This window comes from Avibacterium paragallinarum (assembly GCF_900450705.1).
GTDB classification, from domain to species: domain Bacteria; phylum Pseudomonadota; class Gammaproteobacteria; order Enterobacterales; family Pasteurellaceae; genus Avibacterium; species Avibacterium paragallinarum.
The window spans coordinates 568,949-624,731 of record NZ_UGHK01000001.1; the positions used below are offsets into that span (position 1 = coordinate 568,949).

Consider the following 55,783-nt stretch of genomic DNA (forward strand, 5'->3'; position numbering starts at 1 on the left):
TGTTAATAAAAAACCTAATGCCCCCCAAAGCCATAGCGTTCCAGCATAATATCCTTCCATTGGAGGAAAAATAATATTCCCAGCCCCTAAAAAGAGGGAGAAGATCATCATTCCTAGCACCATCACATCTTTTCCAGATAACATTTTATTAACCTCTCAAAATATAGTATTAACTTTTATACAATCAATAAAACAACTTACAATTCACTAAAAACAACAAAGTTTATAGAGTTTTATGATTTTATTGTCAAGATTGCATTAGCATTTTTCAATAAATCTTTATGTAAATTCAATGTTCAACGATAAATACTGGATTAATTTGGATAAATTCTAAAGAATAGCGATTTTTTGAATGGAATAAAAAAGAGAGTCCTAGACAGAACCCTCACAGAATATACTAAAGCGTCTTGACAAAATTTCTTAAATAAATGCAAAAATCATTTCCAAGTTTTGGATGATTTACACCATATTCAACAAAAGCTTTCATATAACCTAGCTTATCACCGCAATCAAAGTTTCCACCTGTTTGATAAAATGCCTCTACGCTTTCCTTTTCAATCAGCATATCAATCGCATCAGTTAGTTGAATTTCATCTCCTACACCAACAGGCGTTTTCGCAAGCAATTCCCAAATTGACGCAGAAAAAACATAACGTCCAACTACGGCAAGATTAGAAGGAGCTTCTTCAATTGCCGGTTTCTCTACGATCCGTTTAATCCTCGCACTTTCACCAGGGAGAATTTGTACCCCATCACAATCCACAATCCCATAGCTACTGATTTCTTTTTCCGCAACAGGCTCAACCAAAATTTGGCTGGCATTAGTTTCTTTAAAACGTTTTATCATTGCTGCCAAATTTTCTTTTTTCTGATCAGCACTGAAATCTGTTAATAACACATCGGGCAACACCACCGCAAAGGGTTGATTCCCAACCACAGGCAAGGCACAGAGTACGGCGTGTCCTAAGCCTTTAGCATTACCTTGACGAACGTGCATAATGGTTACATCTTTCGGACAAATAGAACGAACTTCTTCAAGTAATTGACGTTTTACACGCTTTTCAAGCATTGTTTCTAGCTCAAAAGAGGTGTCGAAGTGGTTTTCAATAGCATTTTTTGAAGAATGCGTAACAAGAACAATCTCTTTAATACCCGCAGAAACACATTCATTAACCACATACTGAATCAGTGGTTTATCAACCAATGTGAGCATTTCTTTTGGAATCGCTTTTGTTGCAGGTAACATTCGAGTTCCAAGTCCTGCAACGGGAATGACGGCTTTCATTATTTTTCCTTTTTCCCAAAACACAAATATGTTATATCCGTTAAGAATATATAGTAAAGAAAGTGGCTACTAAATAGCCACTTGAAATCATTAACTCCACATCATAAATTATGATGTTTTAATCAATTATTGCCGTAGCAGAGCCAAAATCTCTTCGGTTTTTTCCAACATAAGTTTTCTATCACCTCGAGTTTCAAGATTTAAACGCACCACAGGCTCAGTATTTGAAGTACGCAAATTGAATCGCCAATTTGGATACTCAATACTAATGCCATCAATTTCATTCACAGAAATCGCATTTTCCTCATAAGCGGCTCGCACACGAGCAATAGCTGCTTGTGCATCTACTAATTTACTATTGATCTCTCCAGGTGATGGAAAAGTATTAATACTTTCATTTACTAGTTCACCTAGTGATTTTCCTGTAGTAGAAACAAGCTCCATTACTAACAACCAAGGAATCATCCCACTGTCACAGTAGAAAAAATCTCGGAAGTAGTGATGTGCACTCATTTCTCCTCCATAAATAGCATCTACAGCACGCATTTTTTCTTTAATGAAAGAATGGCCCGATTTAGACATTACAGCCTCTCCGCCATTTTCTTCCACTAATTTGACGGTATTCCAAATTAAGCGAGGATCATAAATGATTTTCGCTCCTTTATTTTTTTGCAGAAAAGCTTGACTTAAAAGACCAACAATATAATAGCCCTCAATAAAGCCACCATTTTCATCAAAAAGGAAACAACGATCAAAATCGCCATCAAAAGCAATCCCCATATCCGCTTGATATGTTAATACCGCATCAATCGTATCTTGGCGATTATCTGGCAAAATAGGATTAGGAATACCATTAGGAAATGTACCATCTGGATTATTATGAATTTTAATAAATTCCACAGGTACACGTTTAGCTCTGAATTGAGCTTCTATAGCATCAATCACGTGTCCTGCGGCCCCATTTCCAGAATTAATCACCAACTTCATTGGTTTCAAATTATCTACATTAATATAAGATAATAAATGTTCAACGTAGTCACCTAATACAGAAAGTTGTTTATATTCACCGCGTTGCACTACCGGTGGAAAATGATTTTCCTCCGCTAAACGTTGAATATCGGCAAGTCCAGTATCCGCACTAATCGGCCGCGATCCCTCACGTACCAATTTTAGTCCATTATAATCCATTGGATTATGGCTTGCGGTTACTTCAATACCACCATCAGCGTTAAGAAAGGAGGTGGCGAAATAAACTTCCTCTGTTCCTGTTTCACCCAAATCAATTACGTTTACCCCAGAATCTAACAAGCCATTTGTTACAGCACTCTTCAATTCTTTACTGGTTAAACGAACATCACCACCAACAACGATAGTTTTAGGCTTTAAAAACTGTCCAAATGCTCGACCAATGTGATAGACAATATCCACATTCAATTCATCGCCCAAACGACCACGAATATCATACGCTTTAAAACAAGTTAATTTACCCATAACATCCACTTCCTTTTCTTAATTAAGATGATTGCTCATCTTTTGCTTCTCTAATACGTTGGTAAATTTCTTCTCGATAGACAGACACTTCTTTCGGCGCATTCACACCCACTTTGAGCTGATTACCACGAACACTTAATATCGTAATAGAAATCTCATCACCAATGAGTAAGCTTTCGCCAACTTTTCTGGTTAAGATTAGCATACAACCTCCTCATTCTCTTATTCGACATCCTATCGATAATTTACCCCCTTCCAAAGGAACATCTACCTAATTAATGTTACCGCATTTATATTCACAATGTGATGAACAAACCTCAAAGTTGTGAGCTACGGCACAAAATTTTTCATTATAAATGTGAATGTAGCCACTCCTTACACATAGAAAGGGCTTTTTCGACATTTTCAGGTTGTGATCCGCCTGCCATAGCCATATCAGGACGACCACCACCTTTTCCTCCAACTTGCTGAGCCATTAGGTTAACTAATTCTCCAGCTTTAACTTTAGAGGTTAAGTCTGAGGTTACACCAACGACTAAGTTCACTTTACCCTCAAATACGGATGCAAAGGCGATAATTGCTGAGCCAAGTTGGTTTTTCAGATCATCTACCATCACGCGTAGTGATTTGGTTTCCATTCCATCTAGTTGTTGTAACACAACAGAAATCCCGTTAATTTCCACCGCACTTTTAGCAAGATAAGATCCGGCTTGCATTGCGGCTTTTTCTTTTAACTGTTGTAATTCTTTTTCTGCTTTTTTTGCTTTATCTTGTAACTGCTGAATTTTATCTGCCAGTGAATTCGCATCAGATTTCAATAAATCTGCACTTTGTGTCAAGATTGTCATTTGTTGATTAAGCCAATCGATCGCCACTTCGCCCGTCACTGCCTCAATGCGGCGAATGCCCGCCGCAATAGCAGTTTCACTGATGATTTTGAATAAACCTATCTCACCCGTATATTGAGCGTGAATCCCTCCACAAAGTTCAATAGAAAAATCGCCCATTGTGAGAACACGCACTTGTTCGGCGTATTTTTCTCCAAATAATGCCATTGCACCTTTTTCTTTAGCCGCATCTAAATCCATAATTTCAGTTTGAATAAGGTGATTAGCACGCACTTGTTGGTTCACTAATTTTTCCACTTCAAACAGCTGTTCTTTAGAAATGGCTTCAGGTTGTGCAAAGTCAAAACGTAATAAATTGTCTGATACCAACGAGCCTTTTTGCACAACGTGCTTGCCTAGCACTTGGCGTAATGCGGCGTGTAATAAGTGCGTTGCACTGTGGTTTAAGGAAATTTGTTTACGGCGTGCTACATCAACAACGGCATTCACCGATTGCCCAACGCTTAACGTGCCTTCTGCAAGCACACCAATATGCCCAAATACTTGACCATATTTTTGCGTATCAGTAACGTTGAACAAGAAGTTCTGCCCTTCTAAACGCCCTGTATCACCTACTTGACCACCAGATTCTGCATAAAATGGCGTATTTTCCAAAATTACCACCGCACTTTGTCCAGCACTAATTTGTTCTACCGGCTTACCTTCATAGAAAAGTGCGGTGATTTTTGCAAGACTTTCCGATTCGCTATAACCTTCAAATGCGGTTAAACCGTCCACACGAATAACGTTGTTATAATCCATACCAAATTGGCTGGCTGATTGTGCACGCTGACGTTGTGCTTCCATTTCACGCTCAAAGCCAGCTTCATCAATAGTGATGCCACGTTCACGGCACACATCGGCAGTAAGATCGAGTGGGAAACCAAAGGTATCATAAAGTTTGAACGCCACTTCACCAGACAGCACACCGTCTTTCACTTGGCTTAAGGCTTCATCTAATAAGGTCAAACCTCGTTCTAAGGTGCGTGCAAATTGTTCTTCTTCTAAGCGTAAGATTTTTTCTATATGTGCTTGATTATCTTTGATTTCTTTACCCGCTTCCGCCATTACTTCTGCAAGGGTTGGCACAAGTTTATAGAAAAAGGCATCTTTCGCACCTAACAAATGCTCGTGGCGAACCGCTCGACGGATAATACGGCGGAGTACATAGCCTCGCCCTTCATTAGATGGCAACACGCCATCAGCAATCAAATATGCACACGAACGAATGTGGTCTGCGATTACGCGTAAGGATTTATTGCCTAAATCTTTCTCACCTGTCAATTCTGCTGCTTTTGCGATAAGGGTTTTAAAAATATCAATATCATAGTTGGAATTAACGTGCTGTAATACGGCGGTAATACGCTCTAAGCCCATTCCTGTATCCACTGATGGTTTTGGTAATTTTTCCATTGTGCCATCAGCTTGGCGGTTGAACTGCATAAAGACGATATTCCAGATCTCAATATAGCGATCGCCATCTTCTTCTGGTGAACCCGGCGGTCCACCCCAAATATGATCACCGTGATCGTAAAAAATCTCGGTACAAGGACCACACGGACCAGTATCTCCCATTTGCCAGAAATTATCAGAGGCATAAGGTGCACCTTTATTATCGCCAATACGAATAATACGTTCTGCTGGAACACCCACTTGCTTATGCCAAATATCGTAGGCTTCATCATCGGTTTCATACACCGTTACCCAAAGTTTTTCTTTTGGTAGCCTCAACCACTCTGGTGAGGTTAAATATTCCCACGCAAAAGTGATTGCATCTTGTTTAAAATAATCACCAAAACTGAAATTACCTAGCATTTCAAAGAAGGTGTGATGACGTGCGGTATAACCTACGTTTTCTAAATCGTTATGTTTTCCGCCTGCACGCACACACCTTTGTGCGGTTGTTGCACGAGAATAAGGACGTTTATCCAAACCAAGAAAAACGTCTTTAAACTGATTCATTCCTGCATTAGTAAATAATAAGGTAGGATCGTTTTCTGGAACAAGCGAACTGCTCGGGACAATTTGATGTCCTTTACTATGAAAAAAATCAAGGAAAGATTTTCTAATTTCTGCGGTTGTTTTCATTAAAATGCCTTATTGTATTCCCAATAAATTCATATCAAATCTCGTTATTGTGTCATATTTTTAAAATTTAGAAAAAACTTTTTTCTCTGTATAAAAAAATAAAAGGATCTGTACCTTTTATGAAAGTTGAATCGATCATAGTTAGTGTACAGATCACTGTCTAAATAAATTGAAATAACTTTTATTCGTCTCGTAACGGAATCACCAGCATATCAACATTAATTGCATTCATTACCTGACGGGTTGAAGACATTAATTTACTCCAAAAATCTTGATGATGTCCCGTTACTAACAAATCAACATCATATTTATCAATCGCATCAACTAATACCTGCCCCAAATCACCACTGCCACTTAGTTTCTCAGAGATCGGATAACTCGCTTGCTCGGACAAATGTACCAATGCTTGATGAGTTTCAGTAGAAATTCGATCTTGCATCGAAGACATATTGACATCAATCAACCCCGTATAAAGATCTGAGAAATTAACATCAACGTGGATAATAGATAATTTTGCCTCATTTCTTTTCGCAACACTCGCAGCTTTTTCCACTAAAAATGCACTTTCATCTGAAAGATCAACAGCAACTAAAACGTGTTTATACATAATTTGCTCCTTTCTCTTATATCTAGGGTAAATGAATTGCTTCTGTAGTAATACTAACACTTGTGTAATAAAAAAAATATGCACTGGATCACGTTTTTAAAAAAACATTTATTTTTATCAATAAAAACGTCTTTAAAAAGAAATTTTTGCATCGCTAATAATCACCTTGTATTATTTTCTACCTTAATTTTTATCTAAACACACATACTCAAGAAATATGAACAATTCTATCTCCAATTTCGTTGAACTCATCGCCAAATTACGCGATCCCAATGGTGGCTGCCCTTGGGCTCTCAAACAAACTTACCACACAATGATTCCCTGTTTATTAGAAGAAAGCTATGAGGTGGTGGAAGCCATTGAGCAACAAAACCCCGCTAATTTACACGAGGAACTCGGGGATTTATTGCTCCAAGTGGTGTTTTTCAGCCAACTCGCTCGCGAGGATAATTTATTCACTTTTGATGATGTGGTGAATGAAGTGACTGAAAAAATTATCCGCCGCCACCCGCACGTTTTCGGTGATAAAAAAGCTGGAGATGAACAAGAAGCCTTGCAAAACTGGAACGCGATAAAAGCCCAAGAGCAGAAAAGCACGCTGCAGCATTCGATTCTTGACAATATCCCCCACGCCTTTCCCGCATTGAGCCGAGCAGAAAAATTACAAAAACGTTGTGCCAAAGTAGGATTTGATTGGGACAGCCCAACAGCCGTTATCGAAAAAGTGCAAGAAGAGCTACAAGAGGTTCAAATGGAGCTTCAACGCAGCCCGCAACAGAGTGAAAAAATCGAAGAAGAAATCGGGGATTTATTGTTCGCCGTGGTGAATTTAAGCCGCCATCTGCATTGTTCGCCAGAAGAAGCGTTACGCAAAGCCAACCACAAATTTGAACGCCGTTTCCGCCAAGTTGAACAATTATTGACAAACCAAGAAAAAACCCTGCAACAGGCTTCGCTAGCCGAGTTAGATTTGCTTTGGAATGAGGTGAAAGCACAAGAAGCGAAATAAGCCTTTGCACAAAAGCCTACTATCAGTATAAAGTGCGGTGTTTTTACAGTCTGTTTTGCTGATAAAAAGTGATCTGCCCCCAAAAAGTTAGACTATATTCTAATTTCATTCAAGGACTGAGTTCTGTATTCCACAGGGCTTAGTCCTTTGAGCTTCACTTGAATACGCTCATTGTTGTAGTAATGAATGTACTCGTGAATCACTTTTTCAAGCTGTTCAAAGGTTTCAAACCGCTTGCCAAAGTAACATTCCGTCTTCAATCGCCCGAAAAAGCTTTCCATCGCACCATTATCAAGGCAATTGCCTTTTCTCGATATACTTTGCTTAATACCGTGTTTTTTCAATATCTCCCGATAACCCATCATTTGATACTGCCACCCTTGGTCGGAATGCAGTATCGGTTTTTCCCCCGCTAATCGGTTCACCGCCTGGGTCAACATTCTGGTTATCTGCTCAAAATTCGGACTTCTCGCCACATCATAAGCAATAATTTCGTTATTAAACAAGTCTTTAATCGGCGATAAATACACTTTGCCTTCCGCACATTTGAACTCGGTGATATCCGTTACCCACTTCTCATTCGGCATCGTTGCCGTAAAATCCCGTTGCAACAGATTATCGGCAATGTGTCCCACTTTGCCTTGGTAAGAACGATATTTTTTCTGCTTACTTTTTCCTTTTAACCCCAAACGTTGCATTATCGCTTGCCCCCTTTTGTGGTTGATAATCAAGTATTTCCTTAATTCCAAGGTAATTCGACGATAACCATAATTTTCGTCATTTTTGCGATAAATTTCCTCTATTTTCTGTGAAATCGCTACATTTTTATCCGACTTTGGCTTGAGATGATAAAAGAACGAACTGCGTGCCAATCCGATTAGCCTGAGTAACAATTCCAACGGGAAACGCGAGCGTAAGGCATTTACGATGACGGCTTTTTCTGCATTTTTTGTTGGTTGAGTTCCTGCAACTTTTTTAGCATTGCATTCTCCGCTTCTAATTCCAAAATTCGGTAACGCAAGCGTTCTTCTTCTGTTTTGGGCGTTGGTGGCATTTTAGGTGAGTTGAGTTTCATACTTGGACGACCTTTAGGTTTGAGTAATAACCCATCTATACCTTGTTTTTCAAAGCGTTGCAACCATTGACTAATTATCCCTGAACTGGGGATATCAAAGTGAAAGCAGGCGGCTTCAGCGGAGCACTGGCCTTTTTTGATAGCTTGAATAACCTTTAATTTAAACTCAACAGAATAACATCGTTTTTTACCTAACACAGCCAATCCATTGATTCCATTATGATTAAATTTCGCAATCCAACGTGCTAACGTGCTTTGGGGAAGCTGAAAATACTGGCGAGTAAGCGAACGGTTTTTTCCATTTTGATGATAAAAGTCGAGCACTTGTTGTTTGAAACGTTGAGTATATTTAGTCATAAAAAATCTGCACCTTAATCAGTTGGTTGTTTAGTCCAACTTTTGGGGTGCAGATCAGGTTTTGGCTTGTTTTTGTTAAAGAAGTAAAGAACGAATAGAAAAGATAAAGAATGTAAAGAATTTAAAGAATTATCTTGGCGGCGAAAGTGCAGTGGACCCACCTAAATCCATGCCGAACTTAGAAGTGAAACGCTGTAACGCCGATGGTAGTGTGGGAATTTCCCATGTGAGAGTAGGACACCGCTAGGTTTTGAATGAAAGAAGAACGCCATTGAGGGAACTCAATGGTGTTTTTTGTTGTTTCTTATATTTATATTTTCTTGTATTTTTGGGCTTACTGGATATTGCATTTTATCCTTTAAATAGGCTAATGGGATTTACCTCAGTTGATTTTGAGAAAGTTCTAGTAGCTATAAATATCATTTAGATGAGTATTATAAGATGTACTTATATCAGAAAAAATCTGACAAAATTACACCGCACTTTGGTTTGGTAAGTTTAATCACTTTTTTAGAAGAAAATACGGCTTGAGGGTTAGTTTTATCTTGCATTCATTGCATTTTTTATAGTAGAATCCATCCCCTATCCTGTAAGGATAGATTCGTCCCGAAAGGGTGTTATTAATTTTAGCGGAGTACTAAGATGATCCAAGAACAGACTATGCTGGACGTTGCTGATAACTCAGGCGCTCGCAGTGTAATGTGTATCAAGGTTCTAGGTGGATCGCACCGTCGTTACGCTGCTATTGGTGATATCATCAAAATTACTGTGAAAGAAGCAATTCCACGCGGTAAAGTTAAAAAAGGTGATGTATTAAAAGCAGTTGTTGTGCGCACCAAGAAGGGTGTTCGTCGCCCAGATGGATCAGTCATTCGCTTCGATGGCAATGCTTGCGTTATTTTAAATAATAACAGTGAGCAACCAATCGGTACTCGTATTTTTGGACCAGTGACTCGTGAACTTCGTTCTGAGAAGTTTATGAAGATCATTTCTTTGGCACCAGAAGTACTATAAGGAGTAGAGAGAAATGGCTGCAAAAATTCGTCAAAATGATGAAGTAATTGTTCTTGCTGGTAAAAGCAAAGGCAAACGTGGTAAGGTAACTCAAGTGTTACCAAACGGTAAAGTAATTGTTGAAGGTGTAAATATCATCACTAAACACGAAAAACCTGTTCCTGCTTTAGGCAAAGAAGGTGGTTTAGTGAAAAAAGAAGTGCCAATTGATGTGTCAAATGTTGCGATCTTTAACCCGAAAACAAACAAAGCTGACCGTGTAGGTTTTAGATTTGAAGATGGCAAAAAAGTCCGTTTCTTCAAGTCTAATAATGAAATTATTTAATTGTAAACTGGAGTAATGCGATGGCGAAACTGCATGATTACTACAGAGATCAAGTAGTTAATGAATTAAAAAGTAAATTCAACTACTCGTCTGTCATGCAAGTCCCACGAATCGAAAAGATTACCCTGAATATGGGTGTGGGTGAAGCATTGACCGATAAAAAATTGCTAGATAATGCGGTAGCAGATTTAGCAGCGATTAGCGGTCAAAAACCTTTAATTACTAAAGCACGCAAATCTGTTGCAGGCTTTAAAATCCGTCAGGGATATCCAATCGGTTGTAAAGTAACACTACGCGGTGAGCGTATGTGGGAGTTCCTTGAACGTTTAATTACAATCGCTGTACCTCGTATCCGCGATTTCCGTGGTTTAAGTGCGAAATCTTTCGACGGACGTGGTAATTACAGTATGGGTGTGCGTGAGCAAATTATCTTCCCAGAAATCGACTACGATAAAGTAGATCGTGTTCGTGGTTTAGATATCACTATCACAACAACTGCAAAAAGCGATGAAGAAGGTCAAGCATTATTGGCTGCCTTTAATTTCCCATTCCGTAAATAAGGCAGGTTACAGATGGCTAAACAATCAATGAAAGCACGTGATGTAAAACGTGTGAAACTCGCTGAGAAATTCTATACAAAACGTATGGAATTGAAAAAAATCATCTCTGATGTGAACTCATCAGATGAAGATCGTTGGGCTGCTGTGTTAAAGCTACAAGCTTTACCTCGTGATTCAAGCCCTAGCCGCCAACGTAACCGTTGCAACCAGACTGGTCGTCCACATGGTGTGTTACGCAAGTTTGGATTGAGCCGTATTAAAGTTCGTGAAGCAGCAATGCGTGGCGAAATTCCTGGCCTTAGAAAAGCAAGTTGGTAATTTACTACTTTATTTTGGAATCGGAGTAAAAGCACAATGAGTATGCAAGATCCAATCGCAGATATGTTGACCCGTATTCGTAACGGTCAAGCTGCGAACAAAGTTGTGATCAGTATGCCTTCCTCCAAGCTAAAAGTGGCAATTGCCAATGTATTAGCTGAAGAAGGGTATATTGAAAGCGTTAATGTTTTAGAAGGCACTAAGCCTGAGTTGGAAATTACGTTAAAATATTTCCAAGGTAAACCAGTTGTAGAAAGTATTCAACGCGTAAGCCGTCCAGGTCTTCGTATTTATAAACGTAAAGACGAATTACCAAAAGTAATGGGTGGTTTAGGTGTGGCTGTTATTTCTACATCTAAAGGTGTGATGACTGATCGCGCAGCTCGCCAAGCGGGCTTAGGCGGTGAGATTATCTGTTATGTAGCTTAATAGAGAGGTAGGAAAATGTCTCGTGTTGCAAAAGCACCTGTTAGTATTCCTGCCGGCGTTGAGGTTAAACTTGACGGACAGCAACTAACAGTTAAAGGTAAGAATGGTGAGTTATCTCGCACTATTCATAACTCAGTTGAAGTTAAACAAGATAATAATGAATTAACTTTCGCGCCTCGTGCAGGCGTAGTTGGTGCTGACGCGCAAGCGGGTACAGCTCGTGCATTAGTTAATGCAATGGTTATCGGTGTTACTGAAGGCTTCACTAAGAAGTTACAATTGGTGGGTGTAGGTTACAGAGCTCAAATGAAAGGCAACGTGGTTGCATTAAGTTTAGGTTTCTCTCACCCTGTTGAGCATACATTACCTGCTGGCGTTACTGGTGAATGTCCATCACAAACAGAAATCATTCTGAAAAGTGCTGACAAACAGTTAATCGGTCAAGTCGCAGCAGATATTCGTGCTTATCGCCGTCCTGAACCTTATAAAGGTAAAGGTGTACGTTATGCTGATGAAGTTGTACGTACAAAAGAGGCTAAGAAGAAATAATTAAGGTAACACTATGGATAAGAAATCAGCTCGTATCCGTCGTGCGGCTCGTGCTCGTCATATGATGAGAGAGCAGGGAGTTACTCGTTTAGTAGTTCACCGCACTCCTCGTCATATTTATGCACAAGTGATCGCACCAAACGGTTCAGAAGTGCTTGCCGCTGCTTCTACTGTTGAGAAAGCAATCAGTGAGCAAGTTAAATATACCGGAAATAAAGATGCTGCTGCAGTGGTTGGTAAAATTGTTGCAGAAAGAGCCTTAGAGAAAGGCATCAAAGATGTAGCATTTGACCGTTCTGGTTTTAAATATCATGGTCGCGTCCAAGCTTTAGCGGATGCTGCCCGTGAAGCTGGTCTACAGTTCTAATAGAGGTAATTTGAGATGGCAAACATCGAAAAACAAGCTGGTGAACTGCAAGAGAAGCTAATCGCGGTAAACCGTGTTTCAAAAACAGTAAAAGGTGGTCGTATTATGAGCTTTACTGCATTAACTGTGGTAGGCGATGGTAACGGTCGTATTGGTTTTGGTTATGGTAAAGCGCGCGAAGTTCCGGCAGCGATCCAAAAAGCGATGGAGAAAGCTCGTCGCAATATGATTACTGTGGCTTTAAATGAAGGCACATTACAACACCCAATTAAAGGTTCACATACAGGTTCTCGCGTATTTATGCAACCTGCAAGTGAGGGTACGGGGATTATTGCAGGCGGTGCAATGCGTGCAGTATTAGAAGTAGCAGGTGTTCGTAACGTTCTTTCAAAAGCATACGGTTCAACAAACCCAATTAATGTTGTTCGTGCAACAATTGATGCATTGGCAAATATGAAATCACCAGAAATGGTTGCTGCGAAACGTGGTAAATCCGTTGATGAAATTTTGGGGTAATGGACAATGGCTAAAACTATTAAAGTAACACAAGTTCGTAGCTCTATTGCTCGTTTACCGAAGCATAAAGCTACATTGCGTGGTCTTGGTCTTCGTCGTATGCACCATACTGTTGAGTTAATCGACACTCCAGCAGTGAGAGGTATGATTAACCAAGTTTCATATATGGTTAAAGTGGAGGACTAAGAGAATGCGTTTAAATACTCTATCTCCAGCGGAAGGTGCTAAACATAGTGCAAAACGCTTAGGGCGCGGTATTGGTTCAGGCTTGGGTAAAACAGGTGGTCGTGGTCATAAAGGTCAAAAATCTCGTACTGGTGGCGGTGTTCGTCGCGGGTTCGAAGGTGGTCAAATGCCTTTATACCGTCGTTTACCAAAATTTGGTTTTACTTCAATGAAATCTGCCGTAACTGCTGAAGTTCGCTTAAATGACTTAGCAAAAGTGGAAGGAAATGTGGTTACATTAGATGCGTTAAAAGCAGCAAATGTATTAACTAAAGATATTCAATTTGCAAAAGTTATTCTTGCAGGCGAGATTAAGTCAGCAGTAACTATTCGCGGTTTACGCGTAACTAAAGGCGCTAAAGCAGCAATTGAAGCAGCTGGCGGTTCGATTGAGGAATAATTGACAAATGGCTAAACAACCAGGTTATCAAAGTCGAAGTACTCAAAGCGGTACAGGTGAACTAAAGAGCAGATTATTATTTGTGCTAGGTGCACTGATTGTTTTCCGTATTGGTTCTTTTATTCCGGTTCCTGGTATTGATGCGGCCGTTTTAGCTCAATTGCTTGAACAGCAAAAAGGTACCATCATTGATATGTTTAATATGTTCTCTGGTGGTGCTTTGAGCCGTGCTTCAGTATTTGCGTTGGGTATTATGCCATATATTTCGGCTTCTATTATCATCCAACTTTTGGTAACGGTTCATCCTGCTTTATCAGAATTAAAGAAAGAAGGTGAGGCTGGTCGGCGTAAAATCAGTAAATATACGCGTTATTCGACATTAGTTCTTGCTACTATTCAGGCAATCGGTATTTCTACAGGATTGCCTAATATGCTACCTGGATTAGTTCCTGATTTAGGATTTGGTTTTTACTTTACGGCAGTGATTAGTTTGGTCACAGGAACAATGTTCTTAATGTGGCTAGGTGAACAAATTACTGAACGAGGTATAGGCAATGGCATCTCTTTGATTATTTTTGCAGGTATTGTTGCTGGTTTACCTTCTGCGATTGGCACTACAATTGAGCAAGCGCGTCAAGGGCAAATGCATTTTTTAGCTCTGTTGTTTATCATCGTTATTGTTTTTGCTGTAACCTATTTTGTTGTTTTTGTAGAGAGAGGACAACGTAGGATTAAAGTTGAGTATGTAAAGCGTCAGCATGGACGTCAGATTCTTGGTGGACATAGCACTCATTTACCTCTGAAAGTGAATATGGTTGGTGTTATTCCTGCTATTTTTGCTTTAAGTATTATTTTGTTTCCTGCCACTATTACTTCTTGGTTTGGGCAAGGGGCAAGCTTAGAGTGGTTAACTGATTTATCGATGTTATTACATCCGGGTCAGCCTTTATATTTGATCGTTTATGCTATAGCTATTATTTTCTTTAGCTTTTTTTATACGGCAATGCAATATAATCCTCGTGATACGGCAGAGAATTTGAAAAAATCTGGTGCATTTATTCCGGGGATCAGACCAGGAGAACAAACATCACGTTATATTGATAAGATCATGAGTCGTTTGACTTTGATTGGTGGTTTATATATCACATTCGTATGTTTAGTTCCTTATATTATGACATCAGCTTGGAATGTCCAATTTGATTTTGGTGGTACTTCTTTGCTGATTGTTGTAGTGGTAATTATGGATTTCATCGTTCAGATTCAAAGTCATTTGATGTCAACAAAATATGAATCTGCGTTGAAAAAAGCAAACCTTAAAGGTTTTGGGCAGTAATGCTCATATAGTGAAAGGGATAAGCAATGAAAGTTCGTGCTTCCGTAAAGAAATTATGTCGTAACTGTAAAATTGTTAAGCGTGAAGGGGTTGTTCGTGTTTTATGTAGCGATCCTAAACATAAACAACGTCAAGGTTAATTGATATTTTTCTTGCAAATAACCAGCTGGGTATATATAATGCTCAGCTCATTTATGTCCTTGATATACTGTTTGAGTATCCTGAAAACGGGCTTTTCAAGATCAGTATATCAATTAGTTAAAATAATAGGAGTGCATAGTGGCCCGTATTGCAGGCATTAACATTCCTGATCAAAAACATACTGTAATTGCATTAACTTCAATTTACGGTATCGGTAAAACTAGAGCAAAAGCTATTTGTGCTGCGACAGGAATTGCTGAAGACGTTAAGATCAGAGAATTGTCTGAAGAGCAGATTGATAAACTGCGTGACGAAGTTGGTAAATTTACCGTTGAAGGTGACTTACGTCGTGAAGTAACACTTAACATTAAACGCCTATTAGATTTAGGTTGTTATCGTGGTTTACGTCATCGTCGTAGCTTACCGGTGCGTGGTCAACGTACTAAAACTAATGCGCGTACCCGTAAGGGTCCACGTAAGCCGATCAAGAAATAAGTCGGGGTAAATTAAATGGCAAAAACACCAGTTCGTGCACGTAAACGTGTAAAAAAACAAGTAGTAGATGGCGTTGCTCACATTCACGCATCTTTCAATAATACAATCGTTACTATTACTGACCGTCAAGGTAATGCTCTAGCATGGGCTACTGCTGGTGGTTCAGGTTTCCGTGGTTCTCGTAAATCAACACCGTTTGCTGCACAGGTTGCGGCAGAGCGTTGTGCGGAAATGGTCAAAGAATTTGGCTTAAAGAACTTGGAAGTTATGGTAAAAGGACCGGGGCCTGGTCGTGAATCGACAATCCGTGCATTAAATGCTGCGGGTTTCCGTATTACGAACATTACTGATGTTACCCCGATCCCACATAACGGTTGTCGTCCACCGAAAAAACGTCGTGTGTAAGACGTATTAGGATAGTTGGAGAAAGAAAATGGCAAGATATTTGGGTCCAAAACTCAAGCTAAGCCGTCGTGAAGGTACTGACTTATTCCTTAAGTCAGGAGTACGCGCGATTGATTCAAAATGTAAAATTGATACAGCACCAGGTCAGCACGGTGCTCGTAAACCTCGTTTGTCAGACTATGGTAGTCAGTTACGTGAAAAGCAAAAAGTTCGTCGTATCTATGGTATTTTAGAGCGTCAATTTCGTAATTACTACAAAGAGGCAAACCGTTTAAAAGGTAATACTGGTGAAAATTTACTAGTGTTATTAGAAGGTCGATTGGATAACGTTGTTTATCGCATGGGTTTTGCAGCAACACGTGCAGAAGCTCGCCAATTAGTGAGTCATAAAGCAGTTGTTGTTAATGGTCGTGTGGTTAATATCCCATCTTTCCAAGTTTCTGTAGGTGATGTTGTAGCTATTCGTGAGAAATCTAAGAAACAAGCTCGTATTAAAGCGTCATTAGAACTAGCAGAACAGAGAGAAAAACCAACTTGGTTAGAAATTGATGCTGCTAAAATGGAAGGTGTGTTCAAACGTGTTCCTGAACGTTCTGATTTATCAGCAGACATTAACGAACATCTGATCGTAGAGCTTTATTCTAAATAATAGTTAAAGCTTCGTAGCAAAGAGAGGATAAAATGCAGGGTTCTGTTACAGAATTTTTAAAACCACATTTAGTTGATATTGAGCAAATTAGCTCTACTCATGCTAAAGTGATCTTAGAGCCGTTAGAGCGTGGCTTTGGTCATACTCTAGGTAATGCATTACGCCGAATTCTTCTATCTTCAATGCCAGGTTGTGCAGTTACTGAAGTGGAGATCGATGGTGTATTGCATGAGTATAGTAGTAAAGAAGGTGTTCAAGAAGACATTCTTGAAGTGCTTTTAAACTTAAAAGGCCTAGCGGTTAAAGTACAGAATAAAGATAATGTATTTCTGACACTAAGCAAATCTGGAATTGGCCCTGTTGTTGCAGCAGACATTACTCATGATGGGGATGTTGAGATTGTGAATCCTGAGCATGTTATTTGCCATCTTACTGATGAAAACGCTTCAATTAATATGCGTATTCGTGTTCAGCGTGGTAGAGGATATGTTTCAGCTTCAACGCGAGTTCATTCTCAAGATGAAGAGCGTCCTATTGGTCGTTTATTAGTAGATGCTTGTTATAGCCCAGTTCAACGAATTGCTTATAATGTTGAAGCTACTCGTGTAGAACAGCGTACAGACTTAGATAAGCTAGTAATTGAGTTAGAAACAAATGGTACTATTGATCCAGAAGAAGCAATTCGCCGTGCTGCAACGATTTTAGCAGAGCAACTGGATGCATTTGTTGATTTGCGAGATGTTCGTCAGCCTGAAATTAAGGAAGAAAAGCCGGAGTTTGATCCGATTCTTTTACGTCCTGTTGATGATTTAGAGCTGACAGTTCGTTCTGCTAACTGTTTGAAAGCAGAAACAATTCACTATATCGGTGATTTAGTACAACGTACGGAAGTTGAATTATTAAAAACACCTAATTTAGGTAAGAAATCTCTTACTGAAATTAAGGACGTTCTGGCTTCCCGAGGCTTATCACTTGGTATGCGCCTTGAAAATTGGCCACCAGCAAGTATTGCTGAAGATTAGTGGTCATTAGGTTAAGATTTTTCTGAGAAGGATAAGATCATGCGCCATCGTAAGAGTGGTCGTCAACTAAACCGTAATAGCAGCCATCGTCAAGCGCTGTTTCGTAATTTAGCAAATGCTTTGGTAAGTCATGAAATAATCAAGACTACTTTACCAAAAGCTAAAGAATTACGTCGTGTAGTTGAGCCGTTAATTACATTAGCAAAAGAAGATAGTGTTGCAAACCGTCGTTTAGCTTTTGCTCGTACTCGCAACATTGAAACTGTTGCTAAATTATTCAATGAGTTAGGTCCACGTTTTGCACAGCGTGCTGGTGGTTATACTCGTATCTTAAAATGTGGATTCCGTGCTGGTGATAATGCTCCAATGGCATACATTGAGTTTGTTGATCGCCCAGTAGCATCTGAAGAAACTACAGTTACTGAATAATTTTAGATTTTTGAAAGCCTACATTTAGTAGGCTTTTTTTATATCTGAAATTTATTAAAGGATATTTTATGTCGTATTTAATAATTTGGATATAAGGATTATTGCCTTTGTATCTATCATTAGTGCCACATTTATTGATGAGAAACAGTAAGAGCAATTGTAAGAATACGATAGAATAAACTAATGCTATGATTTTGAAATCAAAAATACTTATATAAGAATAGGAAATCTAGATGATTTCCTATAGCTGTTTATTTGGTTTCTACTCTATATTGCACTAAATCCTCAATCGTCATTACGGGATAGCCAAATTTTTTGGCAAATTCTACAATTTCTGGTGTGCGTGCCATTGTGCCATCGTCATTGGTGATTTCGCAAATTACAGCGGCAGATTTGTAGCCTGCGAGATGAGCGAGATCAACGGAAGCTTCTGTATGTCCACGGCGTTTTAGAACCCCCCCCTCTTCTGCACGTAAGGGGAAAATATGGCCTGGGCGGTGGAGATCTTGTGGTTTGGCATTGTCTGCCACTGCAGTTTTAATAGTAGTTACACGATCGGCTGCGGATACTCCAGTGGATACTCCCTCAGCAGCTTCAATGGTGATGGTAAAAGCGGTTTTATTGACGCTGGTGTTGCGCTGAACCATTGGTGGCAGTTCGAGCTGTTGGCAGAGTTCATCGCTTAAACAAAGGCAAACAATACCACTGCCATAGCGAATAAGTTTTGCCATTTGCTCAGTGTTGATGGTCTCGGCAGGGAAGATGAGATCCCCTTCATTTTCGCGATCTTCATCGTCTAAAACCAAAACACCATTGCCTTGTCTGAAAGCATTAATGGCGTTGGCAACGCGTTCTTTCGGTGTGCCAAATTGGGCTAAAATTGACTGATTCATAGTAAAAAACCTTTTAATAACAAATTGATACTTGAATCAGGGCTGATGAGGGAAGTTTTCGTTAGAGAGGAAAATCCATAACAAAAGCAGATTTTATTTTTAATAAAATCTGTCTATTCTCTTTCATCCAGACTATTACTGTCGGCTTTGGATTTGCACCAAATCTGCTGACTTTATTCACGAAGAATAAACGCTCGTGGGCTGATGAGTACTGACTCACTTACCACCGGTAGGGAATTTCGCCCTGCCCTGAGAATGTGTGCGTAGTATAACGCAATCTTAATGGAGAAAAAATGTTTTTCTTTGGAGCGATATTGCATACAATAGACAACATAATTGTAATGAATGAGGTTTTTATGCTAAATCCACAAAAAATAGAGCAAGTGATACAACAAGTTCAAAATGCTTTGCCACAAGGTATGAAAGATCTCGGTAAAGATGCCGAGGCGAAATTTAAGCAGGTTCTACAGGCTCAGTTGGCTAAGCTTGATGTGGTTACTCGTGAAGAATTTGAGGTACAAACCCAAGTGTTGATGCGTACTCGCGAAAAACTTACTGAATTAGAAAAACGGCTTGATACGCTATTGGCACAAAAAACGGATTAAAATCTCACCGCACTTTTGTGTAAGTGCGGTCTTTTTTTACATAATTTTAAGCGTTAATGCTATTGAGGAGCTTATTGATGTCTAGTTTCGCCTATTTACAACAAAAACGAAAACAACTTCATTTAAAAGTAAGCGAAGTTTGCGAACAAGCCAATATTACGCGTGCTTATTTTAATCAGCTAGTTAGTGGCAAAATTAAAAATCCGAGTGCTGCAAAGCTTTCGGCACTGCATAAGGTACTACAAATTACTGAACAGCTAGATAAAAAAGTAGGTGTCATTTTTGGTAAATTTTACCCTGTTCACACAGGGCATATTAATATGATTTATGAGGCTTTCAGTAAGGTTGATGAAGTTCACGTTGTGGTGTGTAGTGATACGGAGCGGGATCTCAAACTCTTTTATGATAGCAAAATGAAGCGAATGCCAACGGTGCAAGATCGTCTGCGTTGGATGCAACAAATCTTTAAATACCAGAAAAATCAAATCGTTATTCATCACCTAGTGGAAGATGGTTTACCGAGCTACCCAAATGGATGGGAAGCTTGGGCAGAGCGGGTAAAGCAATTGTTTAACGAGAAGAACGTTAATCCAAGTGTCGTATTTAGCAGTGAACCTCAAGATAAAGCCCCTTACGAGAAGTATTTGAATCTGCAGGTAGAATTGGTTGATCCACAGCGTCAATTTTTTAATGTGTCTGCCACTAAAATTCGCAATAATCCTTTCCATTATTGGAAATTTATTCCGAAAGAAGTGCGTCCATTTTTCGCCAAAACCATTGCGATTTTAGGTGGAGAAAGCAGTGGTAAGACAGTATTAGTGAATAAATTGGCGACCGTTTTTAATACTACGTCCGCGTGGGAATATGGTCGAGAGTTTGTGTTTGAACAGCTTGGTGGTGATGAGCAAGCGATGCAATATTCTGATTACCCACAAATGGCACTGGGACATCAACGTTATATTGATTATGCAGTTCGCCACGCTCATAAAGTGGCAATTGTGGATACAGATTTCATTACTACGCAAGCATTTTGCATTCAATATGAAGGTAAAGCCCACCCATTTTTAGATTCAATGATTAAAGAATATCCGTTTGATATTACCATTCTACTGAATAACAACACTAAATGGGTTGATGATGGATTGCGTAGTTTAGGTAGTCACAAACAACGGCAACGTTTCCAACAGTTATTGAAAAAACTTTTGGATAAATATAATGTGTCTTATATCGAAATTGAGTCGCCAAGTTATCTAGAACGCTACAATAAAGTGAAAGAGATTGTGGAAAAAATTCTCAACGAAGAAGAATTGCCCGAGCTAATTCACGATAAATTGCTTTTTGAGGAATAAAATGATTTTATTTGCAGGCGATCCACACGGTGCATATGAACATCTTTATCCTTTTTTGCAAGGAAGGGAGAATATTGCCCTGATTATCCTCGGCGATCTCCAACTCACCAGCCCTGCAGAACTTGACAAGTTGGCACAATATTGTGATCTCTGGTTCATTCACGGTAATCACGACAGTAAAACGGTGGCAGCATTTGAAGCTATTTGGGGATCGCAATGGTGTAGTCGAAATTTGCACGGTAAAGTGGAAACTATTCAAGGCAAACGTATTGCAGGATTAGGTGGTGTATTCCGTGGACAAATCTGGATGCCGCCTTACCGTCCTTCCTTTTTTGATCCGATTCATTTTTGTCAATATAGCCCCGCTGAGCGAATTTGGCGTGGTGGTGTGCCTTTGCGTCATCGCACCTCGATTTTCCCTTCTGATTTTGAACAGCTAGAAACTCAGCAAGCGGATATTTTAATTACACACGAAGCTCCTAAACCTCATCCACGTGGTTTTGCTGTGTTTAATCAGCTTGCGGAAAAAATGGGGGTTACCCATATTTTTCACGGACATCACCACGAAAATTTTGATTATCATCACACAAATCAAAATGCAGAACTGAAAATTACCAATGTGGGTTTTCGTAGTCTTTGTGATGAGGCAGGCAATTACTTACTTAAAAATATTGATCCTAGATAACCCGTGGTATCTATGGGAAATGACATCGTGTTTTCTGTTATTGATTGGCTTTTCATTCACATAAATTTATGTCAAACTGAAACTCAAAAGAACGTGTAGCTTAGTAGGATAGAGCAGTCCCCTCCTAAGGGACAGGTCGGCGGTTCGACCCCGCCCACGTTCGCCATACAATAAAAAACCTTGTGGATTTTGCCACAAGGTTTTTTATAACGGATTATTCTAAATTTATTTTTATACGAAACCTGTGTATCTTATTATTTACACTTATGGTTTCATAATAGAAGAAGATGGAAAAATCTCGCGAAAATTCCACCGCACTTTATTCCATCACCAACCCCTCCGCCACCACTTCCGCTTGTTTCAACACAAACTCAATGGCGTCTGTTGCTAAGTCGGGTGGGTATTTGTATTTCAGCAAGGCACGGCGGATTAATACACGCATTTTGGCACGTACCGCTTCTTTATGTTGCCAGTCGATGGTGACGGATTTACGCAGTTGGGCGGTGATTTCTTTAGCTAGAGCAGTGAGGGTGGAATCTTCCATTTTTTCCACCGCACTTTGATTTTGGATTAAGGCATCGTAAAACGCCAGTTCGGTGCTGTTTAGCCCCAAGGTTTCGCCACGTGAAAGGTGTTGCTCGAACTCTTTCGCCATTGCCACCAATTCTTTGATGATTTCCATCACGCTTAAATTGTGGTTGTGGTATTGGTTCATCGCTTCTTTGAGCCGTTGCTCGAAAGTTTTTTGCGTGCCGAGATTGTGTTGTGCTTTGTTTTTAATGGAAGATTTCAGGTAGCCTTCAATGGCTGCCAGCCATAAATCGGGCGTGTCGCTGGCCTCCACTCTGCCCATAAATTCTTCGGAAAGCAGAGAAAGATCGGGGCGTTCTTCTTCCATTAAGTCGAACAAATCCACCACGCCATTTGAACGCACTGCCTGATTGAGCAAGGTAACCAGTTTTAATTGTCGCTCTTTGGGTGAGTTGGGGCGGTGCTGTTGCTCAGGCTTCACAATGGTGGCACGCACGGCATCATAAAAGGCGATTTGCTGGCGGTATGGCTGGATTTCTTCCATTGAGCCACACAGGGAAAAGCCTTTTTTCGCCAGTCGCACCGCTTGCAAAAAGGCATTTTTGCGTGGGGTTTTCTCCCCTTGTGCGGATTTTTGCGGATAAAGTGCGGTGTGATTTTCTGCTGTTTTTTGTCGATCTAAGGCGAGGATATGGTTCGCCGCTTGGCAGATGGCATTGAGCAATTTTTCAGGTTCGCTAATATGTAATGCCGCTGTTAAATCAAAGGGTTTGCCGTCCACTGGGCTGGCGAATTGCCCGCGAATGATGTCCAAATATTCCAACATTTTTTGAAAAACTTGATGAATATCGGTGGTAACGGCATCTTTGCCGCCTGCGTTGGTGTATTGCTGGGTGGCTTGTTTCAGTTCCTCTGCCAAGCCGATATAATCCACGATCAAGCCGCCATTTTCACGGCTTTTGTTGCGAAAAACACGGTTCACCCGTGCAATGGCTTGCATCAGGTTATGCCCTTGCATTGGCTTGTCGATATACATTGTATGGCAACAAGGGGCATCAAAGCCCGTGAGCCACATATCTCGCACAATCACCAGTTTGAGCGGATCATCGGGGTCTTTAAAACGTTTTTCTAACTGTTTTTTCTCGGTGAACGGGTAAACGTGGGCTTGCATTTCTTCGGGGTCGCTGGCGTTGCCCGTCATCATCACTTTCACCACGCCTTGATTGACATCATCGCTATGCCAATCGGGGCGTAACTTAATGATTTCATTATATAATTTCACGCAAATACGGCGACTCATCACCACCGCCATCGCCTTGCCCTCTGAAAGTTGGTTACGCTCTTCAAAATGTTGCACCAAGTCTTGGGCGAGGTGGGCGAGGCGTTGTTCTGTTCCCATTAATTGTTCCAGCAAGCGGAAAGAATAGCTATCTTCGTCTTCCTCTAAAATTTCTTGGGCTTCTTGCACGGCGTGATGAAATTGCTGGCTTTCTTGTAAGGGAATTTGGCGTGCTTCGTAAATAATCGGCACGGTTGCCCCGTCTTCCACCGCATCTTGAATATCGTAAATGGAAATATAACGCCCGAACACCTCTTGCGTGTCCTTGTCTTCAAGGCTCAAGGGTGTACCCGTAAAGCCGATAAAACTGGCGTGGGGCAGGGCGGCACGCAGGTATTTGGCATAGCCATCACGATATAGCCCTTGCTGGTTGATTTTTTGCGAAAAGCCATATTGTGAGCGGTGGGCTTCATCGCTGATCACAATAATATTGCGGCGGTCGTTAAGGACAGGGTGTTGCTCCTCGCCCTCACGCAAACCGAATTTTTGAATGGTGGTGAAAATAATGCCGCCGCTTTCTCGTTTCGCCAGCTCCGCACGCAATTCTTCCCGACCGTTGGCTTGAATCGGTGTTTGGCGGGTGATGTCTTGGTCTTGGCTAAAAGTGGCAAATAGCTGACCGTCTAAATCATTGCGATCGGTAACCACCACAATGGTGGGGTTTTGCAATTCAGGCTGGCTGATGAGTTTGCCTGCATAAAACAGCATCGACAGCGATTTGCCCGAACCTTGCGTATGCCAAATCACGCCGATCTTGCGACTATCCCCCAAATAGGCGGCAATGGTGGATTCCACCGCTGCATTCACGCCGTAAAACTGATGATAGGCGGCGATTTTTTTCACTGTTTGTCCACGGCTATCGCTTTCAAACACCACAAAATCACGCACATAATCGAGCAACACCGCAGGCGAAAACAGCCCTTGCAACAGCCCTGTTTGCTCATTTTCAAAAGGAATGCGTTGGCTTTGCTGGCTTTCGTCCACCACTTTCCAAGGCAAAAAGCGTTGAAAATCTGCCGTAAGCGAGCCAAGCCGTGCGGTTGTGCCGTCTGAAATCACCATTAATTGATTGAACACAAATAGATCGCTGATTTCCCGTTTATAGGTTTGCAACTGCTCAAAGGCTTTATCAATGCCAGCATTCACCTTGAGCGGATTTTTCAGCTCAAAAATCGCCATTGGTAAGCCATTGATAAAACACAAAATATCAGGAATACGTTTGCCTTTTGTGCCTTGAATTTCCAACTGATTAATGGCATAAAAACTGTTTTGCTCAGGCTGCCGGAAATCCACCAACAACGCCACATCGTGCTTTTCCTGCCCGTTTTCCTGATAACGCACCGCCACGCCTTGTTTCAACTGACGATAAAACCGCTGATTACGCTCCGCCAATGGGGCAATATCACTTTTACACACCTCCGCTGCCACCTCTTCCAACACCGCAGACGGCAAGTGGGGATTAATCCGCACTAAGGCTTCCAACAGCAACGGCTTTAACACCACCGCTTGCGTGGTTTCTCGCCAAGGATAAGCCAAACCCTCTAACACCTCCTTGCCATAGGCATACCGCCAGCCCAGCGATTGCAACTGCTCCAGTGCTAAATTTTCAATGGTGGATTCGGTGATGTGCATAGTGTTTCCTTTTTATATCATAATTGCGGATAGATCTAATTTCATTGCGTGTGAAATCTTGATGATTGTTGAAAATTGAGGTTTTGAGCCAGGTCGTAAGGCTTTATATAGACCCGAACGATCTAGCCCTGTTTCTTTTGCAAGGTTGTGCATTCCTTTTGCCCTAGCGACATCACGCAACGCATTTGTGAATAGCTCAGGGGTATTGTCATCAATAGAAGCCTGTAATGTTTCTACTAAGTAACCTTGTATTAATTCTTCTGAGGTTAAAACTTCAGCGGTGTCCCAATCTTTAATTTGATATTTTTTAATTGCGTTCATTGTTTAATTCCTCCAAAACAGCTTGTGCCATTTCTGTTGCTAGAATAATGTCTTTGGATTGTGTGCCTTTATGCCCACCTAAAACTAAAAGGTAAACGGCATCACCGATGACGGTGTAATAAACACGATAACCTTTTCCTTCTGTAATTCGCATTTCCCATAAAATCTCATTGAGACGTTTATGATCGCCAAAGTTTCCAAAACTTGCTCGATTAATGCGAGTAATGATTTTTTTCTTAGCGTTAATGTCTTTTAATTTATCTAGCCATTCGATAAATGCCTGACTACGCCTAATTTTATTGATCATCACTAATTCCTTAAAATTGCACATCGACTAACATTGTAGACACTTGTCTACAAGAACGCAATTTTTATTTTAATCCTCTCTTTACTATGTAGGGGCGAACCTGTGTGTTTGCCCGTTTCGATAATTATTCTTTGTTTATCAATTTAGTTGTTTTTTCGGGTGGGCACATAGGTCCACCCCTACATTTTTTTACTTATCTTTATATTTACTGGAAAGATAAAGTGCGGTGGTTTTTTTCGTTATTTTTTATTAGAAGAATTATTTTTTCTTTTTATTTCTCTGTATTTTTCTAATGCCTCTAATGATTTAAGTTTATATTCTAACTCTTGTTTTTTTAGCTCGGCAATTCTTCGTTCACATTCAAGAATTCTGAGTTTAATATCATCAGTTTTCTGCTGATGTTTTTCTTCTGGCGTGAGGTTATTTTCTGCCTGCGTGGTGCGTTTCCGTTTTTTACTTCCTTTTTCTTTTTGCGGTGGTAAAGAAATAGGTGCGTCTAAGCTGTTTTCTGTTTGGGTTAGCGGAATAATTAAATTGCTTGGGGTTTTCTCTGTAGGTTCGAGTAATAGCGGTTCATTATTTACGGAATTTTCAATTTGTGCTTTTTCTTTCGCTTTTTTTCTCTGAGCTAATTTGTCTATTATAAAAGCAAATGCAGCAATGATACCAATCAGTGTAAAAAAGCCAGCACAAAAAGCGGCTATCCAAATTGGTGTGTGATTATCACGTTCAACAAAAGGAATAGCTAAAGTAGAAAATAGACCAAAGATAAGTAAACAAATGCCAAATGAAGCACACCACTTTATTATTCTATTTTCTAATACTATCACAAAGGCAAATGATGCAGCGATACCTAAGAACGCAAGATAACCTAAAGGCATAATAATAAATAGCATAGTTAGCATAAATTTAGGCAGCAAAAATAAAAATAAAATAAAAAAGATAGAACCAAAACCACTAAATAAAACCTGAAACATATTAATTTTCCTCTTTTGATTTTTGTTTTTAAGCTCCCCTAGCCCCTCTTTTCATAGAGGGGAATAATTAGTGGGGAATATGATTTTTTCTAAAAACATTATTAATTTTTTACCGCACTTTATTTTATTAAATGCCTTGCCACGTAGGAGCGAAGCTGTGTGTTCGCCCGTTTTATCAGGTGATATTTTTATTCGCCTTTTTTAGTTGTTGTCGTTTTATCTAATATCCTAGAAAGTAATTCTTCCATTGGAATTTTTTCGGCAGTTGATTTATCCAGTAGTAAAGCTGGATTTAAAGCTAAACTTTCCATAGTAACCTTATGTAAAGTATTAAGTACCTCACGATAAGAGTTGGTATCTCCCGTTGGAACAGTATAAAAAGTACTTTTTATAAATTTTAGATAGTTTAAGTAAGATTGAGCTATAACGGCTTTGTGTAGATAAGCCTGTTCTAATTTTTTAGATTCATTTACTTTTTTATTCGTAAATAAAATAGCCCAGATAAAAGGCATAATGATTATTATCTTATTGATAAAATTGTTAAGTTTAATTTCATTTTCTCCTAAAGAGAGAATAAATGTTATAGAGCCTATAAAAAATAACAATACTAATAATATATAGAAAAAGGCGGTATAACGCTTATTTATTTTTAAAAAATTTTCAGCTTGTTCATTAAAAGCTTTTTTTATACTATGTGTTGTTAATTCTCCAAATAGGTTGTTTGCTCTCTTTTCAATATTTTCTATTTGCTCTTTTGTTGCCTTGTCATATTTTTCTAATATGGCTATATTAGGGATATTTCCTCCTATTTGATTTAAATAATCTGTCATCTCATTAACTAAATTTTCCACTTTTTGGCAGTGTTGCGTAGAAAGGGTATAATTATCTTCATTAATAAGATACTTTTTTATATTTAATAAGTAATCTGTTAATTTCTTTTTGTTCTCTTCAGATAATAGCTCAAGAATGAAAGGTGAAAAATAATAAGGCAATACATCAATATTAATTTTTATACTATTTTCAGGCTGCATATCTTCTGATGTTAATTTTAATAAATATGATCTAATGGTAGTCCAATGGCTCTGTATAGATTTTAAGTCAGTTCTATTGTTCATAGCTCAATCTCCCCATTTAAAAGTTTTGGTAGTAAGGTATCTCTTAGGTTTTCTAATGTATTATTCTCATTTTTATTGAGTAATATCTTTTCTAAAAGATCTAAATGTACTTTAGAAAAATAATTTATTAAATCATCATTAGGTATTGTAATAGAATAATTCAATACTCTTTCTTTATCTGTATGAGGAACGCTTGTTCCTGTTGTATTTGCTTTAATATCCTCTTCTTTATTTTTCATAAACTGGTAGAAGAAAGATATATATTTTCCACTCGTTAAATTTATTTTTGCAAATGTAGAGCCTACAATGCCTTTATATCCAATAGTTATATTTCCTGCTGAACCGTCCATAGATATTAAAATGTCTAGTTTGTCAGCAATAATCATTCCTTCTGGAGAAGCAAAAGAAATATTTTTTCCCGATAGAGTAGCCATTGTTATATAGGGTAAAAGTCCTTCTTGCTGATTTTCTGAAAGATTTTTTGGCTTTTTTCCTTTGATAAATTTCGCTATATCCTTAACTTTCTTCACCTCCCACCCCTTCGGCACTAGCCCCATTTCACTTTCCACAAACTCGCTGGGGAAGGCTTGGGCGGTTTGTTGGAGTTGGTGATAGGCTTCGGGGGTGGTGTGTTGAAGTGCGGTGATTTCTGCAAGGGTTTTTCCGCTGAGACAAGCCATTGTGGCAAGTTCGGCTTGCTCTGGGCTTGCCCCTGAGGCTAAGGCGTTGGCTTTGGCGTGTACGGGGGCGAAGTCGATAAACCAATGCTTGAAAATCGCCTGTGCGATTTGTTCTAGGGTTTGGTTGGTTTGGGTGTTGAGGGTGATTTTTTGATCAAAGGCATCTAAAGTATCAACAACTTTTTTTCTATCTGAAGCATTTTCTAAAAATCTCACTTCTATGGAGTTTAATGCCTTTTGAGATATTTTCTTTTGAACCGCCCCAGTAATAAACGGTGATATTTTGACCTGTTTTAAGGCATAGTATAAATATTTCGTTTCGTAGTCATTTTCTCCTTTTAATACGTGTGTATGATTATTGACCCAGTATTTTCCGTTAGCTAATTGTAAGACAGGGAAACCCTCTTCAGTTTCAACACTTCCATCTTCGGCTATTAATAAACTTAATCCAGTATGAGTGAAGCCATCTACATAATCAATGATCTTAGCAGCACCATAATAGGGATATTCGCCTTGTATTTTGCTTCTTTCCCTAGAGGAAAGAGGTTTTCTGAATTTATCAAAATTCTTAGAAATATCTTCTATTTTTCTATACATTTTATTATTCCTTATCCCAAAATCCCCAAACTCTTTCTAATTTCTTCTTCCAACGCTCGCCCTTGTGCAAACTGTTCATTTAAAAGTGCGGTGAGTTTTTGCATTTTTTCGGCGAAAGGCACGCCGTCGTCTTGTTGTTCTGCTGTGCCGACATAACGCCCTGGGGTGAGGACAAAATCATTTTGGCGGATTTCTTCAAGGCTAGCGGTGTAGCAGTAGCCTGCTTGGTTTTGGTAGCCCTGCTCCTTTTGCCAAGCGTGGTAGGTGTTGGCGAGGTGGGCGATGTCTTCGGCGGTGAAGTCGCGTAACGTGCGGTCTTTCATATAGCCGATTTCGCGGGCATCGATAAACAACACTTCGCCTTTGCGTGCTTTGGCTTTGTTCAGCAACCAAATGCAGGCGGGGATTTGGGTGTTGGTGAACAGTTGCCCCGGTAAGGCGACCATGGCTTCGATAAGGTCGGCTTCGATGAGTTGTTTGCGGATTTCGCCCTCGCCGCTGGTTTGGCTGCTCATTGAGCCGTTGGCGAGCAGCAATGCCATTCGCCCTTGTGGGCTGAGGTGGTAGAGCATATGTTGTAGCCAAGCGAAGTTGGCGTTGCCTTGTTGTGGTGTGCCGTATTGCCAGCGTGGGTCGTTTTGCAGGGCTTCGCTCCACCAGTCGCTCATATTGAAAGGCGGGTTTGCCATTACAAAATCCATTTTTTTGTCGAGGTGTTGTGGGTTGCGGAAGCTGTCGGCGTTGCCTTTGCCGAAGTCAAATTCGATGCCACGAATCGCCATATTCATTGCGGCGAGTTTCCAAGTGGTGGGGTTGAATTCTTGCCCGTAAATGGAGACGTTGTTGATGTTGCCTTGATGGGCGGCGATGAATTTTTCCGTTTGTACAAAGAAACCGCCTGAACCCATTGCGGGATCGTAAATTCGCCCTTGATAGGGTTCGAGCATTTCGACAATGAGGCTAACGATGGATTTTGGGGTGAAATATTGTCCGCCTTTTTTGCCTTCGGCGAGGGCAAATTGTCCGAGAAAGTATTCGTAAACGTGGCCTAAGATGTCTTTCGCTGCCATTGAAATGGGCTGCCCGTTGAGGGTAGGCCGGCTGAAATTTGTATCCGAAAAGAGATTGACTAAGCCGATGAGGGTTTGTTCTTCCACATCAAAGCCTGAGATGCGTTGAATGATGCCTTTGAGTTTGGGGTTTTCTTTTTCGATGGCGGTGAATGCGTCATCAATCAGGCTGGCAACGCCACGAAAGCTACCGCCCCAAGGCAAGGCTGTGCCTTTGTTGAGTATGGCGGTGTTTTTGATGTTTTCCCAACGGGATTGTTCTGGCACCCAAAAGATGTTTTCAGCGGTGTAGTTGTCTTGCAGTTCCATTTCGCTGTGGAGCAAGGCTTGGTAGTCTTGGGGGGAATAGTCGTTGGGGTCAAGATAAAGGGGATTTTCGGGATCTTGCAACTGGGCTTGCAGTTTTTCACGAAAGGCGGTGAAGCTGTCGGAGATGTATTTTAAGAAGATAAAACCGAGAACGATGTGTTTGTAGTTGGCTGCGTCTAGCTGGTTTCTTAACTTATCCGCCGCTGCCCATAAACGGGCATCTAAATCATTTAAAAACGCTTGCTGTTGTGCGAGGCTGGCACTACAATCCTGCTGGCTGGCTGGCTGGCTGGCTGGCTGGCTGGCTGGCTGGCTGGCTGGCTGGCTGGCTGGCTGGCTGGCTGGCTGGCTGGCTGGCTGGCTGGCTGGCTGGCTGAGGCGATCTTATTGTCCATAGAAAATCCTTGTTTTGCTGATAAATGTAGAGGGAAAATTATAGCACTTCAAAAGGGAATGGAAAGGGGGAGTGCGGTAGTTTGTTTGGGGCTTTTTTGAGGGGGATAAGGAGAGAGGTTTTTATTATCGTATGATATTAACTTTAGGCAACTATAGACATCTACAACGGCATTTTTTGGCTATTTGAAAATGCCGTGAGCAGGAGTAGGTTTAGTTTTTTATGGTATAGCTTTTACCAGTTTTGGTTAATTGCGTTGGCGATTTCTTGGTCTTTGTATAAACTTTGAATGGTATCTTCTAAGGCTTGTCCTAGTACTTTTTGAATGTTGGCGTTATCCGCATTGAATGCCCCTTCTTGGGTGCGGGTTGAGCCGATATTTTTGTTAAATTGCCCTTTTGCTCCTTGAACTTGGACATTCACTCGGACTTTCGCGGTGATTTTGTAGCGTAAATTGCCTTGTTCAACATTAGCGAAGAACTGGGTAATATTTACGATCACATTGGTGTTGGATTGTGCTGGTGTGGCGGCGATTCGGAAGCCTTTGGCATTCAGATTTTGTTTGATCACTTGATCGAATAATTGAGTAACTGAAGGCTGGGCGAAGAGTTTATGGATTTTATCGTTATGTACATAGCTTGATACTTCAGGGGCTTGTCGTACATCGCGGGTTACTACATTCAGCACTGCACGCTGGTTGGCAACGTTAAATTGTTGCATTATTGGACTTGATGGGGTGAAGGTTAAAGTATTGCTCGGTTGAGATTGACAAGCGGTGAGCAATGCCGTTGAAAGCAGGGTGAGTGCAGAGAGTTTGGCAAAACGCATAATACATTCCTCAATTCAGATAAAAAGTGGTGTTATTCTTGCAAACTTCGTTGTGAATGTATAGTCTTTGCGGCGGTAAAGTGGAAAGAGGAAATTTATAATGGATACACAACAACGTTTAGAAGAAAAAATATCAGCAAAATTTGCACCGCACTTTTTGCATATTGAAAATGAAAGCCATATGCACAGTTCAGGACGCGGAGCAGATTCTCATTTTAAAGTGGTGTTAGTTAGTGACGCTTTCAATGCGGTTCGTAAAGTGGCACGTCATCAAATGCTGTATCAATTATTGGCGGAAGAATTAAAAAATGGCATTCACGCCTTGGCATTGCATACTTATACCTTAGAAGAATGGCAAAAGTTAGGGGAGCAATTTCCTCGTTCGCCAAATTGCTTAGGTGTGGGACAATAAATCGATACCTTATTTTTAGTATGAGATCTCTTTTTCAGATTTAAAAAATTGATTTCACACAAAACTGATTGCTTTTTTTGTGGAAAAAATCACAAAAACGGCTCGTCAAAGTAGCGTGTCAGTTATTAATTAGTTAAAATGAGCCGTTAATTTTTATCAAAATTTTAACTTATTGATAGCAATTCATTTGTTGTCAGTGAGGTTACACCAAGAATTTGAGTTTTATTTTTATATGGTTGGAGAAACTATTATTGCGGTGTCTGATTGTCATTTGCAACGATAGCGGAAAAATCATTACTCAAGACGAGGTTATCGCAATTATTCTGTTAATTGCGGTAGCTATATTTTTAATCTAACGAAAAGTAGTGCAAACAATATGATTACGATTAAAAAAGGCTTGGATCTTCCTATCGCTGGGAAGCCAGAACAAGTAATCCATAACGGTAATGCCGTTACTGAAGTTGCCTTGCTTGGCGAAGAGTATGTGGGAATGCGTCCTTCAATGAAGGTGCGTGAAGGTGATGTGGTGAAAAAAGGTCAGGTGCTTTTTGAAGATAAAAAGAATCCGGGCGTATTATTCACTGCCCCTGCAAGTGGTACTGTAACTGCGATTAATCGCGGTGCTAAGCGTGTGTTGCAATCAGTAGTGATTCAAATCGAAGGTGATGATCAGGTTGCCTTTAACAAATATTCCGCCGATGAGCTTAAAAGTTTAACTTCCGAGCAAGTTCGTCAAAACCTACAAGCTTCAGGGCTTTGGACAGCACTTCGCACCCGTCCATTCAGTAAAGTGCCAGCGGTTGATGCTGTGCCATCTTCAATTTTTGTTAATGCAATGGATACCAATCCATTAGCCGCTGATCCTGAAGTGGTGTTAAAAGCCCATTGGGAAGATTTCACCAATGGTTTAACCGTATTAAGCCGTTTACACGAAGGCAAATTGCATTTATGTAAAGCGGGCGACAGCAATATCCCAACGGTGGATTTACCGAATTTATCCATTCACGATTTTGGTGGCCCACACCCTGCGGGCTTAAGCGGTACGCATATTCACTTTATCGATCCGGTTAGTGCAACGAAAACGGTTTGGTATTTGAATTACCAAGATGTGATCGCATTTGGTCGCTTATTTACCACCGGTGAACTTTATAATGGCCGTGTGATCTCATTGGCTGGTCCTCAGGTGAAAAATCCGCGTTTAATTCGCACACAACTAGGGGCGAATTTAAGCCAATTAACGCAAGGTGAATTGAAAGAGGGTGAAAACCGTATTATTTCAGGCTCAGTGTTAAGTGGTCATAAAGCGGAAGGTGCGGTAGATTATTTAGGACGTTATGCGTTACAGGTTTCCGTGATTGCAGAAGGTCGTGAGAAAGAGTTCTTAGGCTGGATTATGCCGGGGGCGAACAAATACTCTATCACCCGTACTGTGTTAGGTCATTTCGGACACAAATTATTCAATTTTACCACCGCACTTAATGGTGGACACCGTGCAATGGTGCCAATTGGCGCTTATGAGCGTGTAATGCCATTAGACATTATCCCAACTTTGTTGTTGCGTGATTTAAGTGCAGGCGATACAGACAGTGCGCAAGCATTAGGTTGCTTAGAGTTAGATGAAGAAGATCTCGCACTTTGTACATTCGTTTGTCCGAGTAAAAACGACTACGGTCCAATGCTGCGTGCAGCCTTAGATAAGATCGAGAAGGAAGGTTAAAAATGGGTTTAAAACATCTTTTAGAGAAAATGGAACCTGCTTTTTTACCGGGTGGGAAATATGAAAAGTGGTATGCCCTTTATGAAGCAACGGCAACCTTTTTATATACACCGGGTACAGTAACAGCGAAGGCTTCTCACGTCCGTGATGCGTTGGATTCTAAACGTATGATGGTATTAGTGTGGTTAGCCTTATTCCCAGCAATGTTCTACGGAATGTTTAATGTGGGATCACAATCTATTCTTGCATTAAGCGTGGGTGATTTTGCACAAAACTTAGCCCATAACGTGGATTCAAACTGGCATTTTGCCTTAGCAAATGCGTTAGGCTTAGTTTCACCCGATGCGGGCGTGCTAGCAAAAATGGCACTAGGTGCAATTTTCTTCCTTCCTATTTATTTAACCGTGTTCCTCGTGGGCGGTTTCTGGGAAGTGTTATTTGCCACAGTGCGTAAACACGAAATCAACGAAGGTTTCTTTGTAACCTCTATTTTATTAGCCCTTATTGTTCCGCCAACATTGCCATTATGGCAAGCGGCGTTAGCGACAACATTCGGTGTTGTGGTAGCCAAAGAGGTGTTTGGTGGTGTAGGTAAAAACTTTATGAACCCAGCCTTAGCAGGGCGTGCGTTTTTATTCTTTGCCTATCCTGCACAAATCTCAGGGGATTCTGTATGGATTGCCGCTGATGGCTTCTCTGGTGCGACCGCACTTTCACAATGGGCAACGGGCGGTCAAGGTGCATTAAAGCAAGTTACCACAGGTCAGCCAATTCAATGGATGGACGCATTCTTAGGAAATATCCTAGGTTCAATCGGGGAAGTTTCTACCCTTGCGTTGTTGATTGGTGCAGCGGTGATTGTGTTCGCACGCATTGCTTCTTGGCGTATTATCGCGGGCGTGATGCTCGGTATGATCGCGACCTCTACCTTATTTAATGTGATTGGTTCAGAAACCAACCCACTTTTCTCAATGCCTTGGCATTGGCATTTAGTATTGGGTGGCTTTGCGTTAGGTATGTTGTTTATGGCAACAGACCCAGTATCTGCTTCATTCACAAATAAAGGAAAATGGTGGTATGGTGCATTAATTGGTGCGATGGCAGTACTTATTCGGGTGGTAAATCCTGCTTATCCTGAAGGTATGATGTTAGCCATTTTATTAGCTAACTTATTTGCCCCAATTTTTGACTATCTGGTTGTTCAAGCAAATATCAAACGTCGGAGAGCACGCAATGGCTAAGTTTAATAAAGACAGTGTTGGCGGAACAATCCTTGTTGTTGTTTTAGTCAGCTTAGTTTGCTCAATTATTGTCGCAACCGCTGCGGTTGGATTGAAACCGACACAAAATGAGCAAAAATTATTAGATAAACAAAAAAATATCCTCAGCGTGGCAGGCTTATTACCTGCAAAAGCAAAAGGGGCAGAAATTAAAGACCTTTATGCGAAAAACATTGAGCCGAAAATTGTGGATCTCGCAACCGGTGATTATGTAAATAACATCACTAATTTCAATGCACGCGTGGCAGCGAAAGACCCTGCGGAAAGCATCGCAATTAACCCTGCAGACGATAAAGCAGGAATTAAAGTGCGGGCAAAATATGCCGAGGTTTATTTAGTGAAAGATGCACAAGGCAAAACCTCGCAAATTGTGTTGCCAATTTATGGTACAGGGTTATGGTCGGTAATGTATGGTTTTGTGTCTGTTGCACCTGATGCGAATACCATTAAAGGAATCACTTACTATGAGCAAGGTGAAACTGCAGGGTTGGGAGGCGAAATTGCTAACCCAAACTGGCAAAGACATTTTGTGGGTAAAAAACTCTTTAATGCACAAGATCAAGTGGCCATTAAAATTGGTAAAGGTGCGTCAGCAGACAAAGAACACGGTATTGATGGGCTTTCTGGTGCGACATTAACCACGAAAGGCGTTCAAGGTTCTTTCGATTACTGGTTTGGACGTAATGGTTTTGGGCCGTATTTAGATAAACTTAGAGCGGAGGCTAACTAATGGCTAATGCAAATATGAAAAAATTATTGTTATCTCCTGTGGTGAGCAACAACCCGATTGCGTTGCAAATTTTGGGTATTTGTTCAGCCTTAGCGGTAACAACGAAATTAGAAACCGCTGTTGTAATGGCGATTGCGGTGAGTTTAGTAACGGCGTGTTCAAGTTTCTTTATTTCTTGTATCCGTAACTACATTCCAAATAGTATCCGTATCATTGTGCAAATGGCGATCATTGCATCATTAGTAACCCTTGTGGATCAAGTGTTGCAAGCCTATGCTTATGAGTTATCTAAACAACTTTCCGTATTCGTTGGATTGATCATTACTAACTGTATTGTAATGGGGCGTGCAGAAGCTTTTGCAATGAAAGAGCCACCATTGGCAAGTTTTGTTGATGGTTTAGGTAATGGTATCGGTTACGGTGCAATCTTAATTATCGTTGCCTTTTTGCGTGAATTAATTGGTTCAGGCAAAATTTTCGGTATGACCGTGTTCCAAACCATCCAAGATGGCGGTTGGTATCAAGCAAACGGTTTATTCCTTTTAGCACCAAGTGCATTCTTTATTATCGGCTTCCTCATTTGGGGCTTGAGAACTTGGAAACCAGAACAGGTGGAGAAATAAGCAATGGAACATTATTTAAGTCTGTTTGTTAAGTCCATTTTTATTGAAAATATGGCACTTTCTTTCTTCCTTGGTATGTGTACATTCCTTGCGGTTTCAAAGAAAGTTTCAACCGCCTTTGGTTTAGGGATTGCGGTAATCGTAGTATTAGGCATTGCCGTGCCAGCTAACCAACTCGTTTATACCCATATCTTAAAAGATGGGGCATTGGTGGAAGGTATTGATTTAAGTTTCCTTCGTTTTATCATCTTCATCGGGGTGATTGCGGCATTGGTACAAATCCTTGAAATGGTGCTAGATAAATTCTTCCCTGCCCTTTACAACGCACTTGGGATCTTCCTCCCACTCATTACGGTAAACTGTGCGATTTTCGGTGGTGTATCTTTTATGGTACAACGCGAATACAACTTTGCCGAGTCGGTGGTTTATGGTATCGGTGCAGGAACAGGTTGGATGCTTGCTATCGTGGCACTTGCAGGTTTAACTGAAAAAATGAAATATGCTGATATTCCAGCAGGCTTACGCGGTTTAGGCATCACCTTTATCACTGTAGGTCTAATGGCACTTGGCTTTATGTCATTTTCAGGTATTCAGTTATAAGAAGGGGATACTAAATGGAAATTATTTTAGGTATTGCAATGTTCACTGTGCTAGTGCTTGCTTTAGCGGTAATCATTTTGTTTGCTAAATCAAAGCTTGTTAATTCAGGGGACATTACTATTGAAATCAATCACGACCCAAGCAAAGCCATTCATTTGCCAGCAGGCGGAAAATTACTCGGTGCATTAGCGAGTAAAGGCATTTTCGTTTCTTCAGCTTGCGGTGGCGGCGGCTCTTGTGGGCAATGTGTGGTAAAAGTTACAGAAGGTGGTGGTGATATTTTACCAACCGAACTTTCTCATATTTCAAAGCGTGAAGCCAAAGAAGGTTATCGTCTGGCTTGTCAGGTCAATGCCAAAAGTGATATGCAAATTGAATTACCTGAAGAAGTATTTGGCGTGAAAAAATGGGAATGTACCGTTATTTCTAACGACAACAAAGCCACCTTCATTAAAGAACTCAAACTTCAAATTCCTGAAGGGGAAGAAGTGCCATTCCGTGCGGGTGGTTATATCCAAATTGAAGCTGAGCCACATACGGTTTATTACAAAGACTTCGATATTCCACAAGAATACCACGAAGATTGGGATAAATATAACCTATGGCGTTATGTGTCAAAAGTGGACGAGCCAATCGTGCGTGCATACTCAATGGCTTCATATCCAGAAGAGAAAGGCATCATTATGCTTAACGTGCGTATCGCAACGCCACCACCAAGCAACCCAGATGCACCACTGGGTCAAATGTCCTCTTATATTTGGTCATTAAAACCGGGTGATAAAGTAACTATTTCTGGCCCATTCGGTGAATTCTTCGCGAAAGATACTGATGCAGAAATGGTATTTATCGGTGGGGGTGCAGGTATGGCACCAATGCGTTCACATATCTTCGACCAATTAAAACGTTTGAAATCTAAACGTAAAATGTCGTTCTGGTATGGGGCGCGTTCAAAACGTGAAATGTTCTATGTGGAAGATTTTGACACCCTCCAAGCCGAAAACGACAACTTCCAATGGCACGTGGCACTTTCTGATCCATTGCCAGAAGATAATTGGGACGGCTACACCGGCTTTATCCACAACGTGCTTTATGAAAACTATCTGAAAAATCACGAAGCACCAGAAGACTGTGAATACTATATGTGTGGGCCTCCAGTGATGAATGCAGCAGTAATCAAAATGCTCAAAGACTTAGGTGTTGAAGACGAAAACATCTTATTAGATGACTTTGGCGGTTGATAACGCTGTTAAATAAGAAAAAGAGCGGTCAGATTTCTGACCGCTTTAGCCATTTTTAGCCACAGAAAAATTAGCGATAGATTTATGTTAAGAAAAGTCAAAACGGTTTACAGCTGGACCATCGCCTTACTCTTGGTGAGCAGCTTAACCGCCTGCCAAAAAGATCCCGAAATTGTTACCTTAAGCGGTAAAACAATGGGGACCACTTACCACATTAAATACATTACCGCAGAAGCAACCCAATCGGCAGCGGATACTCACGAAGAGGTGGAAAAAATCTTAAAAGACGTGAATGAAAAAATGTCCACCTATATTCCTACCTCTGAATTAAGTCGTTTTAACCAAAACCGCACGGTGAATACCCCGATTGAAATTTCTGCGGATCTAGCCAAAGTGATAGGTGAAGCCATTCGTTTAAATAAGGTTACACAAGGTGCATTAGATGTTACCGTAGGGCCATTGGTGAACCTGTGGGGATTCGGGCCAGAAAAACGCGTGGAAAAAGCCCCAACTCAGCAACAACTTGATGAACGCCGTGCGTGGGTAGGTATTGAAAAATTAAAACTGAGCGAAAGTGCGGGTAAATTTTACTTAGAAAAAGCCGTGCCAGAACTTTATGTAGATTTATCTTCCATCGCCAAAGGCTTTGGTGTCGATCAAGTAGCGGACTATCTTGAAAGTTTACACATTGATAACTATATGGTGGAAATTGGTGGCGAAATTCGTGCCAAAGGCAATAACAGTGAAAACAAGCCTTGGCAAATTGCGATAGAAAAACCCACTACGGACGGCTCAAGAAGCGTAGAACAAGTGGTCGGCTTACACAATCTGGCAATGGCAACTTCTGGCGATTATCGCATTTATTTTGAAGAAAATGGTGTGCGTTATTCTCACGAAATTAATCCGCAAACAGGTCGCCCAATTCAACATCATTTGGCGTCAATCACTGTGCTTGATCCCTCATCAATGACCGCAGATGGCTTATCCACAGGGTTATTTGTGCTTGGTGAAGATGAAGCACTCAAAGTGGCGGAGCAGCAACAATTAGCGGTATATTTAATCATCAAAACAGAAACGGGCTTTAACGTGAAAATGTCTTCCGCATTTAAACAATTAATCAATCCATAAAGGTGAAAAAATGGAACTATTTTTTATTACTTTCGGCTTTTTCCTTGCAGTGATTTTTGCAATGTCCATCGGCTATATCATTAAACGCAAATCTATTGCTGGCAGCTGTGGCGGTATTTCCGCACTGGGTTTAAAAAAAGTGTGTGATTGCGATGAACCTTGCGATAATTTAAAAGCCAAAGTTGCAAAAGGCGAAGTGGACGCCGCTGAACTCGATCGCTTTAACAAAAACGAAGCGGCGTTTTACGAGGTAAAATAAGCCTCGTTTAGGTTTATAACAAAGCAACAACGATCCGCAACATCGCATAAAGCAAAAGTGCGGTCAGAAAATCCGTTAAATTTATGACAAGATTATGATGAAATCAAAAACTTATGAACAATATTTCCCTGCATTAAGCGAAAGCCAACGTGCAGAAAACAGCAAAATTAAAGTGATTTGTGGAATGTCTGGTGGCGTGGATTCTTCCGTTTCCGCCTTTATTCTTCAGCAACAAGGTTACCAAGTGGAAGGCTTGTTTATGAAGAATTGGGAGGAAGATGATGACACCGATTATTGCACAGCCGCGGCGGATCTCGCTGATGCCCAAGCAGTATGCGACAAGCTCGGCATTAAATTGCACAAAATCAACTTTGCGGCGGAATATTGGGATAACGTTTTTGAGCATTTTTTAGCGGAATACAAAGCGGGTCGCACGCCGAACCCTGATATTCTATGCAACAAAGAAATCAAGTTTAAAGCCTTTTTGGAATATGCCGCTGAAGATTTAGGGGCGGATTACATCGCCACAGGGCATTATGTTCGCCGTGGTGAGCTCAACGGCAAGGCTCAGCTATTGCGAGGTTTAGATCCTAACAAAGATCAAAGCTATTTTCTCTACACGCTGAGCGAAGCCCAAGTGGGGCAAAGCCTTTTCCCTGTTGGTGAGCTTGAAAAGCCCGTGGTGCGAGCCATTGCGGAAGATTTGGGGCTGGCAACGGCGAAGAAAAAGGATTCCACAGGGATCTGCTTTATTGGCGAACGCAAATTTAAAGATTTCTTAGCCCGCTTTTTACCCGCCCAACCAGGGGAAATTAAAACCACCGAAGGCGAAGTGATCGGTCGTCATCAAGGCTTAATGTACCACACCCTCGGGCAACGCAAGGGCTTAGGCATTGGTGGCGTGAAAGGCAAAGCAGAAAATGCGTGGTATGTGGTAGAAAAAGATCTCACCAACAACGTGTTAGTAGTGGCTCAGGGGCTGGATAATTCCGCCTTGCTTTCAAGCGGGCTGATCGCTCAGCAGCTACATTGGGTGGATCGCCAGCCAATTCGCGAACCGCTTCGTTGCACGGTGAAAACTCGTTACCGTCAAACAGATATTCCTTGCCAAGTTATCCCGCTGAGTGATGACAGCATTGAAGTGCGTTTTGACGAACCACAAATCGCTGTAACGCCGGGGCAATCTGCCGTATTCTACCAAGGGGAAATTTGCCTTGGTGGTGGCGTTATTGAACAATCAATAAAATAAAAACGTAGCGAAATTCCACCGCACTTTATCTTGCCCATTTGTATGAATAAAGTGCGGAGCAAATTTCTCAATTTTTTGGCTTAATGAAGAAACGGCTATGTGGCACAGAATTTACACTTGCATAATGTATCTTGTTCAACCGCTGATTTGGCTATTTATTTTATTGCGTAGCCTAAAAGCCTCTGCTTACCGCCAGCGAATTGGCGAGCGTTACGGGCTGTATGCTTCCTCGCAAACGCCACCAAAACCGAATGGCGTGCTGATTCACGCCGCTTCGGTGGGAGAGGTAATTGCCGCTACGCCATTGGTGAAAGCGATTCAACGCTGTTACCCCGATCTACCTATCACCCTCACCACTGTTACGCCAACAGGCTCTGAGCGTGTCAAAGAAGCTTTTGGTGATCAAGTGAGCCATTTTTATTTGCCTTACGATTTACCTGGTGCGATTAAACGTTTTATCCGTTTTATTCAGCCTAAAGTCTGCATTGTGATCGAAACGGAAATTTGGCCAAATCTCATTTATCAACTGCACAAACAGCACATTCCGTTTATTATCGCTAACGCCCGTTTATCTGCCCGCTCAGCAAAACGTTATGGCTGGCTGGAAAGCTATATCCAAGCCATTTTAACCAAGATCAGCCTGATTGCCCCGCAAGATAACATCAGCGGACAGCGTTATCTTAAACTTGGTTATAACCCTGAAAAATTGAAACTCACGGGCAATATCAAATATGATCTCGTGCTAAGTGAGAGCTTACTTGCCAAAGCAGAGGAATTAAAAAGAGAGTGGAAACAACAACGTCCCGTATGGATTGCTGCCAGTACGCACGAGGGCGAAGAAAGCATTATTTTGGAAAGCCATCGTTTACTGTTACAAACCTTCCCTGATTTACTGCTCATTCTCGTGCCTCGCCACCCCGAGCGTTTTAACCCCGTGGCAGGATTAATCGAAAAACAGCATTTCACTTTCGTGAGGCGTAGTGAAAACCTTGCCCCTCAGCCTGAGACGCAAGTAGTGCTTGGCGATACAATGGGCGAATTAATGCTAATGTATGCTTTAGCGGATGTGGCTTTTGTCGGTGGTAGCTTAGTTAAAAAAGGTGGCCATAATCCTCTTGAACCGCTAGCCTTTCAAATTCCTGTAGTGAGTGGAAAATATACCTTCAATTTCCCCGAAGTTTACCGCAGGTTGATGGAAGTTCAGGGCTTTGTTGAGGTGAACAATAATGCCGCTGCCATCGCAAGAGCGGTGGAAATTTTGCTAAATTCCTCTGCCTTGCGTGAACGCACAGGAAAAGCGGGCTATGGCGTATTATTAGAAAATCGCGGTGCTTTACAACGCTTGCTTGATTTACTTCAACCTTATTTGAAATCCCCATAAACACAGAATGTTGCGTGAACGCCATAGCAAGGCTTAAATAAAAGGAAATTGTAAAAATGACAACCGTAATTTACCCCGGCACCTTTGACCCCATCACCAACGGGCATTTAGATATCATTGAACGAAGTGCGGTGCTTTTTTCTAACGTTTTTGTCGCCATCGCTGCTAACCCAAGCAAAAAGCCCTTGTTTGATTTAGAGACCAGAGTAAGAATTGCACAGCAAGCGGTGGCTTACTTGCCTAATGTGGAAGTGTTTGGCTTTGCTGATTTGCTGGCTAAGGTGGTGCAAGAAAAACACATTCACGCCATTATCCGCGGCGTGCGAACCACCACGGATTTTGAATACGAACTGCAACTCGCCAGCCTAAATCGCTTATTAACCAAAAATGAAAATGGGCAAGGCGTGGAAAGTTTATTTTTCCCACCTAGCGAAAAATGGGCCTTTGTTTCTTCCACAATGGTGCGAGAAATTTATTTACACGGTGGCGATGTCAGCAATTTTGTTCCTTCTTCTGTATTAGATATTCTAGGTTAGTGAAGGTGGTGGACAAAAAATATTCTATGTTCTTCACAAAGGGAAAAATTTCTTTGATTGCGAATACAAACTTATAATCTCGCTTTTTTTTTGGTATAGTGAAATTCTTCTATTTCTTAAGTTGTAATCATTTGTTTTTAGCATTGACTACACGGATAAACTAATGAGGAGATTATATGGTTTTTGATACTTATGAAACATTGGCACTAGCTTGTTTGGTTTTGTTGCTAGGATATTTTTTAGTGAAACGTGTTCGTCTATTGAGTCATTATAATATTCCAGAACCCGTAGTTGGAGGGTTTCTTGTGGCTATTGTATTGACGCTAGTGCATAAATTTTGGGGATTGAGTTTTAGCTTTGATACAAATCTGCAACGCACGATGATGCTTGCTTTTTTTACATCTATTGGGCTAAGTGCAAATTTTTCGCGTTTAATAAAAGGTGGAAAACCGTTAGTCGTATTTCTGTTTGTTGCGGCTGGATTAATTGCGTTACAAAATACGGTAGGCATATTTAGTGCGTTGGCTTTAGGGATTGAACCTGCGTATGGGTTAATTGCGAGTTCTATCACATTGACAGGTGGTCATGGTACAGGTGCTGCTTGGGCTGATGCCTTAGCGAATCGTTTTGGATTACAAAGTACAATGGAATTGGCAATGGCTTGTGCAACCTTTGGACTCGTTTTTGGTGGAGTGATTGGTGGTCCCGTTGCTAGTTTCTTGTTAAAGCGTTTACATCGGAAAGAAATTCCGGAAGATGAAAATCTTGATGATGTTGAGGAAGCTTTTGAAAAACCCGTGTACCGTCGTAAGGTTAATACTCGTTCCATTATTGAAACTATCACAATGATGTCTGTTTGTTTATTTATTGGACAGCAATTAGATTTGTTAGCTAAAGGGACGGCATTTCAATTGCCTACTTTTGTTTGGTGTTTGTTTACCGGCGTTATTGTGCGGAATTCTTTAGCTCATGTGTTTAAATTTAAAGTTGCAGATGAGGCGATTGATATTTTGGGTAGCGTAGGGTTATCGATCTTTTTAGCCATCGCATTAATGTCTTTAAAATTGTGGGAATTAGCTGGATTAGCCTTGCCTATTTTTGTGATTTTATTAATTCAAGTTGTTGTAATGGCACTATATGCGATTTTTGTGACATTCCGAGTAATGGGGAAAGATTATGATGCGGCTGTTTTAAGTGCAGGGCATTGTGGTTTTGGTTTAGGAGCAACACCTACAGCTGTAGCTAATATGCAGGCGGTAACATCTCATTATGGACCATCACACAAAGCTTTCTTAATTGTGCCAATGGTTGGGGCATTTTTCATCGATTTATTAAATGCAAGTTTATTAAAATTTTTCGTTGAAGTAGCTTCTTTTTTCCAAGGTTAGAACATTGAATATTGAAAAATCGTTGTTGGAGTTTATCAACAACGATTTTTTATTTTCTCAATTTGACTTTTTCTACTATATGACTTTCACCTTTAATTAGAATCAAATTCGCTCGCTCTTTAGTGGGTAAAATATTATCTCGTAAGTTTTTGCCATTAATTTCATCCCAAATTTTACTTGCAGTTTGAATCGCTTCTTGCTCCGAAAGAGAAGCATAGTGTTTAAAATAAGAGTTAGGATTACTAAAAGCACTACGGCGAAATTTTAAAAAACGATGGATGTACCATTTTTTTAACAGTATTTCTTCGGCATCGACGAAAATAGAAAAATCTACAAAATCAGATACAAAAACTTGATTAGTGTGGTTATTACTTTGCTGTAGGACATTTAGACCTTCTAAAATAAGAATATCTGGTTGGTCAACAATATCAAATTTATCTCTCACAATATCATAAGTTAGATGTGAATAAATGGGGGCTTTAACATTGCGTTTACCAGATTTGATATCTGCAAGAAAATGGATGAGACGCTGAGTATCGTAAGAGATAGGAAAACCTTTTTTATCCAATATATTTTTTGCCTTGAGTTTTTCTAACGGATATAAAAAACCATCTGTAGTAATTAAATCTACTCTACGAACTTGTGGCCAGTTTGCGAGTAAAGATTGTAAGATCCGTGCAGAAGTGCTTTTCCCAACAGCCACACTACCCGCAATGCTGATAATGTAAGGTGTTTTTTGCGTATCTTGGCTAAGAAAACGTTTTAAAACGGTTTGGCGACGAAGATTTTCTTCAATGTAATAGTTGATAAGGCGAGTAAGAGGAAGGTAAATTGTGCTTACTTCATTTAAAGAAAGCTCTTCATTAAAGCCTAATAAAGGTTTAAGGTCTTGTTCAGTAAGTTTTAATGGTACGGATTTACGTAATTCTGCCCACTGTTGACGATTAAACGTAAGAAAAGGGGTTAATTGTTCGCTTAATGCGTTTGAATTAGAAAAACTCACAATGTTATCTTTATATTTGATAAAACGATGTGGAGAAATATACCTTATAAATTCTTTTATGGAGAGAGAATTTTAGTGTAAATCGAGGATTTTTTTATAAAATTTGTTCACTTTGGCTGATAAATAAACGAACAATTAAAAAAATCGATTTTTTTTCAAAAAAACGCTTGTCAGTGATAAAAATTTCCCTATAATACGCCTCACTTGCTTACGACGCCGACTTAGCTCAGTAGGTAGAGCAACTGACTTGTAATCAGTAGGTCACCAGTTCGATTCCGGTAGTCGGCACCATAACCAAGCGTAGCCAAGTTCATTCATTTAGTGCGGAGGGATTCCCGAGCGGCCAAAGGGAGCAGACTGTAAATCTGCCGGCTCAGCCTTCGAAGGTTCGAATCCTTCTCCCTCCACCATTTTGTAGATGAATTCTGATGGGATAGATGAATTTAGGACTGCGGGCATCGTATAATGGCTATTACCTCAGCCTTCCAAGCTGATGATGCGGGTTCGATTCCCGCTGCCCGCTCCAAGCGCTGATATAGCTCAGTTGGTAGAGTGCACCCTTGGTAAGGGTGAGGTCGGCGGTTCAAATCCGCCTATCAGCACCAGCCTTAACTTCACCTTTCTCTTATATTTAGCACAAACTTATTCATTTGGTTAATGTGGTATTTTGAACCATCGATAACCGTGTTTATCTAGAGGGACTCTTAATGTCTAAAGAAAAATTTGAACGTACAAAACCGCACGTAAACGTGGGTACAATCGGCCACGTTGACCATGGTAAAACAACTTTAACAGCAGCAATCACCACAGTATTAGCGAAACACTACGGTGGTTCAGCACGTGCATTTGATCAAATTGATAATGCACCAGAAGAAAAAGCACGTGGTATCACCATCAACACCTCACACGTTGAATACGATACCCCAACTCGCCACTATGCACACGTTGACTGCCCAGGGCACGCGGACTATGTTAAAAATATGATCACTGGTGCGGCACAAATGGACGGTGCAATTCTTGTAGTAGCAGCGACAGACGGCCCAATGCCACAAACTCGTGAGCACATCTTATTAGGACGCCAAGTAGGTGTACCATACATCATCGTATTCTTAAACAAATGCGATATGGTAGATGACGAAGAGTTATTAGAATTAGTAGAAATGGAAGTGCGTGAACTTCTTTCTCAATATGATTTCCCAGGTGATGATACACCAATCGTACGTGGTTCAGCGTTAAAAGCGTTAGAAGGCGATGCGGCATGGGAAGAAAAAATCCTTGAGTTAGCAAACCACTTAGACACTTACATTCCAGAGCCAGAGCGTGCGATTGACCAACCATTCCTATTACCAATCGAAGACGTATTCTCAATCTCAGGTCGTGGTACCGTAGTAACAGGCCGTGTAGAGCGTGGTATTATCCGCACTGGTGATGAAGTAGAAATCGTAGGTATCAAAGAAACTGCGAAAACGACCGTAACAGGTGTAGAAATGTTCCGTAAATTACTTGACGAAGGTCGTGCGGGTGAAAACATCGGTGCATTATTACGTGGTACAAAACGTGAAGAAATCGAACGTGGTCAGGTATTAGCGAAACCAGGTTCAATCACACCACACACAGACTTCGAATCAGAAGTTTACGTATTATCAAAAGAAGAAGGTGGTCGTCATACTCCATTCTTCAAAGGTTACCGTCCACAATTCTATTTCCGTACAACTGACGTAACAGGAACAATCGAGTTACCAGAAGGCGTGGAAATGGTAATGCCAGGCGATAACATCAAAATGACAGTAAGCTTAATTCACCCAATCGCGATGGACCAAGGTTTACGCTTTGCGATTCGTGAAGGTGGTCGTACAGTAGGTGCGGGCGTGGTAGCGAAAATCATCAAATAATGATGATATTGCTAGGTAACACTAGAAAGTTAAGAGAGGGCATCGAAAGATGCCCTTTTTGTTTGAGGTTGTAACGAAAGAAATGGGGAAAGCTAGAATAAGGAAATTTTCATCTTTATAATTTCTTAGATCTAAAACCTTACCATAGATATTTGACGATTTTCTTTTTGCATAAAGCATAGTAACAAGAATATAAACGGGTATAACTATTTAGTTTTAAATTATTCTGTATTACTTGTATTCGTCATTTTGCCTAATCTTGAGCTTAAAGATTTATGCAATGATAAAATAGTGTGATCAACGTTTAACAGCCATAATTTCTCATAGCGAAACCCAAATAAATCTGTAAAATACCCCCTAATTAAACAATTCTATAAACCAAGAAAGTGCGGTGAGTTTTTTATGCGTTTTTTGATGCAACCTCTTTCCCCAGACACGCAGGGCGTTTGGCTTTTAACGCAAGGTTCGGCGATTTATTTAATTGACGGCAAGTTACCCCAAGGGCTGGCGAGTGCGTTTCAGTTGCAAGGGTTGCCAGCAATGGAAATTGGGCGAATGGAGAGGGCAGGCGAAACGCAGCCCCTTTGGTTGGTTGCTGAACAAGAGCAGGATTGGCGGGAATATACCTCGTTACGCAGTCAGCTTCATTTGCCCGAAATACAATTTAATTTGTTAAATCGCGGTGTGGAAATTAACCATTTTCTGAAAACGCACCGTTTTTGCGGGCGATGTGGTTCACCGATGGCGATGGTGGGGGAAGAGCTGGCATTGCAATGCAAAAATGCCGCTTGTTCGCACCGCACTTACCCTGTGATTTGTCCCTCTATTATTGTAGCAGTGCGGAGAGGGAAGCAGATTTTGCTCGCCAATCATTTGCGTCATCAGCAGGAAAAAATGTACACCACTTTGGCAGGATTTGTGGAAGTAGGCGAAAGTTTTGAGCAAACCGTTGAGCGAGAAGTGTTTGAGGAAACGGGGATTAAGGTGAAGAATATCCGCTATTTTGGCAGCCAGCCGTGGGCGTTTCCAAATTCGCAAATGGTCGGATTTTTAGCTGATTACGCGAGCGGTGAGATCACCTTGCAAGAAGCGGAGCTAAGTGATGCACAATGGTTTGCTTATGACGAACCCTTGCCAACCTTGCCACCAGAAGGCACGATTGCCCTAAAATTGATTAACCAAACCCTTGCACTTTGTGCGGAAACGACAAAAGTGCGGTCTAAAAAAGAAAGGATTTTTTGATGTTTGAACTAAAAAATGATCGCTATTTGCGAGCATTATTGCGTGAACCTGTGGATATGACCCCCGTGTGGATGATGCGTCAAGCGGGGCGTTATTTGCCAGAATACAAAGCCACCAGAGCGACAGCGGGGGATTTTATGTCCCTTTGTCGTAATGCGGAGCTGGCGTGCGAAGTTACGCTTCAGCCCTTACGCCGTTATGATCTTGACGCAGCAATTTTATTTTCTGATATTCTCACCATTCCCGATGCAATGGGCTTGGGCTTAAGTTTTGGGGCAGGAGAAGGCCCGAAATTTGCTCGCCCAATCGAAAATAAAAGTGCGGTGCAAAATTTGCCTATTCCTGATCCTGAGCAGGAATTGCAATATGTGATGAATGCAGTGCGAACCATTCGCCGTGAACTTAAAGGTGAAGTGCCGTTGATCGGTTTTTCGGGTAGCCCTTGGACGCTTGCCACCTATATGGTTGAGGGCGGGAGCAGCAAAGCCTTCACCAAAATCAAAAAAATGCTCTATGCCGAGCCAGAAACTTTGCATTTATTATTAGATAAACTCGCCGATGCGGTCGCTCTTTATCTTAATGCTCAAATTAAAGCGGGAGTGCAGTCGGTAATGATTTTTGATACTTGGGGCGGCGTGTTGGGGCATCGTGAGTATCTCGAGTTTTCCTTGCAATATATGCAAAAAATCGTTGAAAACCTGATCCGCCAAAATGAGGGGCGGAAAGTACCAGCTACCTTGTTTACCAAAGGAGGCGGGTTATGGCTGGAGGCCATTGCGGATACGGGCTGTGATGCGATTGGGCTAGATTGGACTGTAAATTTAGCTGAGGCGAAAAAGCGTGTTGGACATAAAGTCGCTTTGCAAGGCAATATGGACCCCTCTGTGCTTTATGCTTCACCAGCTCGGATTGAGCAAGAAGTGCGGTCAATTTTGGCGGATTTTGGCGAAGGCAGCGGCCACGTTTTCAATCTCGGACACGGCATTCATCAAGATGTACCCGAAATTAGCCCGAAAGTTTTCGTTGATGCCATTCATCAATATTCCCAAGCCTATCATAAATAAGGGGAAACAATGCGTAATCCGATTCATAAACGTTTAGAAAATTTGGTGAGCTGGCAACATCTCACCTTTATGGCGTGCTTATGTGAGCGAATGTTGCCTAATTTTCAGCTTTTCTGCCAAGTAACGGAACAGCCTGCTCAAGCGAAGGTTTATCAAAATATTTTGAACCTTGTTTGGGAACATTTAACGGTGAAAGGGGCAAATATTAATTTCGATCATCAACTGGAAAAATTTGAAGCCATTATTCCTGATGTGAATGACTACGAGTTTTACGGCATCGTTCCCGCTATTGAGGCTTGCGAGGGGCTTTCCGCGTTATTGCATAGCTTAATTGCAGGGGAAACATTGGAGCGTGCTATTCAACTGAGCTTGATTTCCTTACAAACCGTGATTGGGGCATTGGAACAGGAAGAAGAGCGTGAGTTTTCCGAACAAGAATTGAAAACTAATGCCTATGTTGAACAAGAGCTTGATGTGCAGTGGCAGATCTACCGCGTGTTAAAGGATTGCGAAGAGCGAGATGTGGCGTTGATTTTATCCTTAAAAAATGAAATTCGGGCTGAAGGAGTATCAAATATTGGTATAGAATTTAAGCAATAATGTGATTTAGCTAACATTTTTCACTGAGATTGCTTTGCTTTATTCTTAACTTAGAGTATGCTTTATCGCACTGTGTATTCAGTTATTTATGATTGCATTTGGTGTTAAGAGTTTTCTTAACAGGTTTAATATTATCGAAATAGAGAAGGTACTAATTTATGAACAAAACGGATTTAATTGATGCGATTGCAAGTGCAGCAGAGTTAAATAAAAAGCAGGCTAAAGCGGCATTAGAAGCAACTTTAGACGCGATTGCTGGTAGCTTAAAAGCAGGTCAGCCAGTTCAATTAATCGGCTTTGGTACATTCAAAGTGAACGAGCGTAAAGCACGTACAGGTCGTAACCCACAAACAGGTGCAGAAATTCAAATTGCTGCATCAAAAGTGCCAGCGTTTGTTGCTGGTAAAGCATTAAAAGATGCTATCAAATAATTCATTGTCCTTATTTTCTAACCCTGCGTAATGCAGGGTTTTTTGTCTATACGATTTAAAAAAACAGTTGCTTTGTTTTCCTTAACAAACTTTCTATTTACATTTGCCTTTTCTTTCTATAATATTCCGAACCGAAATTTAAATCTGATTAAAGATTATGAAACGAAATATTCAACCCAGAAATACGCAACAACGCCGTCATCGCATCGTGCAATTATTGCAAAGCCAAGGCGAAGTGAGTGTGGAACAGCTTGTGCAGTTATTTGAAACCTCAGAGGTAACCATTCGTAAAGATCTCACCGCACTTGAGGCAAACGGGGTATTAGTACGTCGTTATGGCGGTGCAATCCTAATGCCGCAAGAGTTGCTCGATGAAAGCCAAGATGAACCGCTTTCGAATCGAAAGTTAGCAATTGCCAAATATGCGGCTGAACGCATTGCGGATCATAACCGCATTATTATTGACAGCGGCAGCACAACAGCAGCCCTCATTCATCAGCTCAACAAAAAGCAGGGTTTGGTGGTGATGACGAATTCTTTGTCGGTAGCGACCCAATTGCGTGCATTAGAAAATGAGCCAACGCTATTGATGACAGGGGGGACTTGGGACACCCGTTCTGAATCTTTCCAAGGGCAAGTGGCGGCACAAGTGTTGCGTTCATATAATTTCGATCAGCTTTTCATTGGGGCAGATGGCATTGATTTAGAGCGTGGCACGACCACCTTTAATGAATTAGTGGATTTAAGCCGTGTAATGGCGGAAGTTTCCCGTGAAGTGATTGTGATGGTGGAATCACAAAAAATTGGGCGAAAAATGCCGAATATCGAATTAACTTGGCAGCAAATTGACGTGTTAGTTACCGATAATGCGTTGCCAGCGGAAATTAAACAACAAATTGAATCGCAAGGCGTAGAAGTGATCTGCGTAAGTGCGGTGTAAATTTTGACTATTTTTTACAAACTTACAACAAAGGAAATGTTATGTGTGGAATTGTGGGTGCAGTAGCACAACGTGATGTGGCGGAAATTTTAGTCGATGGCTTACATCGTTTGGAATACCGTGGTTATGATTCAGCGGGTATCGCGGTGCTAGATGCAAATCATCATATGCAAATCGTACGCCGTGTAGGCAAAGTGAAAGCCTTAGATGAAGCCCTTGAAGCTCATCCAATTTTAGGGGGAACAGGCATCGCTCACACCCGTTGGGCAACCCACGGCGAGCCATCAGAAGCCAATGCTCACCCGCATCGCTCAGGTAAAATTGCCGTTGTGCATAACGGGATTATCGAAAATTATGAAGAATTGCGTGAAGAATTACAAAAACGTGGCTACGAATTTCTTTCCCAAACTGACACCGAAGTGATCGCACATTTAGTGGAATGGGAATACCGCACCGCTAGCTCATTATTAGAAGCAGTGCAAAAAACCGTGGCCCAATTGCGTGGGGCGTATGGCACAGTGGTAATGCACCAAGATGAACCTGAGCATTTAATCGTAGCACGTTCTGGCAGCCCACTGGTTATCGGCTTAGGTGTGGGGGAAAACTTCCTAGCTTCCGATCCTTTAGCGTTATTAAGCGTAACACGTCGTTTCATTTATTTAGAAGAAGGCGATGTGGCAGAAATTTCTCGCCGTGATGTACAAATTTTTGATGCGCAAGGCAATGCCGTTGAGCGTGAAATGCACGAAGGGCATTTTGAAGCGGACGCCGCAGACAAAGGTCAATATCGCCACTATATGCAAAAAGAAATTTTTGAACAGCCTGTTGCGATTATGAACACCTTAGATGGCCGTATCGTTAATGGTAAGGTAAACATTGATGCCGTTGGTCCTAATGCAGCAGAAATCTTGCAAAAAGTGGAGCATATTCAAATTGTGGCGTGCGGAACGTCATACAACGCGGGAATGGTGGCACGCTATTGGTTTGAATCGATCGCAGGCGTAAGCTGTGATGTGGAAATTGCGTCAGAATTTCGCTATCGCAAATTCGTTACTCGCCCAAACAGCCTGCTGATCACCCTTTCTCAATCAGGGGAAACGGCGGATACTTTAGCGGCATTACGCTTAGCCAAAGAATCAGGTTATATGACTGCAATGACAATCTGTAACGTGGCAAGTTCTTCTTTAGTACGCGAATCAGATTTCGCCTTTATGACCCGTGCAGGCGTGGAAATTGGCGTGGCATCAACCAAAGCCTTCACCACCCAATTAACCTGCTTATTATTATTAAATGCGGCAATCGGACGCTTAAAAGGCACGCTGAGCGAAGAACAAGAACATCACATTGTACAGGCTTTACAACGTTTGCCAGCACAAATTGAAAGTGCGTTAGTTTATGATAAACAAATTGAAAAATTATCGGAAGATTTTGCTGATAAACACCACACTTTATTCTTAGGACGTGGCGAGTTTTACCCAATCGCAATGGAATCTGCATTGAAATTGAAAGAAATTTCCTACATTCACGCAGAAGCCTATGCTGCAGGGGAATTAAAACACGGCCCACTGGCTTTAATTGATAGCGATATGCCGGTGATTGTGGTTGCACCAGAAAATGATTTGCTCGAAAAAGTGAAATCAAACATTGAAGAAGTGCGTGCCAGAGGGGGACAACTTTATATCTTTGCTGATCACGATGCAGGCTTCAGCGATGATGAAGGCTTTAAAACCATCGTGTTACCGAAAGTGGACGAAGTAACCGCACCAATTTTCTACACTGTGCCGTTACAACTCCTCTCTTACCATATCGCCTTAATCAAAGGAACAGACGTGGATCAACCACGAAACCTTGCAAAAGCGGTAACGGTGGAATAGGCAGGTATAGTAAATAAGGAAAAATAAAGTGCGGTCATTTTGTTATCTATTTTTATGACGAATGTTCGTAATAAAAAGGGAATTAACAAAACTGTAACAATCTTTCCGAATTTTGTAGTTAAAATCTGTGATTTTGCTCACAAATTCATAAAGTATGCTTTACCCCCCCCCCCCCCGAAATCACTTATAATAAGGTATTCATACCATTGGTTATTTTTATTTTTGGAGGGGGAAATGAAAACAAATTTAAAAACTTGGCTTGCTGTTTTAGGGCTTGTTAGTTTAGTAATGCCAAACGTTGTTATTGCGAAGCCGGAGGAGAGCGGGAGCGAGAGGTATTTAAGTTGGACAGAGTTTAACGAGGAGCTAAAAGATTTGATAAGTATGTGCCAAAAGGGTGATCCAGCAGATTTTTATGACATTTATAAAGAGTGTAGTAAGGAAAGTATCATTGAGTATTATTTGGATGATCGTGATATGCATATATATCCTGATGGTGGCAGTCGTTATGATGAAGTGGATTACGATGCTATTGAGGACTACATTAACAATGCGTTAAAAAACTATAAAGAACCGAAAAAACCGACCCAACCAAGCCAACCGCAACAACCAACAATGTCTTGGCTGGCACTGGCACCAAGAGTGAATTTAGAACAGGGATTTGCGAGCGTACGCACCTTACACGAAAGACGGGGAGAGAACTGGGAATTGAAGGAAACAGAAGGTCAGCCTTGGGGCAGAGTGTTAGGGGATTATTTGACGCAAAAAGGAGATGAAAATGCGTCATTTAAGTTGCGAGATTATGGATTTCAATTAGGTTATGACCGCATAGAGAAGAAAGAAGCGGGGCATAGATTAACGGGGATATTTGCGGGTTATCGAGTAGGTAAAGCGAAATTCTATGGTGAAGATGAGAATAATCAACCCCTCTATCAAGGAAAACTTCGCACCCATCATTTCCATCTAGGAGCGGAGCATACCCGTTATGCAAAAGATGGCGGTTATGTGGATTTAGTGGGATTGATGTCTTATTTTAGAAATCAGTACCAAGCACGTTTAGAGGGAGAAAAAGTAAGATATAGTCGTTTTGGGGTATTGTTCTCAGTAGAAGCGGGTAAGCCTTTCGCAGTGAGTTCGTCAGAAGAAAAAATAGGGTGGTTTATAGAGCCTCAAGCCCAATTGATTTATCAATTTATTGCCTCGAAGAATCCGAACGATAAGATAGAGATGTCAAATAGCAATGCGTTGCGAGGCCGTGTAGGCGTTCGGGTTGTGCGTAATAGAGCGTTAGATGATGAATGGCAAGCACGTTCCCTTTATGCGGTTGCGAATATTTGGAAAGATTTTTACAATCGCACGGGAGTTCGGATTAATGATGTGAAATTTGAACAAGGTTATGGGAATCTATGGTGGGAAGCAGGAGTAGGGTTGCAATTGCCTTTATCTCGTAAGCTGTATTTGTACACGGATGTACGTTATGAGCAACAATTTGGTCATCGAGCAGGTCATCACGGCTATAGAGGGGTGATTGGGTTGAAATATAATTAATTTTTCAATGGTAAAAACTGGTCCGAAAAAATACCGCACTTTTATAGGCATTTGGCTTAGAAGTGCGGTGTTTTTTTATGCTGTTTTTAGGGAGATAACCGATCTTTCTGCCATTCTTGTTCACTGATGCGTAAATAACGAATACGATCATGTAGGCGACTTGGGCGACCTTGCCAGAACTCGATCATATCTGGCAACACAATATAGCCACCCCAATGGGCTGGTCGAGGCACGTTAATTGGGTGCTTGGCGGCAAACATTGCCGCTTTGGCGAGCAAAAATTCTTTACTGGAAAGCACCGCACTTTGTTCACTTGCCCAAGCACCAATTCGGCTTGTGTAGGGACGGCTAGCGAAGTATTCATCAGAGAGGGCTTCGGGTAGGCGTTCAACACGCCCTTCGATACGTACTTGGCGTTCTAATTCTGCCCAGAAAAAAGTGAGAGCAGCAAAAGGATGCTGACTAAGTGCCTGCCCTTTGCGACTGAGATAATTGGTGAAAAAAATAAACCCCTGCGGTGTGGTTTGTTTTAAAAGCACCATTCGGCTATTGGGCTTGCCGTTTTCGTCCACAGTGGCGAGGTTCATCGCAGTTGGCTCATTGACTTTAGCATTCATCGCTTCATTCAGCCATTGGTCGAAAAATGCCATTGGCTCAGCGGGGCAAAGGGATTTTGATAAACTTTTTTGACTGTATTCTTGGCGAATGTTTTGTAAGTTCATTCTGCCTCCTTTGGTTTTTCTATCTGTAGATTATTTCCGTCTTGCTTTTTAAGCCCTCTTAGAATCAGAACTAAAACAATGCCAAACAAGCTAGAAGTAAGAAAAGTATAACTAAACGCATTTTGTAGTTGTTCGCTATTATCGCTTAATAAATTACGATAAACACCTAAGATCACGGAAGAAACAGCAATACCGATACCAATACCCACTTGCTGAATAATGCTTAACATTGTAGACCCCGCACTGGCGTTGCTTTCTGATAAATCCCCCACCGTTAAGGTGTTCACGGCAGTGAAACTCACCGACATACAGGCTCCA

60 protein-coding genes, 5 tRNA genes, 1 rRNA gene, 2 pseudogenes and 1 riboswitch (2 of these 69 cut by a window edge) are annotated in these 55,783 nt (G+C 41.0%); of the genes and pseudogenes, 49 read left to right on the top strand and 19 right to left on the bottom strand.

The genetic code is table 11. The features are described from left to right. From brnQ to uspA, 6 genes are all read right to left on the bottom strand, one after another. Positions 1–144: the 5' portion of a branched-chain amino acid transport system II carrier protein gene (gene brnQ / locus DXZ23_RS03035; RefSeq protein ID WP_017805543.1), read on the bottom strand. 1,158 nt of this gene lie to the left of the window's left edge; only the first 144 of its 1,302 coding nucleotides appear in the window; the start codon lies at positions 142–144; its stop codon lies off the left edge, out of view. 253 nt (positions 145–397) lie between these two features. After that, positions 398–1,285, bottom strand: a complete 888-nt coding sequence (gene galU, locus DXZ23_RS03040; protein ID WP_017805542.1) for a UTP--glucose-1-phosphate uridylyltransferase GalU — start codon at positions 1,283–1,285, stop codon at positions 398–400. Between the two features lie 126 nt (positions 1,286–1,411). Further along, positions 1,412–2,776 carry a phosphohexomutase domain-containing protein gene (locus DXZ23_RS03045; protein WP_017805541.1) on the bottom strand — a complete coding sequence of 455 codons (1,365 nt, stop codon included), beginning with the start codon at positions 2,774–2,776 and terminating at the stop codon, positions 1,412–1,414. 22 nt (positions 2,777–2,798) lie between these two features. Continuing rightward, complete coding sequence (gene csrA / locus DXZ23_RS03050; protein ID WP_017805540.1) at positions 2,799–2,981, bottom strand: carbon storage regulator CsrA; 183 nt, start codon at positions 2,979–2,981, stop codon at positions 2,799–2,801. A gap of 145 nt (positions 2,982–3,126) precedes the next feature. Next, positions 3,127–5,751, bottom strand: coding sequence for an alanine--tRNA ligase (alaS, locus tag DXZ23_RS03055; protein ID WP_017805539.1), 2,625 nt, complete (start codon positions 5,749–5,751; stop codon positions 3,127–3,129). Between the two features lie 181 nt (positions 5,752–5,932). Further along, on the bottom strand, positions 5,933–6,358 hold the full coding sequence (gene uspA, locus DXZ23_RS03060) for a universal stress protein UspA (RefSeq protein WP_017805538.1): 426 nt from the start codon (positions 6,356–6,358) through the stop codon (positions 5,933–5,935). Between the two features lie 217 nt (positions 6,359–6,575). Here uspA and mazG point away from each other — a divergent pair, with 217 nt between their 5' ends. After that, a complete protein-coding gene (mazG, locus tag DXZ23_RS03065; protein WP_035696013.1) occupies positions 6,576–7,367 on the top strand; it encodes a nucleoside triphosphate pyrophosphohydrolase in 792 nt (263 codons plus the stop codon). 92 nt (positions 7,368–7,459) lie between these two features. Here mazG and DXZ23_RS03070 read toward each other — a convergent pair. Beyond that, positions 7,460–8,799 (bottom strand): IS3 family transposase gene (locus DXZ23_RS03070; RefSeq protein WP_114995407.1). Its coding sequence is split into 2 segments (ribosomal slippage): positions 7,460–8,349 and positions 8,349–8,799, totalling 1,341 coding nucleotides; the frame shifts between segments, so codons are not numbered across the junction. A 133-nt stretch (positions 8,800–8,932) separates the two neighbouring features. On the opposite strand from DXZ23_RS03070, the gene rrf reads away from it, so the two are divergent. The 18 genes from rrf (at position 8,933) to rplQ (ending at position 17,976) form a co-directional block, all read left to right on the top strand. After that, a 5S ribosomal RNA gene (rrf, locus tag DXZ23_RS03075) occupies positions 8,933–9,048 on the top strand. A 393-nt stretch (positions 9,049–9,441) separates the two neighbouring features. Further along, positions 9,442–9,813: a 50S ribosomal protein L14 gene (gene rplN / locus DXZ23_RS03080; RefSeq protein WP_017805535.1), complete on the top strand. Its 372-nt coding sequence runs from the start codon at positions 9,442–9,444 to the stop codon at positions 9,811–9,813. Between the two features lie 13 nt (positions 9,814–9,826). Beyond that, positions 9,827–10,138: a 50S ribosomal protein L24 gene (rplX, locus tag DXZ23_RS03085; RefSeq protein WP_017805534.1), complete on the top strand. Its 312-nt coding sequence runs from the start codon at positions 9,827–9,829 to the stop codon at positions 10,136–10,138. A 20-nt stretch (positions 10,139–10,158) separates the two neighbouring features. After that, entirely contained in the window at positions 10,159–10,698 is a 540-nt protein-coding gene (gene rplE, locus DXZ23_RS03090; protein WP_017805533.1) for a 50S ribosomal protein L5, read from the top strand. Between the two features lie 12 nt (positions 10,699–10,710). Beyond that, on the top strand, positions 10,711–11,016 hold the full coding sequence (gene rpsN, locus DXZ23_RS03095; RefSeq protein WP_017805532.1) for a 30S ribosomal protein S14: 306 nt from the start codon (positions 10,711–10,713) through the stop codon (positions 11,014–11,016). Between the two features lie 36 nt (positions 11,017–11,052). Continuing rightward, positions 11,053–11,445 carry a 30S ribosomal protein S8 gene (gene rpsH / locus DXZ23_RS03100; protein WP_017805531.1) on the top strand — a complete coding sequence of 131 codons (393 nt, stop codon included), beginning with the start codon at positions 11,053–11,055 and terminating at the stop codon, positions 11,443–11,445. A 15-nt stretch (positions 11,446–11,460) separates the two neighbouring features. Continuing rightward, positions 11,461–11,994: a 50S ribosomal protein L6 gene (gene rplF / locus DXZ23_RS03105; RefSeq protein WP_017805530.1), complete on the top strand. Its 534-nt coding sequence runs from the start codon at positions 11,461–11,463 to the stop codon at positions 11,992–11,994. Positions 11,995–12,007: 13 nt separating this feature from the next. Next, on the top strand, positions 12,008–12,361 hold the full coding sequence (gene rplR / locus DXZ23_RS03110; protein ID WP_017805529.1) for a 50S ribosomal protein L18: 354 nt from the start codon (positions 12,008–12,010) through the stop codon (positions 12,359–12,361). A 15-nt stretch (positions 12,362–12,376) separates the two neighbouring features. Beyond that, positions 12,377–12,877: a 30S ribosomal protein S5 gene (rpsE, locus tag DXZ23_RS03115; RefSeq protein WP_017805528.1), complete on the top strand. Its 501-nt coding sequence runs from the start codon at positions 12,377–12,379 to the stop codon at positions 12,875–12,877. A 6-nt stretch (positions 12,878–12,883) separates the two neighbouring features. Next, positions 12,884–13,063 (top strand): 50S ribosomal protein L30, encoded by a 180-nt coding sequence (gene rpmD, locus DXZ23_RS03120; RefSeq protein ID WP_017805527.1) that lies wholly within the window; start codon positions 12,884–12,886, stop codon positions 13,061–13,063. 4 nt (positions 13,064–13,067) lie between these two features. After that, positions 13,068–13,502 carry a 50S ribosomal protein L15 gene (gene rplO, locus DXZ23_RS03125; protein ID WP_017805526.1) on the top strand — a complete coding sequence of 145 codons (435 nt, stop codon included), beginning with the start codon at positions 13,068–13,070 and terminating at the stop codon, positions 13,500–13,502. Positions 13,503–13,509: 7 nt separating this feature from the next. After that, entirely contained in the window at positions 13,510–14,835 is a 1,326-nt protein-coding gene (gene secY, locus DXZ23_RS03130) for a preprotein translocase subunit SecY (protein ID WP_017805525.1), read from the top strand. 26 nt (positions 14,836–14,861) lie between these two features. Then, positions 14,862–14,975 (top strand): 50S ribosomal protein L36, encoded by a 114-nt coding sequence (gene rpmJ / locus DXZ23_RS03135; protein WP_005548767.1) that lies wholly within the window; start codon positions 14,862–14,864, stop codon positions 14,973–14,975. A gap of 139 nt (positions 14,976–15,114) precedes the next feature. Then, entirely contained in the window at positions 15,115–15,471 is a 357-nt protein-coding gene (gene rpsM, locus DXZ23_RS03140; protein ID WP_017805524.1) for a 30S ribosomal protein S13, read from the top strand. Between the two features lie 15 nt (positions 15,472–15,486). Continuing rightward, positions 15,487–15,876 carry a 30S ribosomal protein S11 gene (gene rpsK / locus DXZ23_RS03145; RefSeq protein ID WP_012072238.1) on the top strand — a complete coding sequence of 130 codons (390 nt, stop codon included), beginning with the start codon at positions 15,487–15,489 and terminating at the stop codon, positions 15,874–15,876. Positions 15,877–15,904: 28 nt separating this feature from the next. Next, positions 15,905–16,525 (top strand): 30S ribosomal protein S4, encoded by a 621-nt coding sequence (gene rpsD, locus DXZ23_RS03150; RefSeq protein ID WP_017805523.1) that lies wholly within the window; start codon positions 15,905–15,907, stop codon positions 16,523–16,525. 32 nt (positions 16,526–16,557) lie between these two features. Further along, positions 16,558–17,547, top strand: a complete 990-nt coding sequence (locus DXZ23_RS03155) for a DNA-directed RNA polymerase subunit alpha (RefSeq protein ID WP_021724701.1) — start codon at positions 16,558–16,560, stop codon at positions 17,545–17,547. 39 nt (positions 17,548–17,586) lie between these two features. Further along, positions 17,587–17,976, top strand: coding sequence for a 50S ribosomal protein L17 (gene rplQ, locus DXZ23_RS03160; RefSeq protein ID WP_035696016.1), 390 nt, complete (start codon positions 17,587–17,589; stop codon positions 17,974–17,976). Positions 17,977–18,227: 251 nt separating this feature from the next. Here rplQ and ribB read toward each other — a convergent pair whose 3' ends face one another. Beyond that, entirely contained in the window at positions 18,228–18,869 is a 642-nt protein-coding gene (gene ribB / locus DXZ23_RS03165) for a 3,4-dihydroxy-2-butanone-4-phosphate synthase (RefSeq protein ID WP_017805522.1), read from the bottom strand. Positions 18,870–18,980: 111 nt separating this feature from the next. Then, positions 18,981–19,130, bottom strand: a riboswitch (FMN riboswitch). 95 nt (positions 19,131–19,225) lie between these two features. On the opposite strand from ribB, the gene ubiK reads away from it, so the two are divergent. The 4 genes from ubiK to DXZ23_RS03185 all read left to right on the top strand — a co-directional run bounded on the left by ubiK (position 19,226) and on the right by DXZ23_RS03185 (position 21,674). Continuing rightward, a complete protein-coding gene (ubiK, locus tag DXZ23_RS03170) occupies positions 19,226–19,474 on the top strand; it encodes a ubiquinone biosynthesis accessory factor UbiK (protein WP_026138468.1) in 249 nt (82 codons plus the stop codon). Positions 19,475–19,551: 77 nt separating this feature from the next. Beyond that, a complete protein-coding gene (nadR, locus tag DXZ23_RS03175; RefSeq protein WP_021724704.1) occupies positions 19,552–20,823 on the top strand; it encodes a multifunctional transcriptional regulator/nicotinamide-nucleotide adenylyltransferase/ribosylnicotinamide kinase NadR in 1,272 nt (423 codons plus the stop codon). 1 nt (position 20,824) lies between these two features. Next, a complete protein-coding gene (locus tag DXZ23_RS03180; protein WP_017805520.1) occupies positions 20,825–21,508 on the top strand; it encodes a metallophosphoesterase family protein in 684 nt (227 codons plus the stop codon). A gap of 89 nt (positions 21,509–21,597) precedes the next feature. Then, a tRNA-Arg gene (locus tag DXZ23_RS03185) sits at positions 21,598–21,674 on the top strand. Between the two features lie 153 nt (positions 21,675–21,827). On the opposite strand, the gene DXZ23_RS03190 is transcribed toward DXZ23_RS03185, so the two are convergent. The 7 genes and pseudogenes from DXZ23_RS03190 to DXZ23_RS03220 all read right to left on the bottom strand — a co-directional run. Continuing rightward, positions 21,828–25,010 carry a type I restriction endonuclease subunit R gene (locus tag DXZ23_RS03190; RefSeq protein ID WP_035696020.1) on the bottom strand — a complete coding sequence of 1,061 codons (3,183 nt, stop codon included), beginning with the start codon at positions 25,008–25,010 and terminating at the stop codon, positions 21,828–21,830. 12 nt (positions 25,011–25,022) lie between these two features. Next, on the bottom strand, positions 25,023–25,331 hold the full coding sequence (locus tag DXZ23_RS03195) for an addiction module antidote protein (RefSeq protein ID WP_017805517.1): 309 nt from the start codon (positions 25,329–25,331) through the stop codon (positions 25,023–25,025). Then, positions 25,318–25,638, bottom strand: coding sequence for a type II toxin-antitoxin system RelE/ParE family toxin (locus DXZ23_RS03200; protein WP_017805516.1), 321 nt, complete (start codon positions 25,636–25,638; stop codon positions 25,318–25,320). Before DXZ23_RS03200 ends, DXZ23_RS03195 begins: the two co-directional genes overlap by 14 nt. A 239-nt stretch (positions 25,639–25,877) precedes the next feature. Then, a complete protein-coding gene (locus tag DXZ23_RS03205) occupies positions 25,878–26,615 on the bottom strand; it encodes an MFS transporter (RefSeq protein WP_017805515.1) in 738 nt (245 codons plus the stop codon). Between the two features lie 188 nt (positions 26,616–26,803). After that, positions 26,804–27,730, bottom strand: coding sequence for a hypothetical protein (locus DXZ23_RS03210; RefSeq protein WP_017805513.1), 927 nt, complete (start codon positions 27,728–27,730; stop codon positions 26,804–26,806). Next, complete coding sequence (locus tag DXZ23_RS03215) at positions 27,727–29,007, bottom strand: restriction endonuclease subunit S (RefSeq protein WP_021724707.1); 1,281 nt, start codon at positions 29,005–29,007, stop codon at positions 27,727–27,729. Before DXZ23_RS03215 ends, DXZ23_RS03210 begins: the two co-directional genes overlap by 4 nt. Before the next feature lie 11 nt (positions 29,008–29,018). After that, positions 29,019–30,638 (bottom strand): annotated as a pseudogene (locus DXZ23_RS03220) (class I SAM-dependent DNA methyltransferase); the annotation flags it as partial. Between DXZ23_RS03220 and DXZ23_RS15220 the strand changes: the two are divergent. Beyond that, positions 30,633–30,881 carry a hypothetical protein gene (locus tag DXZ23_RS15220; RefSeq protein WP_147277870.1) on the top strand — a complete coding sequence of 83 codons (249 nt, stop codon included), beginning with the start codon at positions 30,633–30,635 and terminating at the stop codon, positions 30,879–30,881. The pseudogene DXZ23_RS03220 and the gene DXZ23_RS15220 overlap by 6 nt on opposite strands. A gap of 133 nt (positions 30,882–31,014) precedes the next feature. On the opposite strand, the gene DXZ23_RS03225 is transcribed toward DXZ23_RS15220, so the two are convergent. Beyond that, positions 31,015–31,608 (bottom strand): YajG family lipoprotein, encoded by a 594-nt coding sequence (locus DXZ23_RS03225; protein ID WP_017805509.1) that lies wholly within the window; start codon positions 31,606–31,608, stop codon positions 31,015–31,017. 100 nt (positions 31,609–31,708) lie between these two features. Between DXZ23_RS03225 and DXZ23_RS03230 the strand changes: the two genes are divergently transcribed. From DXZ23_RS03230 to gltS, 13 genes are all read left to right on the top strand, one after another. After that, on the top strand, positions 31,709–32,020 hold the full coding sequence (locus DXZ23_RS03230; RefSeq protein WP_017805508.1) for a BolA family protein: 312 nt from the start codon (positions 31,709–31,711) through the stop codon (positions 32,018–32,020). Between the two features lie 376 nt (positions 32,021–32,396). Beyond that, the gene (locus DXZ23_RS03235; RefSeq protein WP_017805507.1) at positions 32,397–33,737 is read left to right on the top strand and encodes a Na(+)-translocating NADH-quinone reductase subunit A; all 1,341 of its coding nucleotides are present in this window, start codon (positions 32,397–32,399) and stop codon (positions 33,735–33,737) included. Between the two features lie 2 nt (positions 33,738–33,739). Continuing rightward, a complete protein-coding gene (locus DXZ23_RS03240; RefSeq protein WP_017805506.1) occupies positions 33,740–34,978 on the top strand; it encodes an NADH:ubiquinone reductase (Na(+)-transporting) subunit B in 1,239 nt (412 codons plus the stop codon). Further along, positions 34,971–35,747 (top strand): Na(+)-translocating NADH-quinone reductase subunit C, encoded by a 777-nt coding sequence (locus tag DXZ23_RS03245; RefSeq protein ID WP_017805505.1) that lies wholly within the window; start codon positions 34,971–34,973, stop codon positions 35,745–35,747. Before DXZ23_RS03240 ends, DXZ23_RS03245 begins: the two co-directional genes overlap by 8 nt. Beyond that, positions 35,747–36,370, top strand: coding sequence for an NADH:ubiquinone reductase (Na(+)-transporting) subunit D (locus DXZ23_RS03250; RefSeq protein ID WP_017805504.1), 624 nt, complete (start codon positions 35,747–35,749; stop codon positions 36,368–36,370). The genes DXZ23_RS03245 and DXZ23_RS03250 overlap by 1 nt, the downstream gene beginning before the upstream one ends. A 3-nt stretch (positions 36,371–36,373) precedes the next feature. Further along, positions 36,374–36,970 (top strand): NADH:ubiquinone reductase (Na(+)-transporting) subunit E, encoded by a 597-nt coding sequence (gene nqrE, locus DXZ23_RS03255; protein WP_017805503.1) that lies wholly within the window; start codon positions 36,374–36,376, stop codon positions 36,968–36,970. Between the two features lie 14 nt (positions 36,971–36,984). After that, on the top strand, positions 36,985–38,208 hold the full coding sequence (gene nqrF / locus DXZ23_RS03260; protein ID WP_021723585.1) for an NADH:ubiquinone reductase (Na(+)-transporting) subunit F: 1,224 nt from the start codon (positions 36,985–36,987) through the stop codon (positions 38,206–38,208). Between the two features lie 84 nt (positions 38,209–38,292). After that, positions 38,293–39,336: an FAD:protein FMN transferase gene (locus tag DXZ23_RS03265; RefSeq protein WP_017805501.1), complete on the top strand. Its 1,044-nt coding sequence runs from the start codon at positions 38,293–38,295 to the stop codon at positions 39,334–39,336. A 10-nt stretch (positions 39,337–39,346) separates the two neighbouring features. After that, positions 39,347–39,595, top strand: a complete 249-nt coding sequence (nqrM, locus tag DXZ23_RS03270) for a (Na+)-NQR maturation NqrM (RefSeq protein WP_021723583.1) — start codon at positions 39,347–39,349, stop codon at positions 39,593–39,595. 97 nt (positions 39,596–39,692) lie between these two features. Next, the gene (mnmA, locus tag DXZ23_RS03275) at positions 39,693–40,844 is read left to right on the top strand and encodes a tRNA 2-thiouridine(34) synthase MnmA (protein ID WP_026138465.1); all 1,152 of its coding nucleotides are present in this window, start codon (positions 39,693–39,695) and stop codon (positions 40,842–40,844) included. A 97-nt stretch (positions 40,845–40,941) separates the two neighbouring features. Then, on the top strand, positions 40,942–42,225 hold the full coding sequence (waaA, locus tag DXZ23_RS03280; RefSeq protein ID WP_026138464.1) for a lipid IV(A) 3-deoxy-D-manno-octulosonic acid transferase: 1,284 nt from the start codon (positions 40,942–40,944) through the stop codon (positions 42,223–42,225). A 56-nt stretch (positions 42,226–42,281) separates the two neighbouring features. Continuing rightward, positions 42,282–42,761 carry a pantetheine-phosphate adenylyltransferase gene (gene coaD / locus DXZ23_RS03285; protein WP_017805497.1) on the top strand — a complete coding sequence of 160 codons (480 nt, stop codon included), beginning with the start codon at positions 42,282–42,284 and terminating at the stop codon, positions 42,759–42,761. Positions 42,762–42,937: 176 nt separating this feature from the next. Then, positions 42,938–44,149: a sodium/glutamate symporter gene (gene gltS, locus DXZ23_RS03290; protein ID WP_017805496.1), complete on the top strand. Its 1,212-nt coding sequence runs from the start codon at positions 42,938–42,940 to the stop codon at positions 44,147–44,149. 49 nt (positions 44,150–44,198) lie between these two features. Here the strand turns inward: gltS and coaA are convergent, their stop codons facing one another. Further along, positions 44,199–45,152 carry a type I pantothenate kinase gene (gene coaA / locus DXZ23_RS03295; protein ID WP_017805495.1) on the bottom strand — a complete coding sequence of 318 codons (954 nt, stop codon included), beginning with the start codon at positions 45,150–45,152 and terminating at the stop codon, positions 44,199–44,201. Between the two features lie 215 nt (positions 45,153–45,367). Between coaA and DXZ23_RS03300 the strand changes: the two genes are divergently transcribed. The 12 genes from DXZ23_RS03300 to DXZ23_RS03355 all read left to right on the top strand — a co-directional run bounded on the left by DXZ23_RS03300 (position 45,368) and on the right by DXZ23_RS03355 (position 54,743). Then, positions 45,368–45,443, top strand: a tRNA-Thr gene (locus tag DXZ23_RS03300). A 34-nt stretch (positions 45,444–45,477) separates the two neighbouring features. Next, positions 45,478–45,562: transfer RNA gene (locus tag DXZ23_RS03305), tRNA-Tyr, on the top strand. A gap of 41 nt (positions 45,563–45,603) precedes the next feature. Continuing rightward, positions 45,604–45,678 (top strand) — tRNA-Gly (locus DXZ23_RS03310). A 3-nt stretch (positions 45,679–45,681) separates the two neighbouring features. Continuing rightward, positions 45,682–45,757, top strand: a tRNA-Thr gene (locus tag DXZ23_RS03315). A gap of 102 nt (positions 45,758–45,859) precedes the next feature. Further along, positions 45,860–47,044 (top strand): elongation factor Tu, encoded by a 1,185-nt coding sequence (tuf, locus tag DXZ23_RS03320; RefSeq protein WP_017805436.1) that lies wholly within the window; start codon positions 45,860–45,862, stop codon positions 47,042–47,044. 414 nt (positions 47,045–47,458) lie between these two features. After that, positions 47,459–48,286: an NAD(+) diphosphatase gene (gene nudC, locus DXZ23_RS03325; RefSeq protein ID WP_035659604.1), complete on the top strand. Its 828-nt coding sequence runs from the start codon at positions 47,459–47,461 to the stop codon at positions 48,284–48,286. Then, positions 48,286–49,350, top strand: a complete 1,065-nt coding sequence (gene hemE, locus DXZ23_RS03330) for a uroporphyrinogen decarboxylase (RefSeq protein WP_017805494.1) — start codon at positions 48,286–48,288, stop codon at positions 49,348–49,350. Before nudC ends, hemE begins: the two co-directional genes overlap by 1 nt. A gap of 9 nt (positions 49,351–49,359) precedes the next feature. Continuing rightward, positions 49,360–49,950: a YjaG family protein gene (locus DXZ23_RS03335; protein WP_017805493.1), complete on the top strand. Its 591-nt coding sequence runs from the start codon at positions 49,360–49,362 to the stop codon at positions 49,948–49,950. Between the two features lie 158 nt (positions 49,951–50,108). Further along, positions 50,109–50,381 carry a non-specific DNA-binding protein Hbs gene (gene hbs / locus DXZ23_RS03340; RefSeq protein ID WP_017805492.1) on the top strand — a complete coding sequence of 91 codons (273 nt, stop codon included), beginning with the start codon at positions 50,109–50,111 and terminating at the stop codon, positions 50,379–50,381. 157 nt (positions 50,382–50,538) lie between these two features. Continuing rightward, a complete protein-coding gene (locus DXZ23_RS03345; RefSeq protein WP_017805491.1) occupies positions 50,539–51,321 on the top strand; it encodes a DeoR/GlpR family DNA-binding transcription regulator in 783 nt (260 codons plus the stop codon). A gap of 41 nt (positions 51,322–51,362) precedes the next feature. Continuing rightward, positions 51,363–53,195, top strand: a complete 1,833-nt coding sequence (glmS, locus tag DXZ23_RS03350) for a glutamine--fructose-6-phosphate transaminase (isomerizing) (RefSeq protein ID WP_035695551.1) — start codon at positions 51,363–51,365, stop codon at positions 53,193–53,195. Positions 53,196–53,429: 234 nt separating this feature from the next. Beyond that, positions 53,430–54,743 (top strand): autotransporter family protein, encoded by a 1,314-nt coding sequence (locus DXZ23_RS03355; RefSeq protein ID WP_021723580.1) that lies wholly within the window; start codon positions 53,430–53,432, stop codon positions 54,741–54,743. A gap of 86 nt (positions 54,744–54,829) precedes the next feature. On the opposite strand, the gene pdxH is transcribed toward DXZ23_RS03355, so the two are convergent. Both pdxH and DXZ23_RS03365 read right to left on the bottom strand, forming a co-directional pair. Next, a complete protein-coding gene (pdxH, locus tag DXZ23_RS03360) occupies positions 54,830–55,465 on the bottom strand; it encodes a pyridoxamine 5'-phosphate oxidase (protein WP_017807543.1) in 636 nt (211 codons plus the stop codon). Then, positions 55,462–55,783 (bottom strand): annotated as a pseudogene (locus tag DXZ23_RS03365) (MFS transporter) (its annotated part continues 335 nt past the right edge of the window); the annotation flags it as partial. The gene pdxH and the pseudogene DXZ23_RS03365, both read right to left, overlap by 4 nt.

What these genes read in the sequence shown, in the direction of transcription:
- galU (WP_017805542.1), bottom strand. Translation starts at nt 1,285, where the DNA reads ATGAAAGCCGTCATTCCCGTTGCAGGACTTGGAACTCGAATGTTACCT.
- DXZ23_RS03045 (WP_017805541.1), bottom strand. Translation starts at nt 2,776, where the DNA reads ATGGGTAAATTAACTTGTTTTAAAGCGTATGATATTCGTGGTCGTTTG.
- csrA (WP_017805540.1), bottom strand. Translation starts at nt 2,981, where the DNA reads ATGCTAATCTTAACCAGAAAAGTTGGCGAAAGCTTACTCATTGGTGAT.
- alaS (WP_017805539.1), bottom strand. Translation starts at nt 5,751, where the DNA reads ATGAAAACAACCGCAGAAATTAGAAAATCTTTCCTTGATTTTTTTCAT.
- uspA (WP_017805538.1), bottom strand. Translation starts at nt 6,358, where the DNA reads ATGTATAAACACGTTTTAGTTGCTGTTGATCTTTCAGATGAAAGTGCA.
- mazG (WP_035696013.1), top strand. Translation starts at nt 6,576, where the DNA reads ATGAACAATTCTATCTCCAATTTCGTTGAACTCATCGCCAAATTACGC.
- rplN (WP_017805535.1), top strand. Translation starts at nt 9,442, where the DNA reads ATGATCCAAGAACAGACTATGCTGGACGTTGCTGATAACTCAGGCGCT.
- rplX (WP_017805534.1), top strand. Translation starts at nt 9,827, where the DNA reads ATGGCTGCAAAAATTCGTCAAAATGATGAAGTAATTGTTCTTGCTGGT.
- rplE (WP_017805533.1), top strand. Translation starts at nt 10,159, where the DNA reads ATGGCGAAACTGCATGATTACTACAGAGATCAAGTAGTTAATGAATTA.
- rpsN (WP_017805532.1), top strand. Translation starts at nt 10,711, where the DNA reads ATGGCTAAACAATCAATGAAAGCACGTGATGTAAAACGTGTGAAACTC.
- rpsH (WP_017805531.1), top strand. Translation starts at nt 11,053, where the DNA reads ATGAGTATGCAAGATCCAATCGCAGATATGTTGACCCGTATTCGTAAC.
- rplF (WP_017805530.1), top strand. Translation starts at nt 11,461, where the DNA reads ATGTCTCGTGTTGCAAAAGCACCTGTTAGTATTCCTGCCGGCGTTGAG.
- rplR (WP_017805529.1), top strand. Translation starts at nt 12,008, where the DNA reads ATGGATAAGAAATCAGCTCGTATCCGTCGTGCGGCTCGTGCTCGTCAT.
- rpsE (WP_017805528.1), top strand. Translation starts at nt 12,377, where the DNA reads ATGGCAAACATCGAAAAACAAGCTGGTGAACTGCAAGAGAAGCTAATC.
- rpmD (WP_017805527.1), top strand. Translation starts at nt 12,884, where the DNA reads ATGGCTAAAACTATTAAAGTAACACAAGTTCGTAGCTCTATTGCTCGT.
- rplO (WP_017805526.1), top strand. Translation starts at nt 13,068, where the DNA reads ATGCGTTTAAATACTCTATCTCCAGCGGAAGGTGCTAAACATAGTGCA.
- secY (WP_017805525.1), top strand. Translation starts at nt 13,510, where the DNA reads ATGGCTAAACAACCAGGTTATCAAAGTCGAAGTACTCAAAGCGGTACA.
- rpmJ (WP_005548767.1), top strand. Translation starts at nt 14,862, where the DNA reads ATGAAAGTTCGTGCTTCCGTAAAGAAATTATGTCGTAACTGTAAAATT.
- rpsK (WP_012072238.1), top strand. Translation starts at nt 15,487, where the DNA reads ATGGCAAAAACACCAGTTCGTGCACGTAAACGTGTAAAAAAACAAGTA.
- rpsD (WP_017805523.1), top strand. Translation starts at nt 15,905, where the DNA reads ATGGCAAGATATTTGGGTCCAAAACTCAAGCTAAGCCGTCGTGAAGGT.
- DXZ23_RS03155 (WP_021724701.1), top strand. Translation starts at nt 16,558, where the DNA reads ATGCAGGGTTCTGTTACAGAATTTTTAAAACCACATTTAGTTGATATT.
- rplQ (WP_035696016.1), top strand. Translation starts at nt 17,587, where the DNA reads ATGCGCCATCGTAAGAGTGGTCGTCAACTAAACCGTAATAGCAGCCAT.
- ribB (WP_017805522.1), bottom strand. Translation starts at nt 18,869, where the DNA reads ATGAATCAGTCAATTTTAGCCCAATTTGGCACACCGAAAGAACGCGTT.
- ubiK (WP_026138468.1), top strand. Translation starts at nt 19,226, where the DNA reads ATGCTAAATCCACAAAAAATAGAGCAAGTGATACAACAAGTTCAAAAT.
- nadR (WP_021724704.1), top strand. Translation starts at nt 19,552, where the DNA reads ATGTCTAGTTTCGCCTATTTACAACAAAAACGAAAACAACTTCATTTA.
- DXZ23_RS03180 (WP_017805520.1), top strand. Translation starts at nt 20,825, where the DNA reads ATGATTTTATTTGCAGGCGATCCACACGGTGCATATGAACATCTTTAT.
- DXZ23_RS03190 (WP_035696020.1), bottom strand. Translation starts at nt 25,010, where the DNA reads ATGCACATCACCGAATCCACCATTGAAAATTTAGCACTGGAGCAGTTG.
- DXZ23_RS03195 (WP_017805517.1), bottom strand. Translation starts at nt 25,331, where the DNA reads ATGAACGCAATTAAAAAATATCAAATTAAAGATTGGGACACCGCTGAA.
- DXZ23_RS03200 (WP_017805516.1), bottom strand. Translation starts at nt 25,638, where the DNA reads ATGATCAATAAAATTAGGCGTAGTCAGGCATTTATCGAATGGCTAGAT.
- DXZ23_RS03205 (WP_017805515.1), bottom strand. Translation starts at nt 26,615, where the DNA reads ATGTTTCAGGTTTTATTTAGTGGTTTTGGTTCTATCTTTTTTATTTTA.
- DXZ23_RS03210 (WP_017805513.1), bottom strand. Translation starts at nt 27,730, where the DNA reads ATGAACAATAGAACTGACTTAAAATCTATACAGAGCCATTGGACTACC.
- DXZ23_RS03215 (WP_021724707.1), bottom strand. Translation starts at nt 29,007, where the DNA reads ATGTATAGAAAAATAGAAGATATTTCTAAGAATTTTGATAAATTCAGA.
- DXZ23_RS03225 (WP_017805509.1), bottom strand. Translation starts at nt 31,608, where the DNA reads ATGCGTTTTGCCAAACTCTCTGCACTCACCCTGCTTTCAACGGCATTG.
- DXZ23_RS03230 (WP_017805508.1), top strand. Translation starts at nt 31,709, where the DNA reads ATGGATACACAACAACGTTTAGAAGAAAAAATATCAGCAAAATTTGCA.
- DXZ23_RS03235 (WP_017805507.1), top strand. Translation starts at nt 32,397, where the DNA reads ATGATTACGATTAAAAAAGGCTTGGATCTTCCTATCGCTGGGAAGCCA.
- DXZ23_RS03240 (WP_017805506.1), top strand. Translation starts at nt 33,740, where the DNA reads ATGGGTTTAAAACATCTTTTAGAGAAAATGGAACCTGCTTTTTTACCG.
- DXZ23_RS03245 (WP_017805505.1), top strand. Translation starts at nt 34,971, where the DNA reads ATGGCTAAGTTTAATAAAGACAGTGTTGGCGGAACAATCCTTGTTGTT.
- DXZ23_RS03250 (WP_017805504.1), top strand. Translation starts at nt 35,747, where the DNA reads ATGGCTAATGCAAATATGAAAAAATTATTGTTATCTCCTGTGGTGAGC.
- nqrE (WP_017805503.1), top strand. Translation starts at nt 36,374, where the DNA reads ATGGAACATTATTTAAGTCTGTTTGTTAAGTCCATTTTTATTGAAAAT.
- nqrF (WP_021723585.1), top strand. Translation starts at nt 36,985, where the DNA reads ATGGAAATTATTTTAGGTATTGCAATGTTCACTGTGCTAGTGCTTGCT.
- DXZ23_RS03265 (WP_017805501.1), top strand. Translation starts at nt 38,293, where the DNA reads ATGTTAAGAAAAGTCAAAACGGTTTACAGCTGGACCATCGCCTTACTC.
- nqrM (WP_021723583.1), top strand. Translation starts at nt 39,347, where the DNA reads ATGGAACTATTTTTTATTACTTTCGGCTTTTTCCTTGCAGTGATTTTT.
- mnmA (WP_026138465.1), top strand. Translation starts at nt 39,693, where the DNA reads ATGAAATCAAAAACTTATGAACAATATTTCCCTGCATTAAGCGAAAGC.
- waaA (WP_026138464.1), top strand. Translation starts at nt 40,942, where the DNA reads ATGTGGCACAGAATTTACACTTGCATAATGTATCTTGTTCAACCGCTG.
- coaD (WP_017805497.1), top strand. Translation starts at nt 42,282, where the DNA reads ATGACAACCGTAATTTACCCCGGCACCTTTGACCCCATCACCAACGGG.
- gltS (WP_017805496.1), top strand. Translation starts at nt 42,938, where the DNA reads ATGGTTTTTGATACTTATGAAACATTGGCACTAGCTTGTTTGGTTTTG.
- tuf (WP_017805436.1), top strand. Translation starts at nt 45,860, where the DNA reads ATGTCTAAAGAAAAATTTGAACGTACAAAACCGCACGTAAACGTGGGT.
- nudC (WP_035659604.1), top strand. Translation starts at nt 47,459, where the DNA reads ATGCAACCTCTTTCCCCAGACACGCAGGGCGTTTGGCTTTTAACGCAA.
- hemE (WP_017805494.1), top strand. Translation starts at nt 48,286, where the DNA reads ATGTTTGAACTAAAAAATGATCGCTATTTGCGAGCATTATTGCGTGAA.
- DXZ23_RS03335 (WP_017805493.1), top strand. Translation starts at nt 49,360, where the DNA reads ATGCGTAATCCGATTCATAAACGTTTAGAAAATTTGGTGAGCTGGCAA.
- hbs (WP_017805492.1), top strand. Translation starts at nt 50,109, where the DNA reads ATGAACAAAACGGATTTAATTGATGCGATTGCAAGTGCAGCAGAGTTA.
- DXZ23_RS03345 (WP_017805491.1), top strand. Translation starts at nt 50,539, where the DNA reads ATGAAACGAAATATTCAACCCAGAAATACGCAACAACGCCGTCATCGC.
- glmS (WP_035695551.1), top strand. Translation starts at nt 51,363, where the DNA reads ATGTGTGGAATTGTGGGTGCAGTAGCACAACGTGATGTGGCGGAAATT.
- DXZ23_RS03355 (WP_021723580.1), top strand. Translation starts at nt 53,430, where the DNA reads ATGAAAACAAATTTAAAAACTTGGCTTGCTGTTTTAGGGCTTGTTAGT.
- pdxH (WP_017807543.1), bottom strand. Translation starts at nt 55,465, where the DNA reads ATGAACTTACAAAACATTCGCCAAGAATACAGTCAAAAAAGTTTATCA.